Annotated in this window: 36 protein-coding genes (1 of these 36 only partly in view); 25 read left to right on the top strand and 11 right to left on the bottom strand. The window is 74.3% G+C overall.

Annotation, left to right across the window (positions count from 1 at the left end):
* Positions 1-214: 214 nt before the first annotated feature.
* Both PUR71_RS37220 and PUR71_RS37215 read left to right on the top strand, forming a co-directional pair.
* A complete protein-coding gene (locus tag PUR71_RS37220; RefSeq protein ID WP_329931685.1) occupies positions 215-2,029 on the top strand; it encodes an alkaline phosphatase family protein in 1,815 nt (604 codons plus the stop codon).
* A gap of 315 nt (positions 2,030-2,344) precedes the next feature.
* Positions 2,345-4,048 (top strand): FAD-dependent oxidoreductase, encoded by a 1,704-nt coding sequence (locus PUR71_RS37215; RefSeq protein WP_329931684.1) that lies wholly within the window; start codon positions 2,345-2,347, stop codon positions 4,046-4,048.
* 4 nt (positions 4,049-4,052) lie between these two features.
* On the opposite strand, the gene PUR71_RS37210 is transcribed toward PUR71_RS37215, so the two are convergent.
* Positions 4,053-4,754, bottom strand: coding sequence for a hypothetical protein (locus tag PUR71_RS37210; protein ID WP_329931683.1), 702 nt, complete (start codon positions 4,752-4,754; stop codon positions 4,053-4,055).
* Positions 4,755-4,928: 174 nt separating this feature from the next.
* Here PUR71_RS37210 and PUR71_RS37205 point away from each other — a divergent pair, with 174 nt between their 5' ends.
* Positions 4,929-6,299 (top strand): MFS transporter, encoded by a 1,371-nt coding sequence (locus tag PUR71_RS37205; protein WP_329931682.1) that lies wholly within the window; start codon positions 4,929-4,931, stop codon positions 6,297-6,299.
* 68 nt (positions 6,300-6,367) lie between these two features.
* Here PUR71_RS37205 and PUR71_RS37200 read toward each other — a convergent pair whose 3' ends face one another.
* The 4 genes from PUR71_RS37200 to PUR71_RS37185 all read right to left on the bottom strand — a co-directional run bounded on the left by PUR71_RS37200 (position 6,368) and on the right by PUR71_RS37185 (position 10,133).
* Positions 6,368-7,726, bottom strand: a complete 1,359-nt coding sequence (locus PUR71_RS37200) for an RNA polymerase sigma factor (protein ID WP_329931681.1) — start codon at positions 7,724-7,726, stop codon at positions 6,368-6,370.
* The gene (locus PUR71_RS37195) at positions 7,699-8,118 is read right to left on the bottom strand and encodes a YciI family protein (RefSeq protein ID WP_329931680.1); all 420 of its coding nucleotides are present in this window, start codon (positions 8,116-8,118) and stop codon (positions 7,699-7,701) included. Before PUR71_RS37195 ends, PUR71_RS37200 begins: the two co-directional genes overlap by 28 nt.
* Before the next feature lie 188 nt (positions 8,119-8,306).
* On the bottom strand, positions 8,307-9,665 hold the full coding sequence (locus PUR71_RS37190) for an MFS transporter (RefSeq protein WP_329931679.1): 1,359 nt from the start codon (positions 9,663-9,665) through the stop codon (positions 8,307-8,309).
* A gap of 114 nt (positions 9,666-9,779) precedes the next feature.
* Positions 9,780-10,133: an ArsR/SmtB family transcription factor gene (locus tag PUR71_RS37185; RefSeq protein ID WP_329931678.1), complete on the bottom strand. Its 354-nt coding sequence runs from the start codon at positions 10,131-10,133 to the stop codon at positions 9,780-9,782.
* 161 nt (positions 10,134-10,294) lie between these two features.
* Between PUR71_RS37185 and PUR71_RS37180 the strand changes: the two genes are divergently transcribed.
* Both PUR71_RS37180 and PUR71_RS37175 read left to right on the top strand, forming a co-directional pair.
* Positions 10,295-11,536, top strand: coding sequence for a permease (locus tag PUR71_RS37180; protein ID WP_329931677.1), 1,242 nt, complete (start codon positions 10,295-10,297; stop codon positions 11,534-11,536).
* Positions 11,537-11,609: 73 nt separating this feature from the next.
* Positions 11,610-12,320, top strand: a complete 711-nt coding sequence (locus tag PUR71_RS37175) for a hypothetical protein (protein ID WP_329931676.1) — start codon at positions 11,610-11,612, stop codon at positions 12,318-12,320.
* Here the strand turns inward: PUR71_RS37175 and PUR71_RS37170 are convergent.
* From PUR71_RS37170 to PUR71_RS37160, 3 genes are all read right to left on the bottom strand, one after another.
* Complete coding sequence (locus tag PUR71_RS37170; RefSeq protein WP_329931675.1) at positions 12,296-13,135, bottom strand: DUF4389 domain-containing protein; 840 nt, start codon at positions 13,133-13,135, stop codon at positions 12,296-12,298. The two genes, PUR71_RS37175 and PUR71_RS37170, sit on opposite strands and share 25 nt — an antisense overlap.
* A gap of 118 nt (positions 13,136-13,253) precedes the next feature.
* Positions 13,254-14,075 (bottom strand): MBL fold metallo-hydrolase, encoded by an 822-nt coding sequence (locus PUR71_RS37165; protein ID WP_329931674.1) that lies wholly within the window; start codon positions 14,073-14,075, stop codon positions 13,254-13,256.
* Positions 14,072-16,918 (bottom strand): AfsR/SARP family transcriptional regulator, encoded by a 2,847-nt coding sequence (locus PUR71_RS37160; RefSeq protein WP_329931673.1) that lies wholly within the window; start codon positions 16,916-16,918, stop codon positions 14,072-14,074. Before PUR71_RS37160 ends, PUR71_RS37165 begins: the two co-directional genes overlap by 4 nt.
* Positions 16,919-17,070: 152 nt before the next feature.
* Between PUR71_RS37160 and eccB the strand changes: the two genes are divergently transcribed.
* The 8 genes from eccB (at position 17,071) to PUR71_RS37120 (ending at position 34,418) form a co-directional block, all read left to right on the top strand.
* Positions 17,071-18,540, top strand: coding sequence for a type VII secretion protein EccB (gene eccB, locus PUR71_RS37155; protein WP_329931672.1), 1,470 nt, complete (start codon positions 17,071-17,073; stop codon positions 18,538-18,540).
* A 57-nt stretch (positions 18,541-18,597) separates the two neighbouring features.
* A complete protein-coding gene (locus PUR71_RS37150) occupies positions 18,598-18,948 on the top strand; it encodes a hypothetical protein (protein ID WP_329931671.1) in 351 nt (116 codons plus the stop codon).
* Between the two features lie 54 nt (positions 18,949-19,002).
* A complete protein-coding gene (locus PUR71_RS37145; protein WP_329931670.1) occupies positions 19,003-19,293 on the top strand; it encodes a WXG100 family type VII secretion target in 291 nt (96 codons plus the stop codon).
* Positions 19,294-19,306: 13 nt separating this feature from the next.
* Positions 19,307-19,771: a hypothetical protein gene (locus PUR71_RS37140; RefSeq protein ID WP_329931669.1), complete on the top strand. Its 465-nt coding sequence runs from the start codon at positions 19,307-19,309 to the stop codon at positions 19,769-19,771.
* 108 nt (positions 19,772-19,879) lie between these two features.
* The gene (locus PUR71_RS37135; RefSeq protein ID WP_329931668.1) at positions 19,880-22,093 is read left to right on the top strand and encodes a hypothetical protein; all 2,214 of its coding nucleotides are present in this window, start codon (positions 19,880-19,882) and stop codon (positions 22,091-22,093) included.
* A 123-nt stretch (positions 22,094-22,216) separates the two neighbouring features.
* A complete protein-coding gene (locus tag PUR71_RS37130; RefSeq protein ID WP_329931667.1) occupies positions 22,217-22,651 on the top strand; it encodes a YbaB/EbfC family nucleoid-associated protein in 435 nt (144 codons plus the stop codon).
* Positions 22,644-22,943: a hypothetical protein gene (locus PUR71_RS37125; RefSeq protein ID WP_329931666.1), complete on the top strand. Its 300-nt coding sequence runs from the start codon at positions 22,644-22,646 to the stop codon at positions 22,941-22,943. Before PUR71_RS37130 ends, PUR71_RS37125 begins: the two co-directional genes overlap by 8 nt.
* A 72-nt stretch (positions 22,944-23,015) precedes the next feature.
* Positions 23,016-34,418, top strand: a complete 11,403-nt coding sequence (locus tag PUR71_RS37120) for a WXG100-like domain-containing protein (protein WP_329931665.1) — start codon at positions 23,016-23,018, stop codon at positions 34,416-34,418.
* A gap of 106 nt (positions 34,419-34,524) precedes the next feature.
* On the opposite strand, the gene eccD is transcribed toward PUR71_RS37120, so the two are convergent.
* A complete protein-coding gene (gene eccD, locus PUR71_RS37115) occupies positions 34,525-35,907 on the bottom strand; it encodes a type VII secretion integral membrane protein EccD (protein WP_329931664.1) in 1,383 nt (460 codons plus the stop codon).
* 166 nt (positions 35,908-36,073) lie between these two features.
* On the opposite strand from eccD, the gene eccCa reads away from it, so the two are divergent.
* The 7 genes from eccCa (at position 36,074) to PUR71_RS37080 (ending at position 50,294) form a co-directional block, all read left to right on the top strand.
* Positions 36,074-40,069: a type VII secretion protein EccCa gene (gene eccCa, locus PUR71_RS37110; RefSeq protein ID WP_329931663.1), complete on the top strand. Its 3,996-nt coding sequence runs from the start codon at positions 36,074-36,076 to the stop codon at positions 40,067-40,069.
* A gap of 47 nt (positions 40,070-40,116) precedes the next feature.
* On the top strand, positions 40,117-42,582 hold the full coding sequence (locus PUR71_RS37105; protein ID WP_329931662.1) for a hypothetical protein: 2,466 nt from the start codon (positions 40,117-40,119) through the stop codon (positions 42,580-42,582).
* Between the two features lie 330 nt (positions 42,583-42,912).
* A complete protein-coding gene (locus PUR71_RS37100; protein ID WP_329931661.1) occupies positions 42,913-43,347 on the top strand; it encodes a hypothetical protein in 435 nt (144 codons plus the stop codon).
* A 99-nt stretch (positions 43,348-43,446) separates the two neighbouring features.
* Complete coding sequence (locus tag PUR71_RS37095) at positions 43,447-43,884, top strand: hypothetical protein (RefSeq protein ID WP_329931660.1); 438 nt, start codon at positions 43,447-43,449, stop codon at positions 43,882-43,884.
* A gap of 81 nt (positions 43,885-43,965) precedes the next feature.
* A complete protein-coding gene (locus tag PUR71_RS37090) occupies positions 43,966-45,408 on the top strand; it encodes a hypothetical protein (RefSeq protein ID WP_329931659.1) in 1,443 nt (480 codons plus the stop codon).
* A gap of 57 nt (positions 45,409-45,465) precedes the next feature.
* Positions 45,466-48,849 (top strand): right-handed parallel beta-helix repeat-containing protein, encoded by a 3,384-nt coding sequence (locus PUR71_RS37085; RefSeq protein WP_329931658.1) that lies wholly within the window; start codon positions 45,466-45,468, stop codon positions 48,847-48,849.
* A gap of 419 nt (positions 48,850-49,268) precedes the next feature.
* Entirely contained in the window at positions 49,269-50,294 is a 1,026-nt protein-coding gene (locus PUR71_RS37080) for a S8 family serine peptidase (protein WP_329931657.1), read from the top strand.
* 209 nt (positions 50,295-50,503) lie between these two features.
* Here the strand turns inward: PUR71_RS37080 and PUR71_RS37075 are convergent, their stop codons facing one another.
* A complete protein-coding gene (locus PUR71_RS37075; RefSeq protein ID WP_329931656.1) occupies positions 50,504-51,124 on the bottom strand; it encodes a TetR/AcrR family transcriptional regulator in 621 nt (206 codons plus the stop codon).
* Positions 51,125-51,190: 66 nt separating this feature from the next.
* Here PUR71_RS37075 and PUR71_RS37070 point away from each other — a divergent pair, with 66 nt between their 5' ends.
* The 5 genes from PUR71_RS37070 (at position 51,191) to PUR71_RS37050 (ending at position 55,265) form a co-directional block, all read left to right on the top strand.
* Entirely contained in the window at positions 51,191-52,654 is a 1,464-nt protein-coding gene (locus tag PUR71_RS37070; RefSeq protein WP_329931655.1) for an FAD-dependent monooxygenase, read from the top strand.
* A gap of 204 nt (positions 52,655-52,858) precedes the next feature.
* The gene (locus tag PUR71_RS37065; RefSeq protein ID WP_329931654.1) at positions 52,859-53,284 is read left to right on the top strand and encodes a hypothetical protein; all 426 of its coding nucleotides are present in this window, start codon (positions 52,859-52,861) and stop codon (positions 53,282-53,284) included.
* A 192-nt stretch (positions 53,285-53,476) separates the two neighbouring features.
* A complete protein-coding gene (locus PUR71_RS37060) occupies positions 53,477-53,902 on the top strand; it encodes a hypothetical protein (RefSeq protein WP_329931653.1) in 426 nt (141 codons plus the stop codon).
* A gap of 187 nt (positions 53,903-54,089) precedes the next feature.
* On the top strand, positions 54,090-54,452 hold the full coding sequence (locus PUR71_RS37055) for a hypothetical protein (protein WP_329931652.1): 363 nt from the start codon (positions 54,090-54,092) through the stop codon (positions 54,450-54,452).
* Between the two features lie 141 nt (positions 54,453-54,593).
* On the top strand, positions 54,594-55,265 hold the full coding sequence (locus PUR71_RS37050) for a sigma-70 family RNA polymerase sigma factor (RefSeq protein WP_329931651.1): 672 nt from the start codon (positions 54,594-54,596) through the stop codon (positions 55,263-55,265).
* Between the two features lie 32 nt (positions 55,266-55,297).
* On the opposite strand, the gene PUR71_RS37045 is transcribed toward PUR71_RS37050, so the two are convergent.
* Positions 55,298-57,671 carry the 3' portion of an AfsR/SARP family transcriptional regulator gene (locus PUR71_RS37045; protein WP_329931650.1) on the bottom strand. It continues 509 nt past the right edge of the window, so only the last 2,374 of its 2,883 coding nucleotides appear in the window; its start codon lies off the right edge, out of view — the gene reads right to left on this strand; the stop codon is at positions 55,298-55,300.

Raw genomic sequence — 57,671 nt, 5'->3', positions numbered from 1 at the left:
CGCTGCACTGCCGAGCCGGACTGTCTGGCCCACGGAGCCGGTCAGGGGAGCGGCGGCATCCGATCGTGCCCGTGTCACCTCGCCGCACACCCAAAGTTGTCTGAGCAAGTTCGGTCGCCGTTCTTCCATCGGACAGCACCGGCCGGTACTTCTGAGTCCGCTCATGGCGCGAAGCCATGGCGACCACCCTCACCAACGGGACGAGGTACCCCTGATGAGACTGCGCTGGAGCTCCCTCGGCGGGCTGCTCGCCGCACTCCCCCTCCTCGGCGCGACGGCCGTCGCCGCCCCCGCGACCGCCCACGCGGCGGCGGGCAGCGGCAACCTGATCGTCAACGGCGACGCGGAGGCCGGCGGCTACTGCACCAACGACTGGAGCGCCGCCACCACCGTCCCCGGCTGGACCGTCCAGGCCGGCGGCGTCAACGTGATGTGCCAGAGCGTCGGCTCCTTCGGGCTGCCGAACGACGGGGCCACGCCTGGCAAGGCCTTCTTCGGCCCGGGGAACTTCGGCGACGGATCGATGTCGCAGACCGTCGACGTCTCCTCCGCCGCCGCGGCCATCGACGGCGGCGGGGTGCACTACAACCTGGCCGGCTGGCTGGGCGGTTGGACCACGTACGGCGGCCACGTCGCCGTCAGCCTGCACTTCAAGGACGCCGGCGGCCACCCCGTCGGCACGACCGCCAAGCTGCCGACCGTCTCCGCGACCGATCGCGGCCTCGCCACCAAGTTCCTCTCCCGGACCGCCTCCGGGGCCGTCCCGGCCGGCGCCCGCTCGATCCAGGTCGAGGTGCAGTTCCTCTCCACCACGAACGAGACCGGCTACCTGGACAACCTCTCGCTCACGCTCGACACCCCCGTCGCCGCCCCGGCCCCGCTCGCCCCGCCCGCGTCCGCCGTGCCCGGATACGACCACGTGTTCACCGTCATGATGGAGAACACCGACTACAACCAGATCATGAACGACCCGGCGGACACCCCGTTCATGCACGGCCTGATGGCCCGGGGCGCCACCCTCACCGACGCCCACGGCGTCTACCACCCGAGCGACGAGAACTACCTGGCCATCGCGGGCGGCGACACCTACACCAAGGGCGCCACCTACTGGCCCAACATCAACTCCCCGCAGCGCAACCTCGGCGACACCATCGAGGCCGCGGGCAAGACCTGGAAGGCCTACGAGCAGGGCATGGGCACGCCCTGCAACACCACCACCCAGTACGACGCGAAGTACGAGCCCGACGACGCGCCGTTCATCAACTACACCGACATCAGCGGAAACCCCGCCCGCTGCGCGGCCCACCTGTTCGACACCACGCAGCTGACCACTGACCTCCAGTCGGCCGCCACCACCCCGAACTTCTCCTGGATCGCCGCCGACGACTACTACGACGGCGAGGCCTCCGGCAACGGGAACGCCACCAGCCTCCAAGTCCAGGACGGCTGGCTGAAGCAGACCCTCGCCCCGGTCCTGTCCTCGCCCGCGTGGACCACGCAGCGCTCCCTGCTGCTCCTCACCTGGGACGAGAGCTCGGGCGAGGCCTACAACCACGTGGCCACGATCGCGGTCGGCTCGCAGGGCACCGTCCCGGCCGGCACCAGCAGCCCCCTGCACTACGACCACTACTCCATCGGCCGCACCATCGAGTCCGCCCTCGGCCTGCCCGGGCTGACCGCCAACGACACGTACGCGACCCCGCTCAACGCCGCGTTCGCGCCGTCCACGGCCACCGGCCCGACGCTCACCGGCGACCTGAACGAGGTCGCGGGCGGCGGCGACGTCACCCTCCGCTACGCGCTGCCGAACACCTCCCAGGTCGCCGCGAAGAACTGGGTCGGCGTCTACCCGGCGGGCGTCACCCCGGGCTCCCGCTCCTCGCTGACCTGGGCCTACACGCCCAACCAGAGCGGCGTCGTCACCCTGTCGACCGGCAAGCTCGGTGGCGCGGGCGCGTACGACGCCTACTACCTCGCCGACGACGGCTACTCGGTCCTCGCCGGCCCGTTCCGCCTGACCGTCGGCTGAGGCCGGCGCCACCACCGCCTCCGCGGACCCAACGCACGCAGCCGCCTCGCCCGGATCGGGCGAGGCGGCTGCGTGCGTGGCCGTCGGGTCCGGCGCGAAGTGGTCGCGCCGGCGGTGATCCTGTCGCCGCGGACGCGGAAGCTTCGGGCTGTCGAGGACCGTGTCGATCTCGGCGACGGCTTCGGCGTTGCGACTCGGGGCTCCGGCGTGGACGGGGCTCTCGAAGATCTGCCGTGGAGTTCGGGGCATGTCGGTCTCACCGGACTTGGGCACGGGAGGCCACATAATCACAGGGACGCGCACCGGTGAGAGGGGATGACGATGGGTCAGGAGCACGGAACCACCCTCGGCAGACGCGGTCTGCTCGCCGCCGCCGGAGGTCTCGCGGCCGGGCTGGCCGGGGCCGTCGGCGGCACGGCGGCGGCCGACCCCGCCCGCGGACCCGACCCCGCCCGCGGACCCGACCCCGCCCGTGAACCCGACCGCGGCGCCGTGCCGTTCGGCCCGGCGAGCGTGCGTCCCGGGGATCCGCGGTACGCGAGCCTGCTGCTCGCCGACAACCAGCGCTTCGTCGGGCGGCCGGACGAGATCAGGGTCGTAGGCTCGACGGAACAGGTGGTCAGGGCGGTCGGGGAGGCCGTGCGGGCCGGGCGTCGGGTGGGGGTGCGCAGCGGCGGGCACTGCTTCGAGAACTTCACCGCCGACCCCGGGATCCGGATGCTGCTGGACCTCTCGCAGCTCGACGCGGTCGGCTACGACCCGGCGCGCCGGGCGTTCGCCGTCGAGCCGGGGGCGACGCTCGGCAAGGTCTACCGGACGCTGTTCAAGGCCTGGGGCGTGACGATCCCGGCGGGCGGCTGCCCGGAGGTCGGCGCGGGCGGGCACCTGGTGGGCGGCGGGTACGGGCCGCTGTCGCGGCGGTACGGCTCGGTGGTGGACCACTTGTACGCCGTCGAGGTCGTGGTGGTGGACGGGGACGGCACGGCCCGTGCGGTGGTGGCGACGCGCGAGCCGGACGACCCGCACCGGGACCTCTGGTGGGCGCACACGGGCGGTGGCGGCGGCAACTTCGGCGTCGTGACCCGCTACTGGCTGCGCTCGCCGGCCGCCGACGCGGAGGCCCGCTCGGTGGCTCCGGACCCGGGCCGGCTGCTGCCGCCCGCCCCGGGCGAACTGCTGGAGGCGCTGGTGGAGTTCCCGTGGGACCCGGCGGTGATGACGGAGCAGGCGTTCACCGGACTGCTGCGCAATTTCGGCACCTGGCACGAGCGCAACAGCGATCCGGGCTCCCCGGCCGCGGGCCTGTACGCGGTGCTGGAGCCGTCGCACCACACCGCGGGCGGCTTCCGGCTGGTGGTGCAGATCGACGCGGGCATCCCGGGGGCGGACGGGATCGTGACCGACTTCCTGAACCAGCTGGTGGCCGGCACCGGCCTCGACACCTCCCGCGGCGGCCGCAAGACGCTGCCCTGGCTCTACGCCATGACCTGGCCGGGCAACGGCGAGTCCGGGGACCTCCTCACCCGCCGCTACAAGGGCAAGGCCGCGTACCTGAAGCGCTCCTTCACGGACGCCCAACTCGCCGCGATCTACCGGCACTTGAAGAACGGAACCGGCACCCCGGCCTGCGGCATGCTGCTGGTCGGCTACGGCGGCCAGGTGCGCACGGTGGCGCCGGGGGCCACCGCCGTCGCTCAGCGGGACGTCGTGATGAAGGCGGTGTTCCACAGCATCTGGGCCGACGAGGCGGACGACGGCGCCAACCTGACCTGGCTGCGCGAGCTCTACCGCGAGGTGTACGCCGACACCGGCGGGGTGCCGGTGCCCGGTGAGGTGAGCGACGGGTCCTACATCAACTACCCGGACGTCGACCTCGCAGATCCGGCCTGGAACACCTCGGGGGTGCCCTGGCACACCCTCTACTACAAGGAGGGCTACCCGTGCCTGCAACGGGCCAAGGCCCGCTGGGACCCGCTCGACGTCTTCCACCACGCGCTGTCGGTGGGACTCCCCGGCTGAGGCCTCACCGGCCCGAGCTCTCCCGGAGCGTCCGGCGAGCGGCGGCCAGGGCCAGCAGGCCCCAGAGCGCGCCCGCGCCGGCGACCGCGTAGGCGCCGAGGTCGACGTAGGCCAGGTCGTAGTCGGTGCCGACCGGGGGGACGTAGTTCCCCGGGTCGGCCAGGACGACGACCCGCTCGCCCACGCTCGACGGGCCGGAGCAGCCCGAACCCGTGTACTCGCCGTGTGCCAGCGGCGTCCCGTCCGCGTGGCGGATCCCGCACTTCCAGCCGACGAGGCCGCGCCGGTCCCGCTCGGGGTGGGCCCACGTGACCACGGCGTCGGTCCGCACCGCGCGGTGGGCGGTGACCTCGGCCCGGACGACCTCCAGGGGCAGGACGATCAGTGCGAGTCCGAGCACGACGCCGGGCCACAGCACCCACCCGGTGGTCCGGACGGTCATCAGGCCGCCGAGCGCCGCGACGAGCACGACCACGGCGGCGATCACGCAGGGCGCGCTGTAGTCCGGGTCCGCGCCGAGCACCATCAGGCCGATGATCAACAGCGGCGCGAGCAGTCCGGTGAGCAGCGCGGTGACGCGGACGGTCCGCGGCTTGAGCGGCCGGTCCTTGCGGGGCCGCCTCTTGGCCTTCTTGGCGGCCGTCTTCGGGCGGAACGTCCCGTCGCTGAGCGGTCTCTTCTGCTTCTTGCTCCTGCCGCGTGCCATGTCGGCCCCCGTTCGTCCGTGCGCTCCTGTGCTCTCTTGTGCCCGCGCCAGTGTGGGGCCAGGGCCGGGGCGAGCGGAACCCGGACCCCCGGATCTCGCCAGGACTCTTGATGTGAAGTATCTTGATGTCGAGATTAATCCGGGGGCGGCCCCCGGGACGGAACGGGGGGCACGATGGGACACGGCGGGGACGGGCTGCTCGGACAGCTGCGACGGCCACCGGGCGGACGCGACGCCCGCACGATGCTGCTCGCCCAGTTCGTCGACCGCACCGGGACGGGCGTCTGGGCCGCCGCCTCCGTCCTGTACTTCACCTTCGTCCGCGGCCTCGACGCCGGCCGGCTCGGCCTCCTGCTCGGCGTCGCCGCCGTCGCCGGGATCGCGGGCTCGCCGCTCGCCGGCCGAGCGGCCGAACGCTTCACCGTCCGCGGCCTCCTGACCGCCTGCCACCTGCTGCGCCTCGGGACGATGGCCCTGCTGCTCGTCGTCGACCAGTACGTCCTGATGCTGCTCCTCGTCGCGCTCACCTGCCTCGGCGAGCGCGGCGCCAAGACGCTGGAGATGCTGTTCGCGACCCGGGTCGCGGGCGAGCGGCGCGGCGAGTACCAGGCACTCTTCCGCAGCGTCGCCAACGCGGGCTACGCCCTCGGCGCGGGCATCTCGGCGGCCGGGCTCGCGGTGGGCACGGTGACCGCCTACCGCGCGCTGATCCTGGCCAACGCGCTCTCCTTCGTCCTGGCCGCGGCCCTCGTCCGGCGGACCCGCGAACCGGCCGGGCACGGGCTCGTGGTGACGCCGAGCGCGGGGCCGAGTAGCGGGCCCAGTGCCGGGCCCAGCGCCGGGCCCAGCGCCGCGCCGAGCGGGCCTGCGGCGAGCGGCGGAAGCCCGTGGCGCGACCGCGGCTACCTGCTCTTCGTCCTCCTCGACATGCCGCTCAACCTCGACGACTCCGTGCTCAACGTCGGCCTCCCGCTCTGGCTCGTCCACCACACCACCGCGCCGCACGCGCTCGTGCCCGCCTTCCTCGTGCTCAACACCGTGCTCGTGGTGCTGCTCCAACTGCGCGTCTCCGCCTGGGCGCAGGGCCCGAGCGGGGCGATCAGGTCGCTCGCCTGGTACGGCGGCACACTGCTCGCGAGCTGTCTGCTGCTGGCCGCCTCGACCGCGCGCGGGCCGTGGGCGGCCTCGGCGGCGCTGCTCGCGGCCGGGGCGCTGGTGACCTTCGCCGAACTGCTGCGCTCGGTCAGCTCCTGGGAGCTGGCCGTGAGCCTGGCCCCGCCCCAGGCGCGGGCGTCCTACCTGGGCGTGGCCGGGATGTCCCAGTCGGTGCAGAAGTCGGCCGGCCCGCTGCTGCTGACGGGCGTGGTGATGACGGCCGGCCCGTTCGGCTGGATCGGCCTCGGCGCTGCGGTGACGGCCCTGGGCGCGCTCCAACGCCGGGCCGCGGCGCGGAGGCTGGCCGTCCTGGCCCGGGCGGCGTCGGCCGAGCCGCGCCAGGACGGCCGGCAGGTGGCCCGCGAGGCTCAGCGGACGACGTCGAGGTAGCTCCTCGTGCCGTGGTCCTCGCCGGTGCGGGCGCCAGGATTCATCAACCGGCATGGGCGGGAGAAGAGTCAGCCGCGGATTCCCTCGCCTCCGGGGGCCAGGGCGGCGGCCTTGCGCAGGAGGACGGACCGTTCGCGCGTGTTGGCGCAGAGGCGGACGGCCAGGTCGAGTTCGGCGCGGGCCTCGGCGGTGCGGCCGAGGCGGGCGAGGAGTTCGGCGCGGACGGTCGGCAGCAGGTGGGAGCCCTTGAGGCGGCCGGTCGCGGCGAGGTCGTCGACGAGGTCCAGCGCCGGCTGCGGGCCGCTCGCCATCGCCACCGCGACCGCCCGGTTGAGCTCGACGACGGGGGAGGGCGCGACCCGGCCGAGCGCCTCGTAAAGGAGCACGACGCGCTCCCAGTCCGTCTCCGCGACGGAGGGCGCCAGGGCGTGGCACGCGGCGATCGCGGCCTGGAGGCCGTACGGTCCGAGGCCGCGCCCGGCCGCCGCGGCGCGGTCGAGGGCGGCCCGGCCGCGGCGGATCGCCGAGCGGTCCCACCGGCGGCGGTCCTGGTCCTCCAGCAGCACCGGCTCGCCGTTCGGCCCGGTGCGGGCCGGGAAGCGGGCCGCCGTGAGCTCGAACAGGGCCAGCAGGCCGTGCACTTCGGGCTCCGCGGGCAGCAGCGCGGCCAGCATCCGGGCCAGCCGGACGGCCTCGCGGGCGAGGTCGGTGCGCAGCAGGTCGTCGCCGCTGGTGGCCGTCGAGCCCTCGGTGAAGATCACGTACAGGACGCTGAGGACGGCGCCCAGCCGGGCGCGGCGCTCGTCGGCCGGCGGCAGTTCGAACGGCACGCCGGCGGCGCCGATCGTCTTCTTGGCGCGGGTGATCCGGGCCTGGACGGTCGGCACGGGGAGGAGGAACGCGCGGGCGATCTCCTCGCTGGACAGGCCCGCCACCACGCGCAGGGTGAGGGCCACCCGGGCCTCGGGGGAGAGCACGGGGTGGCAGGCGATGAACATGAGCGCGAGGACGTCGTCGTCGACGCGGTCCGGGTCCCAGGGCAACTCGTCCGTGCGGTCGGGCGGTTCGAGGGCGCCGGTGGCCGCCTCGCCCTCGGCGAGGCGGCCCGCGAGCCGGGCGTAGCGCTCGTCCCGGGCGGAGCGGCGCCGGAAGCCGTCGATCGCGCGTCGCCGCGCGGTGGCCAGCAGCCAGCCGACCGGGTTGGCCGGGGCGCCGTCGCGCGCCCAGGAGACGAGTGCCTCCGCGAGCGCCTCCTGGGCGACGTCCTCGGCGAGTTCGAAGTCGCCGGTGTAGCGGGCGAGCGCGCCGACGATCCGGGCGGACTCGATCCGCCAGACCGCCTCGACGGTCCGCCGGGCGGATTCGCCGCCCGGCGGACCGTCGGTGGGCACCGGCTCCGTCACAGCTGGCCGGTCCGCTCGCGCCACGCCCGCTCCTTGACGATCCACTCGTTGTCCTGGGGGAACTCGTCGATCGCCGGGACGCGCCGGATCTCGCACTTCGACCCGGTCATGGCGGGCATCCGCTTCGCCCACTCGACGGCCTCCTCCTTCGAGGCGACGTCGATGATGTAGAAGCCGCCGAACAGTTCCTTCGTCTCACCGTAGGGGCCGTCGGTGACGACGGGGGTGTCGCCGCTGAAGTCGACCACGACGCCCTGGCCCGGGTCGTCGAGGCCCTCGGCGGCGACGAGCACGCCGGCCTTGATCAGTTCCTCGTTGAAGCGGCCGACGGTTTCGAGCATCTCCTCGAAGGGGGTCTCCATCATCTTGGCCATCGTCTCGTCGGTGCCGCGCATGATCAGCATGTACTTGGCCATCGTCGTTCTCCTCGGTGTCGGGGGTCGTCCGTCGAACCCTCTCTACCTCAGGTCGAACGGCGGCGCAGGGAATCGACACCGACGGGAAGAACTTTTTCGGGCCCGGGGTTCGGCGGCTTCCCGCGGGGCGCGTGGTGTCGGTGGCGCGAGCGGTCGGCCCGCGCGGAGGGACGTCGCCGGCCCTTCGCTCAGTGGCCCGCCACCGGGCGGGGCCAGCTGTGGTGGTGCTGGTCGATCACGTAGTGGTGGACGTGCCGCCAGCCGCCCGTGCCGGCCGGGTGGGCGCCGCTGAGGTGGGGGTGGCCGGGCGGGAGGTCGGTGTGGAGGTGGCCGAGGGTGTCGGGGTCGCGGGCGGGCCACAGGGCGGCGGCGCCGGTCGCGGCGGCCAGCGCGACGGCTCCGAGCACGACGGCCGTGACCGGGAGTCCGGGGCCCGCCGCGAGCCAGCCCGCCAGCGGGTAGGTCAGCAGCCAGCAGCCGTGCGAGAGCGAGAACTGGGCGGCGAACGCGGCCGGGAGGTCCCCGTCGGCGGCGGAGCGGCGGATGAGCCGGCCGCCGGGCGTGAGGACGGCGGAACTGCCCGCGCCGATCAGGGCCCAGGCCGCGAGCAGCGCGGCCCATGCCCACGCGCCGGGCCCGGCGGCCGTGATCGCGGTGACGGCGGCGAGTACGACGGGCAGCGCGAACGCGGCGGGGAGCATCACCCGCCGGTCTCCGGTCCGGGCGAGCAGCCGGGGGAGCAGCAGGGCGGCGAGCATCGAGCCCGCGCCGTACGCGCCGAGGGCGAGGGAGACGGCTCCGGCCGGGCGGTGGAAGTGCTCGCGGACCACGACGACGGTGTTGACGAACACGATCGCGCCCGCCGCCGCGACGGCGAGGTCGAGCGCGAGCAGGGCGCGCAGCCGCGGGGTCGCCCAGAAGAGGCGGGAGCCGAAGGCGGCCTTGGCGTAGGCGCCGCCGGTGCGCTCGACCGGGGCGGGCTTGGGCAGGACGGCGGAGACGACGAGGGCGGCGGAGGCGAGGAAGCCCGCGGTGGTGCCGGCGAACAGCCAGTTGTACGGGACGACGGTGAGCAGGACGGCGGCGAGCGCCGGGCTGAACAGGGACTCGAGGTCGTAGGCGAGCCGGGACATCGACAGCGCCTGGGTGTAGTCGCGTTCGGCGGGCAGGAGGTCGGGGATGGTGGCCTGGAAGGTCGGGGTGAACGCCGCCGAGGCCGCCTGGAGCAGGAAGATCAGCAGGTAGACCTGCCACACCTGGGTGACGAACGGCAGGGTGATCGCGACCCCGGCCCGGGTGAGGTCCATGCCCGCCATGAGGGCCCGCCGGGGTATCCGCCCGGCCATCGCGCCGGCCAGCGGGGCGATCGTGACGTAGGCGACCATCTTGATCGCGAGCGCGGTGCCGAGCACGGCGCCCGCGTCGGCGCCCGCGAGGTCGTACGCGAGCAGGGAGAGCGCGACGGTGGCCAGGCCGGTACCGACGAGCGCGACGACCTGTGCGGTGAACAGGTGGCGGTAGGAGCGGTTGCGCAGCACGGAGAGCATCGGGCCGTCCCGGTGGTCAGAGTGCGGTGGGAGACGTGCCCCATGATAGTCAATGCGTGCGTACGTGTGCACGTGTCGGTCGAACACGGCCCCGGCGGGGCCCCGCGGGGGGTGTCAGTCGTGCGGCGGCAGGTGCCGGATCTGGTGGTCGGCGACGTTCATCGCCTCGTCGACGAGCCGGCGCAGGTGGCCGTGGCGCAGCGAGTAGACGACCCGGCGGCCGTCGCGGCGGGTGGTGACGAGGCCGGAGAGCCGCAGCTTGGCCAGGTGCTGGCTGACGGAGGGGCGCGCGGCGCCGGTGGCCTCGGTCAGCGTGGTGACGTCGGCCTCGCCCTCGCCGAGCCGCTCCAGGAGGGCGAGGCGGGTGCGGTCGGCCAGCAGTCCGAGGACGGTGGCGGCGACGTCGAGCCGCTCCTCGGCGCGCTGGTGCGAGTGATGTGCATCTGCCAGCTCGGTGCCACTGCTCATCCGGCCATCGTAGGCCGTCGGGTGGCCGTGAGGGTGCTCGGGTGCGCACTCATTGTCAACGGTCGGTCGGGGCGGCGTCTCCCGAATACCCTGATGGGGTATAGGATCCGAAACCGGTCCGGCTGGAAGCCGGGGAGCCCCGGGGGAAGGCGAACCACCACATGCACGCGATCCTGCACGCCCTGTCCATCGCCGGTTCGATGACCTGGGAGATCACCTGGGCCCTGGTGCTGGGCTTCCTGCTGTCCGCCGTCGTCCAGGCCGTGGTGCGCAAGGCGACGATCGTCCGGCTGCTGGGGGACCACCGGCCGCGCACCCTGGCCGTCGCCTCCGTGCTGGGAGCGGCCTCCTCGTCGTGCTCGTACGCGGCGGTCGCGCTGGCGCGCTCGCTGTTCCGCAAGGGCGCGGACTTCACGGCGGCGATGGCCTTCGAGATCGCCTCGACCAACCTGGTCATCGAACTCGGCGTGATCCTGGCCCTGTTGCTGGGCTGGCAGTTCACCGCGGCCGAGTTCGTGGGCGGCCCGGTGATGATCCTGCTGCTCGCGCTGCTGTTCCGGCTGTTCCTGCGGGACCGCCTGCTGCGCGAGGCGCGCGAGCAGGCCGAGCACGGCCGGGCCGGCTCGATGGAGGGGCACGCGGCGATGGACATGTCCGTGCGGGGCGAGGGGGCGTTCGCGAAGCGGCTGCTCTCGCGCGAGGGCGTCACCTCCGTCTCGCACGTGTTCGTGATGGAGTGGGCGGCCATCCTCAAGGACCTCGTGATCGGCCTGCTGATCGCCGGGGCGATCGCCGCGTGGGTGCCGGACAGCTTCTGGCAGGCGTTCTTCATCGTCGACCACCCGCTCGCGAGCAAGCTGTGGGGGCCGCTGGTCGGCCCGCTGGTCGCGGTCGCGTCCTTCGTCTGCTCGATCGGGAACGTGCCGCTCGCGGTGGTGCTGTGGAACGGCGGGATCAGCTTCGGCGGAGTGGTGTCCTTCATCTTCGCGGATCTGCTGATCCTGCCGATCCTCAGCATCTACCGGAAGTACTACGGCCGCCGGATGGTGCTGTTCCTCTTCGGCACCTTCTACGCGGCGATGGTCGTCGCCGGATACGTCGTCGAGTTCGTCTTCGGCGGGCTCGGGCTGGTGCCGGACCAGCGGACGGCGGAGATCCCGATGGCGGGCGTCGAGTGGAACTACACGACGTGGCTGAACATCGCCTTCCTGCTGCTGGCTGCGGTCCTCGTGGTGCGGTTCTTCCGGACGGGCGGGACGGCGATGCTCCGCATGATGGGCGGCTCGCCGGACGGCGGGCACGCGCAGCACGAGCACGGCGCCCACGGCGACGAGCACCAGCACGGCGACGACCACCAGCACGGTCATGACCACGAGCACGGTCAAGACCACCACCGCCACTGACTCGGCGCGCCGAGCCGCGCCGACTCTGCCACGCTGAAGAGGGCAGCTACCTCGACCGAGGAGGCCCGCACCCATGTCAGCGCAGAAACCGGGGCCGGCCGAACGGCGGGCCCGCGCCGCCGCGCTCCGGGCGGAGGAAGCCCGCCGGGAGCGTCGGCACCGATGGCTGGTGGGCGGGGTCGTCGGGGTGCTCTCGCTCGCCGTGATCGGCGGCATCGCCGGCGTGATCGCGACGAACCAGAACTCGACGTCCCCCTCCGGCGTGCCGGCGCACCCGCGCACGACCGCCGAGGGCCGCACCACCCCGCCGCCCTGGGACGCGCCCGCCGACGCCGCCGCGGCCGTGAAGGCGGCCGGGCTGCCGATGCTGGGCGCTGAGGGGGAGGCCCTGCACATCCACACGCACCTCGACGTCTACGCCGACGGTCAGCCCGTGACCGTGCCGGCGCTGGTGGGCATCGACGAGGCCGCGCAGAAGCTCAGCCCGCTGCACACCCACGACACCACCGGCGTCCTGCACATCGAATCGCCCGTGCAGGCAGACTTCAGCCTCGGCCAGTTCCTGACCGAGTGGCAGGTCTCGGCCGCCGCCGACCACCTCGGCGGGCTGCGCACCGACGCGACCCACACGCTCACCACGTACGTGGACGGCAAGGCGGTGGCCGGCGACCCGGCGGCCGTCATCCTGCACGCGCACGACGAGATCGCCCTGGTCTACGGCACGGCGGAGGAGAACGCCAAGGTCACCGTGCCGAGCAGCTACAACTGGCCGAGCGGGCTCTGAGGCGCGCGGTCGGCGGGGCCGGGCACCAGGGGCGCGATGACGTGCTCGGTCGGGTTGACGGAGTTGTCGTCGTGGTGGTCCGAGTTCAGCGAGGCGGTGATCGAGCTGGTCGTCCAGGAGACCACGCCGAGGAGGACGAACGCGACGAGCAGGCCGCGCCCGGCGCCGCTCAGCACCAGCGGGCGGGTGGCCGACGCCGGGCCGTCCGGCTCGCTGCCCGCCTCCTCGCCGAACAGGCGCTTGGGGTAGGCGGAGGTGAGCATCACCAGGTAGGCGGTGAAGCGCATCCGGTAGCGCAGGATCGCGGCCGTCGCCTCGAACAACGGCTGCGGCATCCGGCCGAGGAACAGCACGACCAGCCAGATGACGACCCCCACCATCCACCACCCCGCGTACACCAGGCCCTGCACGATCGCCGCCGGGATGACGAGGACGATGCGGAACAGCACGGCCAGCCGGTTCAGCTCCCCGGGCCGCAGCCCGACCTGCACCGGGTACTCCGGCGCCCGGAAGCGGAACGGCGGGTAGCGGTCCAGCGTGAGCATCAGGTACGCGGTGACCCGGGTGTCGTACGGGACGAACACGCTGAGGTAGTCCACCGCGAAGCCGGGCAGGCGCCCGAGCACGAGCGCGCCGAACCAGCCGATGACGGTGACGAAGAACGCCACCACCGAGAGCACCCACACCACGACGAACTGGGGGATCAGCAGCAGGGCGCGCAGCAGCACCGTCCAGCGGTTCTGCCGCCCGGGCCCCGGCATGTCCAGCACCGGGAGCCACTCACGGCTGACGGGGGCGGGGGGAGCCTGCCACATCCGGGCCTCCACGGTCTCGGGACGACGGTCCCGGCGGGTCGGACTCGGCCGGGTGCCTTCCGAAGATCGCAGCAGCCCGCCCGGCCCGCCCGCGGTGCTGGGCCGGACGGCTGACGGGTCATTGAACCGGGAGGTACGCCGGGTCGTGGGCGCAGATGATCCGGACGTCCTCGGAGCGGGTGCGCTGGAGGTCGCGCAGGCGGTCCAGGTTGTGGAGGCGGGCGGGGTTGTCGACGGCCAGGAGGCGCTGGAAGGCGGTGAGCCCGGCCGGGCGGCGCGGGGAGCCGGGGGCGATGTCCGCGTGGTTGAAGTAGGCGTCCCCGGCGTGGAGCAGCCAGCGGTCGCCGGTGCGCACGGCGACGCCGCTGTGGCCGCGGGTGTGGCCGGCGAGCGGGACGAGCAGGACGTCGGTGCCGGCCCCGGGGAGGACGGGTATCGCGCGGAAGCCGTACCAGTCCTCGGTGGCGGCGTCCGGCCGGTGTTCGACCCAGCGCGGGCCGTGCGCCCACTGGGCCGGGCGGTAGCGGTCGCGCTCGTTGAAGGTGGCGCCGGCGCGGGCGGCGCGGAGTTCGTCGGCGAGCACGTGGACCTCGGCGTGCGGGAAGTCGCCGAGACCGCCGGCGTGGTCGACGTCGAGGTGGGTGAGCACGACGGCGCGGACGTCGCGCGGGTCGTGCCCGAGGGCGCGGATCCGGTGCAGGGCCGTGCGGGCGGGGTCGAGCCGGGGACGGACGGTGGCCAGGAAGCGGCGCCCGAGGCGCTCCCGCGGGCGGGCGACGTCGTCGGTGCCGAAGCCGGTGTCGACGAGGACCAGGCCGTCGGCGCCCTCGACCAGCAGGCAGTGCGCCGAGAGCAGGCCGAGCAGTCGCCCGCCGCCGCCCGTCAGCGCGCGGCCGCCGAGCGGGCACATCGTGCCGCAGTCCAGGTGGTGAACGGTCATGTCGCCTCCAGGGGTCGGGGGGCCTCGGGGGTGCGGGACAGCAGCCGGTCGATGCCGGCGGCCAGGTGGACGTCCCCGTGCGCGGTGTACAGCTCGCCGGCGGTGCGCCGGTGTTCGGCGGCCTCGGCGCAGCGGCCCCGGGAGTCCAGGAACTCGCCGAAATGACGGTGTGCCAGGGCGTGCAGGCGGACGTTGCCGGAGGAGCGGCACAGGTGCAGCGCCTCGCGCCAGGTGAGCTCGGCGGCGTACGGGTCGTCCAGTGCGTGCAGGGCGAAGGCCTCGTTGACCATCGCCCACAGGTAGGCGTTGGCGGTCGGCTGCGCGGCGAGCAGGTCACGGGTCTCGCGGGCGAGGTCGAGTGCGGCGGCCGGGGCGCCGAGGACGACCTTGAGCGCGGCGGCGTTGCTGAGCACGGTGGCGGCGTGCTCGCGCAGGCCGGTGCGCCGGACGAGGGCGAGGGCGGCGTCGGAGAGGCGGTCGGCGCCGGCCTGGTCGCCGGTGAGGGCGGTCATCGAGGCGCGCACGGACAGGGCGTGGATGTGCAGGTCGCCGTCCTCCGGGGTGGTGCGCTCGACGGCCCGCCCGGCGAGGGGCAGCGCCTCGGCGACGCGTCCGGTGGAGCCGAGGGCGCAGGCCGTCGTGGCCTCCATCGCGGCCAGGCCCTCGCGGTCGCCGCTCGCCCGTGCCGCGTCCAGCCCGACGCGCAGGCAGGCGAGGCGGTCGTGGACGCGCCCGGCGCCGTAGTAGAGGGTGGCGGTCGCCCGGGCCAGCCGCCAGGCGCGCTCGTGCTCGCCGCGCTCGGCGGCGGCCGTGACGAGTGCGCGCAGCACCGGCTCCTCGGCGTGGCACCAGGCGAGCGCCGCCCGCGGGTCGGTGAGGCGGGGGAGGGCGAGGTGCTCGGTGCCCGGAGGCCGGAACGGCTCGTGGTACGGGTTCAGGCGGCGGACGGCCGTGCCGGTGGCGAGGAGTTCGTAGTCGGCGAGGCGGCGGAACGCGTCCTGCCGGCGGTCGGCGGGCAGGCCCGCGAACAGCTCGGCGCCGTAGAGGCGGACGAGGTCGTGGCGGGCGAAGCGGCCCGGGGTGGTCTCGGTCAGCAGGTGGTGGGCGGCGAGGGAGCCGAGCGCCAGCCGGGTCGCGTCGGTGTCGGCGGCGAGCAGCGCGGAGGCGGCGTGGACGTCGACCTCGGTGCCGGGGTGGGGGGTCAGGAGCGGGAGGAGATCCCTTGCGTGCGACGGGAGGTGACGGTACGTCAGGCTCAGGGCCGAATGGACGCCGAGGGTGCCGTCCGCAGTGGCGAGGGTGGACAGGCGGGTGCGTTCGTCGGTCAACTCGGCTACCAGGTCAGCCAGTTGCCAGCCAGGCCGGGCGGCGAGGCGGGCGGCGGCGATCCGCAGGGCGAGGGGGAGGCGGTCGCACAGCTCGACCAGGTGCCTGGCCGCTTCGGGCTCGGCCGCCACGCGCTCGGCGGTGAGGCGGAGCTGGAGCAGGCGGTGCGCGTCGGCGGCGGGCAGCACACCGACCTGGAGCATCGCCGCGCCGTCGGCGACGACCAGCTCCTCCAGGCTGTTGCGGCTGGTGACGACCGCGACGCAGTCCGGGCCCGCGGGCAGCAGGTCGGTCACGTCGTCGGCGCTGCGGGCGTTGTCCAGCACGACCAGCAGCCGACGCCCGCGGGTGCGTTCGCGGAACAGTGCGGCGCGGGCCGGGCGGTCCTCGGGGATCGCCGGTTCGGGCACGCCGAGCGCGCGCAGGAAGCGGCCGAGCGCGTGCGCAGGGTCGGCCGGCCCGGCCGGGTCGAAACCGCGCAGGTCGGCGAAGAGCCGGCCGTCCGGGAAACCGGGCGCGGCGCGGTGCGCCCAACGGACCGCCGTCGCCGTCTTGCCGACCCCGGCCGGACCGACCACGACGGCCAGCCCGTCCCCGGTGCGGTCCGGGCCGCACTGGGCGTCGAGCCAGCGCTCCTCCGCCTCGCGGCCGACGAACCCGCGCGGCGGGGTGGGGAGTTGGTCGGGTGCGGTGGGCGGCTCGGGTGTCGGGGACGGCGTGGGTGCCGAGGACAGTGGGGGTGTCGCCCACGGCGCGGGTGCCGGCTTCTCGTTCGGCTTCCCGCCCGGCTGATCGTCGGCGAGCACGTCGGCGAGGGCCTGCTGGAGCTCGGGGCCGGGCGCGACGCCGAGTTCCCCCGCGAGGCGCGCGCGGGCCCGGTGGTAGGCCTCCAGCGCGGCGGCCGTCCGGCCGCTCCGGTGCAGACAGCGGACCAGCAGGGCGGCGACGGGCTCGCGCAGCCCGTCCGCGGCGACGGCCTGCTCCAGCGCCGGGACGGCCGCGAAGCCGCGCCCGAGGCGGAGTTGGCGCTGCGCCCACGCGGTGAGGAGGCCGGTCCGGGCCTCGTCCAGGCGGAGGGCCAGGGCCTCGGCGGGCGCAGTGGCCGGGAGGTCGGCGAGGGCCGCGCCCTGCCAGAGCCGCAGGGCCCGTTCGAGCAGCGCGGCGGCCGTCGCGTCGTCCTCCGTCGCGGCGGCCCGCGCGCCCAGCGCCCCGGCGGCCAGGGCGTCGACGTCGGCAGGGTCGCCGGTGAGGCGGTAGCCGGGGGAGCGGGTCGTCAGCTCGAAGGGGGAGCCGGCCAGCAGCTTGCGCAGCGCGGCGACGTGGCCCTGGAGGGCGGCCCTGGGGTGCGCGGGTGGCTCGTCGTCCCAGAGCAGCCCGGCGAGGCGCTCCACCGCGACCGTCCGGTTCAGCTCCAGCGCCAGCAGGGCGAGCACCGCCCGCCGCTGGGCACCCCCGGGCGCGGTGGGGGCTCCGGTGCCGAGCGCGAGCTCCACCGGGCCGAGCAGCCGTATCCCCATGCCTTCCGTCCTGCCGTCGCGACGCTGGTAGAGCCGCAGCTTACCCGCGGGTAGCCGGGCCCGGACCAGAGCCGTTGAACGCGCCCGCCCGTCGGCCCCGTTCACGGAGAGGGGCGCGCACCAGGGCGCCCGGAGACACGGGGAGGACGTGGATGCAGTCCCGACGCGACCAGGTGCAGGCCCACCTGTTCGTGGTGAGCAGACTCGCCTCCGGCATGCTGCGCGCCGAGCCCGACGCCGCCGACACCCCGACCGGACGCACCACGCGCGGCGCGGTGACCGGGCTCGCGCTGGGCGCGCTGATCGGCCTCGGCGTCGCCGTCTACGGCGTGATGGTGCCCGGCGGCGACACGGCGTGGGCCAAGCCCGGCACGCTGGTGATGGTCAAGGAGACCGGCGCCCGCTACCTCTACGTCGGCGGGCAGTTGCACCCGGTGCTCAACGACACGAGCGCGAAGCTCGTGGCCGGCGAGCAGATGGCCGTCGAGGAGGTGAGCCGCGCCTCGCTCGCGGACACCCCGCGCGGCGCGCCGGTCGGCATCGCGGGCGCCCCGGACGGGCTGCCACCGGCCGCCGACCTGGCGGGCGGCACGTGGCTGGTGTGCGCCACCGTGCAGCCGGGGGCCGGCGGCGCCGCGCCGGTGCCGAAGCTGGGCGTGCAACTGGACCCGGCGCGGGAGGGCAAGGCGCTGGCGCCCGGCCAGGGCCTGCTGGTGACCACCCCGGACGGCGCCGTCCACCTGCTCTGGCAGGGCCGGCGGTTGCGCGTCGACACGGCGAACAAGGCGATCCAGGCACTGGGTTACTCGGGCACGACGCCCTTCCCCGTACCGGCCGGGCTGCTCAACGCGCTGCCGGCCGGACCCGACCTCGCCGCGCCCGCCGTCCCCGGTCGCGGCGACCCGGGCCCGGCACTGGCCGGCGGCCCGACCCGCGTCGGCCAGCTCTTCGAAGCCCCCGGCGGCGTGCGGTACGTGCTCCAGCGGGAGGGGCTGGTGCCGATGACGGCCACGCAGTTCGCCCTGCTGGTGGGCGATCCGCGCACCCAGAGCGAGGCGTACGCCGGGACGGCTCCGGCGCCCGCGCGGATCGGCGCCGCCGACCTCGCCGCCCACACGGCTCCCGGCGCGGGTGCCCCGGCGCCCGGCCTGCCCGAGTCCCCGCCGGCGCTCGTCACCCCGCTGCGCGACGAGGGGGTGTGCGCGGACCTGCACGTGGGTGCCGGGGCGCCGGTCGGCTCGGTGACGGTCCTGGAGGCGGCCGACGCGGGGGCGGGGAGGCCTCCGGCGCCCGTACCGGGATGCGCGGTCGGTGACCGCGCTGCCGACCTGGTCGCCGTCCGCCCGGGGCGCGGCGCGCTCGTCCGGGCGCTCTCCGGCGCGGGCACGGGCAGTACCGAGTACCTGGTGACGGAGACGGGCGCGCGCTACCCGCTGCCGTCCGCCGCCGCCGCCAAGCAACTCGGCTACGCCGGCGCCACCCCCGTCGCCGTCCCGTCGGGCGTCCTGGGGCTGCTGCCGGCCGGCCCGGCCCTGGATCCGTCCGGCCTGGTCGCGGGCGCCGCGACGAGTGCTCCGACCAGCACGCCCACGGCCCCCGCGAGTTCTCCCGCCTGCGGCTGAACCGGCCCGCGAACGGCCTCCGTTGACGAGGTAGACCGACGAACGAAAGGAGCTCCGATGACCACCCCCGCACCCGGCATGCTCAATGTGGAGCAGCAGGCCATCCAGACCGCCCTGCAGAGCCTGGAGGGGCAGATCGCCGCGATGATCAGCTCCGGCCAGACGGTCGAGCGGATCAACATGGAGATCGCCGCCAACTACGTCTCCGGGGCCAGCCGGGCCTTCCAGGAGAAGGTCAACGACTGGGTCACGCAGTACAAGCAGGTCATGAGCGCCTTCGACAAGCTCACCCAGGACCTGGGCAGCGCCCGTCAGATCCTCGTGAAGGCCGAGGAGGACGCCCACGTCCAGGGCGGCAACTGGGGCGCCTCGGACGGCGTCTACCACGCCCTCGGCGGCACGAGCTGACGTCTCGTCAGAACCGTTCATCCGTAGACCACAGAACACCAGGAGGACACGCCCATGAGCGGCCCCACGGACATCATGCTCAAGCACGAGTCGATCGACGCGGCCTTCCAGGACATGCTCAGCGCGGCCCGGACCATGGAGAGCAACCTGGCCGAGCTGATCGGCCGGCTCAAGGGGATGGAGGCCAACGCCGGCCAGTACAAGCAGGCGTTCGAGGAGTTCGTGACCCTCGCGCAGCGCAGCTCCGAGCAGATGCACCGCGACATGCACGACGGTGCCACGGCCCTGGACACGATGAACCAGGCCATGAGGTACGCCGACCGGGCCGCCGCCGCGGGCTTCTGAGCGGAGCGCGGGCATGGCCAAGGAGCTCCGGCTCAACGACCAGACGATCGCCGATCTCACGGCGAAGGTGGACCTCTGGCGGCAGTGGCTCACCGGAGACGCCACGCCGCCCGGGATGCCGGCACCCACGGACGGTCACAAGAACCTCGTCATGCAGGTGGAGGCGTTCGCCGGCGGCGCCGACACCCCGGGGGACAAGAACTACCCGGACACCTACACCAAGCTGCTGGGTGCGCTCGGGCTCGGGCCTTCGACCGAGATGCAGAGCAGGTTCAAGACCTTCGCGGGCGGTGTGAAGGCCGAACTGGACGCGCTGGTGAAGTCCCTGGACGACATCACCCTGGGGCTGGCGATCGCCAAGATGAAGTTCAAGGAGGGTGAGGACCACGCGCTGACCGCGGCGGAGATGTTCGAGATCCTCAGCAGCCCGTCCACGCCCGCGCCGCCGGGACCCGCGGGGACCCCGCCGGCCCCGTAGTGACGCCGCCGTCGGCGCCGGGCCGGCGGCGGCACATACCCGGGTCGGGACGGATCCCTTCCGGACCTCGGCCCCTTCCGTACGTAGCATCGCAGGAGCGTGAGTCGATTGGGCGCAACCGGAACCGGCGGGGGCGGCGACAGCAGCCCGAACTACCCGTGGGAGACGGCCCTGAAGGCCTTCGGGATCACCGACTACCCGTCCCGGGACGACGTGGCCAACCCGGGGGTGTCCGGGGACTGGCTGAAGAGCGGCGCCTACTGCTCGACGACGGCCATCACCGAGAAGGACATGGACATCGTGGCCGTCCTCCACCCGGTCAAGAAGTCGAAGAACGACACGACGGCGAGCTGGTACGTCGGCTTCAACGGCAACTGGAACGGCAACGGCGACGACAAGCCCGGCTGGAACTCCGGCGCCAACAAGTGGGCCCACTTCACGAGCGGGTGGACCGACGTGATGTGGGGGCTGTGGGGCGGCGGCGACAACAGTGCCACCAGCGTGCCCAGTCTGAAGTCGGGCAGGTACCTGATCGACCACCTCACGGCCCTGCTGGCCGAGGTCAAGGGCGACGTGCACAAGGTGGCCGACACCCTGGACGTCGAGGGGAGCGACTTCCAGGGTTCCGCCGCCGGCGAGCTGAAGTCCTACCTGACGAGCTTCGAGCAGGCCGTGAGCGTCCTCCAGCTGGAGATGACGCTGCAGGGGAACCCGTCCGACGCGCTGGGGACCGCCGCGGACGGCCTGAAGACCGCCTACAAGGCCCTCCTGGACGCCCGGGACGCCTGGCTGACGGACAGGGGGGCCTTCAGGCCCTTCAACACCCAGGCGTCCCCGGTGCCCTGCCTGCGGTACGCGCTCAACCAGCTGATCGTGCCCGCACACGCGGACACCGCCAAGAAGACGGTCATCTCGAACGGGATGGACGTCACGTCGGACGAGTTCCGGAACGCCGTGGAGGCCCTGGCGAAGAAGGTCTGGCGGGACAATGTCGTCAAATACCTCGACCTCGACGCCAGCACCGCGATGGGGATCCTCGGGCAGCAGTTCACCGCTGTCAGCACGAAGATCAACACGAGGTTCAGGGTCGAAACCCCGACCGGGACGCCCATCGCGCCGCCGGCTCCCCCCGGTCCGGGCGGTGACGGCAGCGGCGGGAGTGGTGGCGGTAGCGGCGGTGACGGAAGTGGCGGCAAGGGGGGCGGTGGAGACCTCGGTCTCGACGGCGGCGCGGGTGGCGGTGCCGGCGGAGGCGCGGGCGGCAAGGGCCACGGCGGGGCACCACCTCCGCCGAAGCCCGGCGGGCCGCTCACCCTGGACCCCAGCGGCGGCAACGACGGCGGCATGCGCGTCCCACTGCTCGACAAGGACGGGAACAAGCTGGTCGGCAAGGACGGCCAGCCGCTGACCGTCCCGCCCGGCTCGACCATCGACGGCCAGGGCCACGTGATCGGGCCCGACCACAAGCCGGTGCTCGGGTCGGACGGCCAACCCCTGGTCGTCCCGCCGGGCACCACGCTGGGCAAGCCGGCGCCGGTCGTCCCCGGGGGCGGGTACTTCACGGTGCCGCCGGGCTCGAAGGTGGACGGGAACGGCATGGTGATCGGCCCGGACGGCAAGCAACTGCGGGACGCCCGGGGCAATCCGGTCTACGCCGGCAAGAAGGGCACGATCGACAAGGCCGGCCGACTCCTCGACGCCAACGGCAAGCCCGTCACCACCAACGACCAGCTCTTCGCCGACGAGGAGCACGCCCTCAACGAGCTGACCACGCTCGACCCCACCACCGGCGGCAACGGCGGATTCGACCTCGGGTCGCTGCGCGGCGGGAACCGATGGAACGACTCCGGCTCCCTCGATCCCGGCTCCCTCGGCTCCCTCGGCCTCGGCGACGGTTCGCCGGGCGGCCTGCGCCTGCCGGACCTGGACGTCGGCGTTCCGAGGCCGGAGACCGGGTCCGGCGAGCCGCTGTCCGTCACCGGCGGGTTCTACGGCGGCAAGGCGCTGACCGACGGCGGCATCGTCAACTCGCCCGCGGACGCCGCGACCCTGGCGGCCGCCAAGAAGGCGGCCGCCGAGCAGACCCTGACCGACAGGCCCGGCCCGAAGGGGCCGAACCCGGCCCAGGAGGAGTCCCAGCTCCAGGGCCGCAACATCACCACCAGCGGCGGCGGCATGCCGCCCATGATGCCGCCGGGCGGCATGGGCGCGGGGGCCGGCGCCCAGGAGAACAAGGAGCGGCAGCGCACCACCTGGCTGGCCGAGGACGAGGAGGTCTGGGGCACCGACGCCGGCGCCGTGAGCGGCGTCATCGGGCGCTGACGGCGGCGGGTTGAACGCGGGCCGCCGCCCGTCCCGTTGACCGGAGTGACAACCCCGAAAGCCGGCGTGCACCGGGCTTCCCCCCCGTGGGCCCGGTGCACGTCCTTCTCCGAGAGGAGCCCGATGGCCGTCTCCCCGTTCGCGCAGCAGATCGAAGAGGCCATGGAGACCCTGCGCGTGCAGCAGGTCAAGCTGGAGGAGGCCACCCGCAAGCTCCAGGCCGAGACGGTCTCCGTCACCTCCAAGGACCGCATGATCACGGCGGTCCTCGGAGCACAGGGCGAGGTGGTGTCGCTGACCTTCCACACCACCGCCTACCGCTCCATGGCCCCAGCCCAGTTGAGCGCCGCCCTGACCGACGTGCTCAACCGGGCCCGCGCCGACATGGGCGCCAAGGTGACGGAGGCACTGGGCTCCTTCGAGGGCCTCGGCGAGATGCTGCGCACCTCGATGACCGGCGGCACCGAACTCGACGAACTGCTGGCCCCGCTCCAGGCGATGCGTCCGGGCTCCGGCGCCGGCGCCCGGCGCGAGCGGCAGGAGGAGTTCCGTGGGTGAGTTCAAGGCCACGGCCCAACTGGGCAGCTCTTTCGCCGAGTTGGGTTCGATGAAGACCCTGCTCGACCAGATGAACACCAAGATCGTGCAGATCGGCGAGTACAACAGGGACTCGGCCGGCCACGACGAGATCGGCAAGAGCTACCACGAGACGGTCGACGGGCCGACCAAGAACCTCATCGAGCTGATGGACCAGGTCGGCCAGGTCGTCCAGAAGCTGAGCGAGAACGGCGGGAACGCCGCGAAGCTCTTCACCAAGACGGACGACGACCTGTCCACGACCGTCAAGTAAGGCCCTCCCGACGCCCCGTGGCGCCCCGGGCGGCCCGGCCGACGCACTTCGTACCCTCAGGAGCCCTCCGCCATGTCGATCGAGATCCCGGACGGGCTCGCGAAACTCTTCCACGGTCTGACCGGCATGGCGTGGCCGGAGGCCAACGAGGACGACCTGCGCAAGGCGGGGGACTACTACCTGCTGGTGGCCAAGAACATGCCGCAGCTGGAGGACTACGTCCGGCAGGCCGCCGCGTACTGCACCGCCAACATCGCGGGCCAGGCCGGCACGGAACTCGCCGCGACGGCGGGCGCGCTGGTCGGCGCGGGCGGCAAGGACAACGCCCTCGACCTGGCCGGCAAGCAGTGCGCCCAGCTCGGCCAGGTCGCGCACGACACCGCCAACCAGGTCGAGTACGCGAAGTGGATGACGATCGCCCAGCTCATCCAGCTGGCCCTGGAGATCGCCTGGGCGATCGCGGCGAGCCCGTTCACCGGCGGGGCGTCCCTGGGCACGATCGTGGCCGCCCGAGCGGTCGCCGAGGGCGTGATCCGCAAGATCCTCGCCTGGCTGATCGACCGGATCCTGATGCACACCGTCGTGAGCATCGCGGGTGGTCTGGTGATGGACACGATCATCCAGCTCATCCAGATCGGGCGCGGCGACAAGAGCGAGTGGGACTCCAAGTCCACGCTCCAGGCGGTCGAGTTCGGCGCCCTCAACGGCGTCGTCGGCGGCCCGCTGGCCCTGCTCGGCGGCGGGCTGACCAAGCTCTTCCGGGGCGTGATCGGCAAGAGCCTGGGCAAGGAGGCCGGCCGGGTGCTGGGCGGGGACCTCGCCAAGGTCTCCAACGGGCTCGCCAAGGACGGCCTGAACGGCGTCCTGTCCAAGGACGCGGTCCGCACGCTCGGGGAGACGGCGGCGAAGGACCTCGCGACGGGCGCCGAGCGGACCCTGGCCAACGAGGCCCGGCGCACCGCTGCGGAGGCGGCCGCCCGGGACGCCGCGAGGAGCGCCGAGAACGCCCTGGCAGGCGAGGCCGCCCACGCCGCGGCGGGAGCCGCTGCCCGGGACGGCGGGAAGTGGCTCGCCAGGGAGTCCGCCGAGGCCTTCGGCAACGACCTGGCCCGGACGATCGGCCGCTACTCCCACGAGATCGGCAACGCCTTCACGGGCGGTCTGCGCGAACTCGGCAAGGACGCGGTGGCCCGGTTCGAGAAGGACGTCGCGCAGGTCTTCGAGCAGCACTTCGGCAGTGTCCTCGGCAGGGAGGAGGCCGCGCAGCTCGGCAAGGACTTCGCCCACGCGATGGCGGTGAGCGGCGGGCGCGGCGCGGCCGAGCACGAGGCGCTGCGCACCGCGATGAGGGACGCGCTGGGGTCGCGCGGGCTGAGCTCGGAGGGGATCGCGCACCTGGCCGAGCAGGTGCCCGGCCTGCTCGACAAGGTGGGCGGCAACACCAGGCTGTTCAGGGTCGGCATCGCCGTGGGCGGCTACCTCGGCGCCGGCGTGCAGAACGGCCTCACCGAGGGCTTCTACAACCTCACCTTCGGGCCCGACCACTCCTTTTCCGTCACGTGGGAGACCTTCGTCTCCGGCATGGCCATGGGCTTCATCGGCCACATGGGGCACAAGGGCGCCGCCCCGCTCCTGGAGCACTACGGGAAGTGGGTGAGCAAGAAGCTGGCCGACCCGAACGACACCGGCCCGGAGGTCCGGTACCTGCCGTGGAACCACCCGCTCACCATCCTCTCGGCGGTGGCGAACCTGACCGGCCGGTCCGCCCCGTTCCCGGTGCCACGCCCGAAGCCGATGCCGGTCAAGGTCGAGCACTCGGGGGAGTCGGCGCACACCGAGGTACCGAAGGCGGGGAGCACGTCGACGGTCGGGGGCCGGACGACGACGTCGTCCTCCGACTCGTCCTCCTCCTCGTCCTCGGCATCGGAGAGGGCCCCGATCGCGCCGGCGCCCGATTCGGTGAAGGTCCAGGGTGGTACGGAGCATCAGCAGCCGTCCGAGTCCGAGGTAGGCGGGCAGCAGGGGGCGGTCAGGACCTCGTCGGAGGGCGGCACTGCGCCGTCCGCACCGCCGTCGAGCGAGCCCGAGGCGCCGGCACACGTGGCGACGTCGGAGAGCGGACCGGAGGAGGTCGCCCCGCCGGTGCGGGTCGCGACGTCGGGCTCGACGGTGCCGGAGGTGCCGAAGGAGTTGCCGGACCTCCCGAAGCCGTTGCCGGAGGTGCCGAAGCCGCTTCCGGACCTCCCGAAGAACAACCGCGAAACCGACGTACCCGTCGCGCCGGTCGCCGAGGGGACCCCGACGGTCGGACACCTCTCCGACGTCCTCGGCCACGTGTCGCAGGACGGGACCCGTTACTCCGTCCCCGTGGACGTCGGAGAGAACGGCCGGCCCGTACTGGACGGCAAGGAGATCCTTCCCGAGGAGATGGCCGACCTCCTCCGCCGGCGCGAGGCAGCCGGGGAGTGGGAACCCTCCGCACAGACCGTCGAGTTCATCGGGGCCGGCGGCCGGCGCGCCGTCGATCCGCAGTACGTCCAGCGCGTCGTCGACGAGCTCGGCCGCTCCCCGCGCTTCGCCGACGTCCAGGCCCGGACGGGCGGGACCGGGACCGCGTTCCGCACCGCCGAATCCGGCGAGCGCGCCCGGGCGTTCGACGAGTCCTCCTCCGACCGGCGCACCTTCGGCGACCTCCTGCGGACGTCCTCCGACGGCGCCACCGGGCCGTCGGCCCACGACCGGACCGGCTCCGAGGACGGCACCCGCCCCCCGGCGCCCCGGATGAGGCCGGACCGGACGCCCCGCTTCGTCGTCCGGTCCGGCTTCGACGCCCGGCGGTTCGAGCACGACGGCCCGGTCACCGACCTGACCGTGCGGGTCGCGTTCCGCGACGGCGGCGCGGGGCACGACGCCGGACCGGTGTGGGAGAAGGTCGTCCGGGGCGTGGAGGAGCACCTCAACGCGCCCCGCTACCGCCTGGCGAACGGCGACCGGATGCACGTCACCGTCCTGCGCGCCGAGCCGGGCGAGCAGGCGCACCTGACCGTCGACCTGGTGGGCCGCGAGCGCGGCATGGACCAGCACTCCTGGTGGCCGGACGCCGACCCCGTCGACTACGCCCACGAGCTGGGCCACCAGCTCGGCCTGCGCGACGAGTACCGCGAGGCGGACCTCCCGCACCGGCCCGCGGTGGCCGGGAGCCTGGCCGGCGACTACCGGGCCCCGGCGCCGGACGGTCTGCGCGGGGCGGGACTGCGCGGCCGCCACCTGGACCTGATCTCCTCGGTCGTCGGCCACCTGGACCCGCCGGTGGGCGGCGGCGCACGCCACTCCTGGGACCAGGCGCGGGCGGCGGCGCCCGCGCACGCCCGTAGCCACGTCTGGGTGGATCCCGTCTCGGCCCCGCGCGGACCCGTCCGGCCGCACACGTCCGGGGGACCGGGCGGGACGGAGGTCTCCCCGCGCACGCACGGCGGCGACGGGGTGTCCGACGGACAGCAGCCGATCCACCCCGGCGGCAACGAGGCCCCAGCCGGGGGCGACACCTCGAACAACTCGATCATCATGCACCCCTCCTACGCCTCCGGTGACCAGTTCGGCGTCGCCGTCTCGATGCTCCACGACCGCAACCTGCACGTGGTGATCGCCCGCGGTCCGGAGGAGGGGCGGCCCGGCCACGACCCGGTGAACGACAGGTCCAGGGAGATCGCGCAGTTCTACCTCGACTCCGGCATCTCCGCGGACCGCATCCACGTCGTGGACGTCCCCAGTGTGGAGAAGAAGGGGCAATGGAAGGCGCTGAACCGCGAGGCCGAGCGGATCGCGCGGGAGGACTGGGGCATCGCGAAGTCCTTCGACGAGATGTACCAGGTCAAGGAGATCTGGGGCGTCACGGACGGCACCGACTACGTCGCCCGGACCTTCTCGAAGGACCTGCGCAACCAGGTCCGCGACGCCTGGGGAATGTCCGACGAGCACGACGGACGGATCCACGAGTGGCTGGAGGGCCGCGGGATCCACCTGCCGGAGGACCGCAAGGGGAAGGTCCTGGTGCTCTGGTCCCGCTTCACCGGCAAGCGCACCCACTGGTCCGACCTGCGCGCACGGATGGAGCACGACACGAGCTTCGAGGGGACGCGACAGATCCTGCGGGAGGTCGCCCGCGACTACGACGCCGTGATCGTCACCGGGGATCCGCACCCTCGCCGGGGTGGCAAGTGGGACGCGCTGGTCGCGGAGATGCGCGAGGAACTCGGCGTCGACACCATCCACAACGTCACCGGCTTCTGGCGCGACGCCGGCCCGGAGGTCACCGACTGGACCGGGCGCACGAGGACCGGGCAGCTCCGGCTGTACGACTACCTCCACCGCAAGCACAAGCTGGACCACCTCGGTGCCCGCTCCGGAAACCTGGAGGCCTCGGCGCTCATCGGTCACCGGGTCTCCTACCTGGAGGAGGAAGGTGCCAGCGGCTCGAAGCGGATGGAGCAGTGGCACGACGTCGGCGGCGGCCGCACCAGGCTCGGCGGCCTCGCGCCGCGCTACGAGCGGGCGATCATCGCCGAGCCGCCCACCGCGTCCGGGAGGTACGCCAAGCCCTACGACAACGCCCGTCCGGACCGCACCGGCGCGAACCACTACGACGCGCCGGAACGAACCGCCTGGTGGCGCAAACCCATCGACGTGTACGGGAAGGAACGCGGCTTCGACTACATGTCCCTGAGCAGCATCCGGAACAGGCTCAACCTCCCCGCCAGGCGGTCCGTCGACTATCAGACCTTCCTCCAGCACCGTGCCGAGCACCTCCAGCGCCGGTACGACAGGCTCCGCCGCGAGGTCGAACCGTACTTGGCCGGGACGGAGGAGGAGACCGCCTACCTGGCCGGCTTCGACGCCTACCTCCGGGCCGCCGCGCCGCCTCCCGGACACGAGAGCCTCTACCAGTGGTACTCCTCGGAGCTGCTGCCCCACCTGCCCGGCCTCTGGGCGTACTGCCGGAGCCGCTACAACGCCAGTTCCCTGTACAGCTGGGGCTACGAGGTGGTCGCGGAGGTACCCCGGGACGGAGACTGCCTCTACCACTCCGTCGACGTCCTGCTCGGCCGGACCGAGGGCGCCCAGGCACTGCGGAACGAGGTCGTCGGCTGGATGGACCGCAACCGGCAGGCGGTCGCCCAGTACGCCGCCGAGTTCAGCACGCCGCAGTTCCCGGTGACGTTCCGGGGACTGCGCGAGGTGATCGCCACCCAGGGCCAATGGGCCGGGACCGCGGGCGATCTCGTTCCCAGGATCGTCGCCTCGGCGCTGCGCACGCGGCTGCACATCTTCGACGGGGAGACGCAGCACAGCGTGGAGCCGCTGGGCGGTGTGGTCGACCGCGAGCTCCACGTGTTCCTCAACGAACGCCACTACACGCCCCTGCGCCCCGTCGGGAGCGCCGCGGACGACGGCGCGCTCAAGCGCACGCACGACGCCCGTGACAGTGACGGCGAGGGCGACGAAGGAGCGGGACAGCAGGACCCGGTCGGCAAGAAGCAGCGGCCGACCGCGGCGCCACCCTCCGGGGACGCCGCGGCGGAGCGGCAGCAGCCTCCGGCAGCGCCCGGTGGCGCTGCTCGGACGACCGGCCCCGTGCACGAGCGCGTGGCCGCACTGGATCACCTCGACGCCGGGACCCGGCGACGGCTCGCGGGCGACGCCGCCTTCGTGAGCGGGCTGCGCTCCGAACTCGGGGCCGCGGACTTCGCCCGGGCCACCGCCCGGCTGGTCGTCGACGTCGACCCCCGTACCCACCAGCCCGTCGCCGCACGCCGGGAAGCCGAGGCGCAGGTGGCCCGGATGCTCCACGACCCGGAGGTCGCCGCGCGGCTGCTCCGCGAGGGCGTCCGGGTGGTCGTCGTGCCACGCGACGTGCCGATGACGCACGTCCAGGGCATGGAGGGCCTGCGCGGTCGGAAGGCCGGCGGCGACGCGGGCGACGGCCGGTCCTGGGACACCATCCGGGGCGCCTCCTGGGAGAAGGTGGTCGCCATCACGGAGGAGAACCTCCTCGGGGCGCGGACGACCGTCAAGCCGGCCGACGGGTCGGCGACCGCCCATCCCGACGGCTACTCCACCGCCACCCACGAAATCGCCCACGCCATCCATGAGTTCGGGCTGACGGAGCGCGAGAAGCAGCTCATCGGGGACGTCTACTCGGGCAAGCGCCAAGCCGACGGGCTGACCGACCTCTTCGCGGAGGAGCCCGTCACGGCCTGGCCCGACGGCGGGCGGCGCAACACCCGCGGCGACCTGGTCGGCAACTACTCGTCCGCCGACGAGCACGAGTTCTTCGCCCAGCTGACCAACGCCTACCTCGGCGCCAACCACGGCTACGACCCGGGCACCGGCCTGCCCCGCAACAACGGCGCCGACTGGGTCCGCGCGAACGAGCCCGAACTGCTGCCGCTGCTGGAACGCCTCTACGGCCCCGACCCGCGGACCACCCACCCGGAACCGGCCAACCCGGTCGGCCGCACCGACGCCGAGGAGGCACTGTTCGACGGTTACCGGGAGTTCATGCACCTGGCGACCGGCGAACCGCACCCCGTCCCCGCCGAGCCGCACGCCGTGGCCGGGCGGACCGACCACCCCCCCGCCGAAGCCGACGTGATCGAGAGCGCCCTCAACCCGGCCGCCGGTCACGACGGCTCCCCGGCGCCGGACGGGGAACAGCCGCCGTCCGCCCCCTCCGACGACCAGTTGATCAGGCCGTTGGTCAACAGCATCCTGCCGAGCCCGCACGACGGCATGACGTTCGCCATCGGACACCTGCGTCTGCAGGGGAAGGACAAGGCCGGTAACCCCTACGAGTACGCGTGGACATCGGACCGGGCCAACAACGGTGCGAAGCAGTTCCCCGGGATCAACACCCGGGCGGAGCTGCAGAACCTGAAGACGCAGTTCTGGCCCGCCGAGGAGAAGGCGATCAAGGCGGGGAAGGGGTACCGGAGCGCCGAGAAGTGGCGGGCGGACAGGGTCGCGGAACTGCTCGGCGGGGCGGCCTCGAAGCACGCGGCGGCATCCGCGGAGCTGGGGAGCGCGGCCACCGAGTACAAGGCGGCACTCGACGCACTGAAGACCTGGGTCACGACGCGCGGTTCGGGGACGGAGGCCGAGGTGCGGCGGGTCGCGGCCGCGAAGGAGGCCGCCGAGGCGCAGCGGGCGTCGTCGATGAAGAAGGTCACCGATGCGATGGCCACGGCCGAGGCCGCACGGGCGCAGACGTGGCAGGACGAAGGAGCCTCCGGCGGAACACGTGGGTTCTGGGACGCGATCGAGCGGGTGAACCGGAGCCATGCCGAGGCGATGGACGCGCACCGAGAGGTCGAGCGGATCCAGCAGGCGCTGAAGGACGCCGAGGACAGGGGGGACAACGAGCGCGTCAACGCGCTGGCCAAGGAGGCGTTCGTGCTCCACCGGGAGGCCGACACGAAGGTGGGCGCGTACGCGCGGGCCGAGCGCGCGGTGGCCGAGGAACTCCGGAAGCCCCCTGCCGACCACACCTTCGGGTACCAGCGGAAGGACGCCGAGGTGAGCCTGCTGAACGCCGCCTACGGCCAGCTGGAGCGCTGGGGCTTCAAGGAGAAGAACGCGGTGTCCGGGGTGTTCGTCGTGTTCTCCACCAAGGGCACCTGCGAGAGCTGCAAGTTCGTCGTGCGGGAGCTCAACGAGGCCTACCCCGGGATCCGGGTGGTCGCCGCCTATCCGAAGGACATCGGCAAGGCCGTGCCGACCAGGGAGCTCGCGTTCAACGGCGCGAAGTTCGACGTCGAGATCCCGTACGGGTACGAGCACGTGGACGGGACCTTCGACGTCGCCATCACCGACCCGCAGGGAAGGAAGCGGCAGCACCGGATCGCCTACAAGACCGTGGCGCCCACCGTGCGGCCGAACGACCCGGCGCCGGCCGGGGCGGCGCCGCACGGGACGGCGCCGGCCGAGCACCGGGAGGCGACCCCGCCGGCGAACGACCCGTCCGCGCCCCACGCGGCCCCCGAGTCCGCACGGCGTGAGCAGCCGAGCCCCGCGACCGCCCACCCCGTCGACCGTCCGGGGGGCGCGGACGGGCCGTTCTGGCCGTCGAGCGAGCCGCCGGACCCGGCCACGGCTGCCGCCCTGGCCCTCTTCCCCCACCGGTCGGACGTCCGGCTGGTCGCCCTGCACACCTCCGGCGGGCAGCTCCCGCTGAGCCCGCGAGAGCTCGCCGACCGCTTGATCGAGTGGCACGGCAGCGGTGGCTGGGACGGCCGCACCGCCCTGCGTCTCGTCGCCTGCGACCTGGCCTCGCGGGGCGGGCACACCCAGGTCGCCGAGGTCCTGGCGCATCTGGCCGAGCACGGGCTCACACCGGAGGTGCACGCGGCCACCGGCCCGGTCTGGTTCGCGCCGGACCACGGGAACCCCGGGGGCGAGGGTCACCTGCTCGTCGCCGAGCGGGTCGGCTTCGACGCGCACGGCCGCCCGACGGTGGCGGCCGGCGGCCACTGGGAGTCGCACCGCCTCGGCGAGGACGGCTCGGTCGTCCGCACCGAACTGCCGGCCGAGCCCCTGCCGCACGGCTACCACGCGGCGCAGGACGCCGTCGGCGCGCTCGACCACCACCTGCGGTCGGACGACCGCGCGGTGAGGTTCGGCGGGCCCTCGGGGCAGGAGAGCCGCAGTCCCGGTCCGCCGCCGGAGCGACCCGCCACCCGGCTGGAAACGGGTGACCCGGTCGAGGTCCCCCGCGACGGCTTCTGTCTGCTGGCGGCGGTGGCGCGGAGCGATTCCCGCGTGCCGGCCGGCCTGGACCCGCGCCACCGGACGGACTCGGCTCCTGCGCACGAAGTCCTGCGCAGGGCGATCGAGCAGTACCTCGACGACCACCGTGACGAGCCGCTGCCGGAAGGGATCGCGGAGAACTACACCCGGGTTCCCGGCCGGCTGCGGGAGGCCGGACCGCTGACCCCGGAGGAGCGTGGGGCGCTGCGCAGCGCGGTGGCGAACTGGGACCGCGACTGGGCCTCGGACGAAGGGGAGATGTTTCCGCCCCTGGTGGCGCACGCCCTGGGCATCAGGCTGCGGATCGTCGCCTCCAGCACCCGACAGATCGTCGCCGAGTACGGCGAACCCGCACACCCGCAGGTCACCGTCTTCCTCCATGGAAGCCACTACGAGGCGAGCGACCTCATGGACCGGCCACAGCGCCGACGCCAACAGGTCCAGGCGTTGATCAGGCAGCACGGTGCGGCGATTCCGCTGCCGCCCGCGCGGGACGGTGCCCCGGGGGCGCACCAGCCGGCGGAGATCGCCCCGCTGGTGTTCGATCTCGGCACCGGCCGGCCGGCCCTGGACGCGGTCGAAACGCGGATGGGGCGCACGGGCCTCCCGGATCCGGGCGTCGTCGTGCTGACGGACCCGGGCGAGGAACCCCGCGCCCTGACGGTGCGACGGTCGTCCGACGGCGCACTGGTCTGGACGGACGCCGCCTCGGGCACGGTCCTGACCGCCGGGCCCGACGGGATCACGGGAGCCACCCACGTCTGGGCCGCACTGCCCGGTGACCACCTGTCCGGACCCGATCTGACCGCGCACCTCGACGGCGCCAGGACGTACGTGATCCGCGCGGAGAACTCGGGCGACATGTACCACATGCGCGGAGCCATGATCACGAAGAAGGACTTCAGCCTGCTGATCTGGAACGTCGGACACGGGACGCGTGGCCAGGCCGAACAGATCGTCAACCTGCACGACGACCTCATCAGGAACGGTCGACGGGTGGTCTACACGACGGACCGCGAGCTGCCGCGGGGCTTCGGCGGCCGGGGGGAGACGCAGGCCACCGAGGACATCAAGGCGCACCTGTTCAACGGCGCCGTCCACAAGGAGATCAAGCAGCTGGAGCGCCCCTCGCAGCCCCTCGACGACAAGCAGACGAGGAGGCTGGCCGAGCTCCTGCAGCTGAGGGCCACGACCGACCCGCGCGATCTGCGCAACGTCGCGCGCGAGACGTTCTACATCCCGGAGTTCGCGGCCGAGTACGGCCGGTACACGCCGGAGGAAGCGGTGGCGTTCGCCGAGGACCTGCGGACCCTGGGCGGTTTCGGACCGGACGGGAACCGCAGGTACGTCATCGTGCCGTACCGGGCGTCCGGTCACAGCAACCGGGCGGGTGCGAACGCGCCCGCCCTCGACACCGGGACGCACGGACTGGAACAGATCATCGCCCAGGTGCGGCAGAACCTCCCCGGGGTCGACGTCGTGCCGATGGGGGAGAAGCCCGACGGCTGGGGCGGACCGCAGCTTCGGAACTACTGGGACTGGCCCTCCGTCGGCAACCGCCGCAAGGAGCTCTCGCTCCTGAGGTACCTCGCGGACCAGCACGTCGTCGTGGGTGCGGTCGGGATGCGCAGTGGAGTCATGGACGAACTCGCGTTCGCCGGAATGAGGATCATCTCGATCGACATCAGTCCGCACCGCGGTCTGACCCGGGGCGCCCTGGAGTTCAAGCCGTCCAAGGGATGGACCCGCGGGCTCAAGCTGGAGGAGGCGTTCGGCCGGTCGTACGGCCGGGTGTTCCTGGAGCACGCGAGGGACGACGACCTGACGAAGCGCATCGAGGACTGGCAAGGCCGGTTCGCCCCGGACGACCTCGCCGAGATCGCCCACTCCCTGACGTACTACTTCGGCGAGGCGGCCGGACTGGCCGACGACGGCGAGCGCGCCGCCCTGGTGCCCCAACGGCACCGGTCGCACCCCCTCAGCGGGATCCGGACCGAACGCCTCCTGGAGGAGCTGGACAAGCTCGGCGTCGACGGTGCGACGGGCTTCGAGCTCGTCCATCGGATCGGGCCCTACCTGAACGAGGCGGTCCGGCACAGCAAGCTCGTCACCGGTGGTGCGGCGGACGCCGGAACGCTCTGGAAGGGGGCGACCGACGACATCCACCGGGCTCTCGGCCGGAGGATCGCCGAGCTGAGAGCCGCAGCGCGGGAACAGACCACCACCGCCTACGCGCCGGGCGTGGAGTGGATGGCGGAGCACGTGATGCGCGACTTGATCGAGGGGAACACGCAGTACGAGTTCTACCGGGACCAGGTCGAACTGGTGCGTCGCCAGGCGCTGACGGAGTACGTGGAAGCGGACCCGGCGCGCCGGGAGCTCCGGGCGGCCGTGCTCGCCTCCGAAGCGGCCGTCAGGACGGCCACGGCGCAGTACGACACGGCGCTGGCGGCCGGGCAGGACGTCGTGGTGCTGCAGAACTCCGTGTGGCGGGCCGAGGAGCGGCTGGCGGAGGACCGGGCGGCGTTCGACGCGGCGACCGCCGGCTGGGAACAGCAGGTGTGGCCCGGGACCGACGGCGACCCGGCGGCCGTCGCCGCTTGGTACCGGAACATCTGGGAGTTCTACGGCGGCGCTGCTTGGGGCACCGAGCCGGAGCCGGCGGACGACTGACGCGGGGTGGCCGAGGGCCGCCCGCAGGCCCCGTGAATCCCGACCGGACATGTCCGTGCCCCGGCCGCTGACAGCGGCCGGGGCACGGGGTGGGCGGTGCCGGGGCTCAGCCGCCCAGGCCGCGCAGGTGCTGGTAGAGGCCGCAGGCCTGGAGGGCGAGGGGGAGGAGAGCGAGGGCGGTCAGGGTGTGGAGGAGGTCGGCGATGCGGCCCCAGTAGGGCAGGAGGCGCCGGCCGGGGACGGTCCAGGCGGCGACCAGGAGGGCGGCGGTCAGGGCCACCAGGGCGCCGAGGAGGGCGAGGCGTCCCGCCGGGGAGGCGTCGGTGGTGACGCGGGTGAGCAGCACCGCGCCGCCGTAGACGCCCGGCAGCAGGAGCACGAGGCGCTGGCGGATGCTGCCGATGGCGCGGGCGTGGAGGACGAGCAGCAGCGCGAGCGCCGCGGCTTCGGCCGCGCCGGCCCAACCACCGCTGAACGGCAGGATCGTGAGGCAGACCGCGCAGACGGCGCCGATCGCGGTGTAGAGCGCCATCAGGTAGTCGTCGGCGACGAGCGCGCGGGGGAGCACGGCGGCGGCCGGGACGGGATCGATGTTCTCCTGGAGCTCCTCGGCGTTGCGCGGCAGCATCGGCAGCCGCAGGCCGGAGAGCCGGAACGCGACGGACGGCACGAAGGAGCCGACCAGGACGGCGAACACCGAGACGAACGAGACGAGTTGGTCCGTCCCGAGTCCGAGCAGGAGCAGTGCTCCGGCCAGCACGCCGAGCGCGGCGACCAGCACCAGGCCGATGAACAGCGGCGCCGCGGCCCCCACCGCCGCCAGCGACAGCACGGCCGCGCCCGCCGCCGCGGAGGAGGCCGCGAGAACGCGGGCCCCGAGCAGGTCGTCGCCGCCCGGACCGGCGGGCAGCAGCAGCGCGGCGAGGCCCAGGTACGGGACGGCGGCGGCGCCGAGCGCGGTGCCCGCACCCGCGTCCGCCATCGCGCGGGAGGCGCTGGCCGCGCCGAGCAGCAGGAGCACGGCGACGCCCGCCGCCACGGCCTCGCGCGGGGCGGCCGGGCCCGGGAGGGCCAGCACGATCCAGCCCGCCGCGAGGGCGGCCAGGGCGAGCGCGAGGGCGAGGCGGCGGGTGAGGGCGGGGCGCCAGGTGTCGCCGCGCTCGTGCATGCCGGTGGCGACACCGTCGACCAGGTCGTCGAAGTGCACCGGCGGCAGGGCCTCGTGGCGGGGGCGCAGGTAGAGCGCGTCGCCGTCGTGGAGCGCGAGCGCCTCGACGCTCCGCTCCTCGTCCAAAGGCTCCTCGCCGAGCCGCTGGAGCACCCAGCCGCCGTGTTCCAGCCCGCTCTCGGCGAGGTCCGGGCCGGCGTGGCCGATGATCGCGGGGAGCAGGTCGGCCAGGGGGACGTCGGCCGGGACGGCGAGTTCGAAGCCCGCCTCCGGCGCGTGGAACCTCAATCGGCACAGTCCTGCGACGGCGCTGGTGCTCACGCCACTCCTCGGGGGTCGGGGTCCGTAGTGTTCTCCGTCTTCTCGAACGGCCCGCGCGGGAGTCGGCGTTCACGCACCCGCCGCGTCCGGCTGCACCCCGCTGAACCCCGCGGTCGCCGCCGCCCGTCAGCGTGAGTGGACGGCGGCGGAACGTGAGGAGCCCTGAGTGAGTGTGGTCCTGGTCAAGCGGACGCCCAGGCGTCCGGGGCCCGAGATGCCGGACGGCGACGTCCAGCTCCAGGAGCCGCCGGTCCTGCCCGAGAAGCAGAGCGGCATGGCGAGCGTGATCGGCATGGCGCCGATGGCGCTCGGCTCGCTGTCGATGGTGTTCATGTTCCTGCGCCCGGCCGGGCCCGAGGGCGGTGGCGCGCTGAGCTACGTCGCGGTCGGCATGATGGCGCTGTCCGCCGTCGGCATGCTCGTCACCCAGCTGGTCCGCGGCTCCAGCGACCGCAAGCAGCAACTGCGCGCCGAGCGCCGCGACTACCTGCGCTACCTCGCCCAGATGCGCCGCCAGGTGCGCCGCTCGATCGACGCCCAGCGGCAGGCGCTGGCCTGGCGCCACCCGGCGCCCGGCGAGCTGTGGTCGCTGGTGGGCACCACCCGGCTGTGGGAACGGCGGGCCGCGCACCCGGATTTCAGTGACGTCAGGATCGGCGTCGGCGCCCAGCGCCTCGCGACGCCGCTCGCCCCGCTCGCCACCAAGCCGGTCGAGGACCTCGAGCCGCTGTGCGCCCACGCGCTGCGCCGCTTCATCCACGCCTACGGCACCGTCGCCGACCAGCCGATGGCCATCCACCTGCGAGGCTTCGCCCAACTCCTGCTGCGCGCCGACGATCCCGGGGACGCCCGTGCGCTGGTGCGCGCGATGATCGCCCAACTCGCCGTCGTGCACGGGCCGGACGAGCTCCACGTCGCCGTCGTCGCCGACACCGAGCGGCGCGCGCACTGGGAGTGGGCCAAGTGGCTGCCGCACGCCCTGCACCCGACCGACACCGACGGCGCCGGCCCGGTCCGGCTCGTGGCGGGCAGCCTCGGCGAGGTCGAGCAGCTGCTCGGCGAGGAGTTCACCGGCCGGCCCGCGTACGAGCCCGACGCCGTCCCGAGCCGCGACGAGCCGTTCACCGTCCTCGTCCTCGACGGCCCCGGCGCGCACGCCGGCAGCCGCGCCGCGCTCACCGGCTACCGCAACGCCGTCCTCGTCGACCTCGCCGACACACTGGAGTGGCGCCCGGCCCGCGCCACGCTGCGGCTGCGCATCGAGGACGGCCGGCTCGCCATGGTCGGCGCCGACCGCAACCGCAAGGACGTCGTCACCGACCTCGGCCGCCCCGACGCCCTCGCGCTGCCCGCCGCCACCCGGCTCGCCGCCCAGCTCGCCCGCTACCGCATCGCCGACGGCGTCGACGCCGCCGAACCGATGGCCACCGACTTCGACCTGACCGCCCTGCTCGGCATCCCCGACCTGCACGCCCACGACGTCGAGGCCCTGTGGGCCCAGCGCGGCATACCGCAGCGCCTGCGCGTGCCGCTCGGCCTCGGCCCGGACGGCCGGCCCGTCGACCTCGACCTCAAGGAGTCCGCGCAGGGCGGCATGGGCCCGCACGGCATGCTCATCGGCGCCACCGGCTCCGGCAAGTCCGAGCTGCTGCGCACGCTCGTCCTCGCGCTGGCCGTCACGCACTCCTCCGAGGTGCTCAACTTCGTCCTCGTCGACTTCAAGGGCGGCGCGACCTTCCTCGGCCTCGACACCCTGCCGCACACCTCCGCCGTCATCACCAACCTCGCCGACGAGGCCGCGCTCGTGGACCGCATGCGCGACGCCCTGCACGGCGAACTCGTGCGCCGCCAGGAGCTGTTGCGGGTCGCCGGGTACGCGTCGCTCCTGGAGTACGAGACGGCGCGCGAGGGCGGCGCGGTGCTGCGGCCGCTGCCCACCCTGTTCGTCGTCGTCGACGAGTTCAGCGAACTGCTGTCCGCCCACCGGGACTTCATGGAGCTGTTCGTGATGATCGGGCGGCTCGGCCGCTCGCTCGGCGTCCACCTCCTGCTCGCCTCCCAGCGGTTGGACGAGGGCCGGATGAGCGCGCTGGAATCCCACCTGTCCTACCGGATCGGTCTGCGGACGTTCTCGGCGATGGAGAGCCGCGGCGTCCTCGGCGTTCCCGACGCCTACCAGCTGCCGTCCCAGCCCGGCAACGGCTTCCTGCGCAGCGACATCTCCACCCTGACCCGTTTCAAGGCGGCCTACGTCTCGGGCCCGTACCGGCCCAAGCGGCGGGCGGCCCAGCAGGCCGTCGTCGCCGGACAGGTCGTCCGGTACGGCACCGAGTACGTGATGCAGCGTCAGGCGCCGGTCGCGGCCGCGGTGGAGGAGGAGGCCCAGACTCCGGCGGGCTCCCTGCTGGAGATCGCCGCCGACCGCCTGCGCGACGCCGGACCGCCCGCCCACCGGGTCTGGCTGGCACCCCTCGGTGTGCCGCCCACGCTCGACGAACTCCTGCCCCCGCTCGTCCCGCACCCCGAACGCGGCCTCACCACCGAGGACGAACACGTCCACGGCGCGCTGGAGTTGCCCGTCGGCGTCATCGACCGGCCCTTCCACCAGCTGCGCGACCTCCTCACCGCCGACCTCTCCGGCGCCGGCGGCCACATCGGCATCGCCGGCGCCCCGCAGAGCGGCAAGAGCAACCTCCTGCGCACCCTCGTCACGGGCCTCGCCCTCACCCACACCCCGAGCGAGGTCCAGTTCTACTGCCTCGACTTCGGCGGCGGCACCCTCTCCGCGCTGCGCGGCCTCCCGCACGTCGGCGGGGTCACCGGACGCCACGACGGCGAACGGGTGCTGCGCACCGTCGCCGAGATCAACGGCATCATCACCCGGCGCGAGAAGTACTTCGCCGACCTCGGCATCGACTCCGTCGCCGCCTTCCGCCGCCGCAAGGCGGCCGGCGACCCCGCGCTGGCCGGCGACCCGCACGGCGACGTCTTCCTCGTCATCGACGGCTGGAACACCCTGCGCCAGGAGTTCAACGACCTCGTCCAGCCGCTCACCCTGATGTCCCAGCGCGGCATCAACTACGGCGTCCACCTCGTCATCGCCACCACCCGCTGGGGCGAGATCACCGGCGGCCTGCGCGACCAGCTGCAGACCCGCTTCGAACTGCGCCTCGGCGACGCCGTCGACTCCGTCATCAACATGCGCGCAGCCGCCAAGGTGCCCAAGCTCCCCGGCCGCGGCCTCACCGAGGACCAGCTGCACTTCCTCACCGCCCTGCCCCGCATCGACGGCTCCGGCGGCACCGACGACCTCGGCGAGGGCGTCGCCGACCTCGTCGACGCCGTGGCCGCCCACTGGACCGGGCCCCGCGCCCCCGAGGTCCGGATGCTGCCGCTCAGCCTCGACGCCGCGCAACTGCCCGCGCCGGAAGGCCGGCTGCGCGTGGCCATCGGCCTGGAGGACACCGAAGTCGCCCCGCTGTGGCACGACTTCGAGGAGCACCCGCACCTGCTCGTCGTCGGCGACAGCGAGTCCGGCAAGACCAACCTGCTCGAACTCGTCATCCGCGGCATCACCGCCGCGTACACGCCCGCCGAGGCCCGCATCATGCTCGTCGACTTCCGGCGCGGCCTCTACGACGCCGTCCCCGAGGAGTACCGCCTCGGCTACGCGGTCGCCCTCGACAAGCTCCGCCAGATCGTCGACGGGGCGTCGCGCGCGATGAAGAACCGCATCCCGCCCGCCGACATCACGCCCGCCCGCCTCAAGCTGCGGGACTGGTGGGAGGGGCCCGAACTCTTCATCCTCATCGACGACTACGACCTCGTCGGCGCCGGCACCGGGGCCCACCCGTTCGCCGCCCTCCTCGAGGACCTCGCCCAGGGCGCGGAGATCGGCCTCCACCTCGTCGTCGCCCGCGGCGCCAACGGCATCGCGCGGGCCATGGGCGACCCGCTGGTCCGCAAGCTGCAGGAGGTCAACTCGCCGACGCTGCTGCTCTCCTGCCCGCCGTCCGAGGGCTACGTCTTCGGTAACCTCAAGCCGCGGGAGTTCCCGGCGGGGCGCGGGCTGTACATCACGCGACGCCGGACGGTGCAGGTGCAGACCGGCCGCCTGACGGGGCCGGCGGGGCCGGCGGGGGATTTGGGGGCGGCTCGGTGAGTCGGGTGGTCGAGCGGTCGTCGTTGCGGGCGCTGGGGCCGCACTTCGTGATCGCACCGCCTGGCGCGGAGGCGGCCGGGCTGGCGGCGGCCCTGGCGCCGGTGCGGGCCGAGGCGCACAGCCTGCTCGTCCTCGCGGCGGCCGAGGACGCGGCGCCCGTGCTGCGTGCTTCGTTGACCGAACTCACCAGATCGGCACGAGGGTTGGGGGTCGACACGCTCGTTCTCGCGGCCTCCGGCCTGGCCGCACCGGGGCCCGAGGGCCGTCGCCCGGCCGAACTCATCGCCGGACGCACCGGGTTGACGGTCGTCGCGCCGGACGCGGTGGTGTCCGTCGAGCCCGACGGCACGCTTCGAGTGGCGGGCGGCTCCTGGTGGCGCTGCCGTCCGGGCGACCTGCGGGCGGAGGCGGTGGGCGAGCGGTGGCCTGCGGCGACGACGCTCACGCCGTTGGCCGGGGGCGGCTTCTGGGCGACGCCCGGGACACCCGGGGCGCCCGGGGCGCCCGCCGTACGACCCGCGATCCTCGACCGCGCCTCGGGGCGGGACGGCGCCGTCCTGCTGGTGGTCGGCGAGCCGTCGGGGAGCCTGCCTTCGGGCGCGCACGTCGTCCGCTCGGCATCCGAGTTGATGACGGCCGCGAGCCCGGACTCGGTGCTGCTGCTCAGCGCGCCGTGGGCCGAACCCATCGAACTCGTCGAACTCGCGGCGGTCGTGGCAGCCTCGCTCCGGCACGAGGTGCGGGCCGCGATCGGCCTGCCCGTCCGCGACGGCGCCGGGCACCGGCACGTGCACGTGGCGCCCGACGGGACGGCCGGCTGGGAGCCGTACCTGACCGAACTGGCCGCCTGCCCGGTCGAACGCAAGGTCACCGCCGTCGCCTGGCGCGGCCGCCCCGACGCCCCCGCACCCCCCGGACCCGCCCGCTACCCCGCCTTCCCCGGCTGGGAACTGGAAGCCGTCGCGGCCGGCCTGTGGCTGCGCCCCTCCGGCACCACCGACCGCGGCCCCCGCATGCGCCGCCCCGACCCCGCGCGCCCCGTCCTCGTCGTCGGCACCCCGGGGCGCCCGGTCACCGAGGACACCTGGGCCCACCTTGGGAATTCCTTGGGAGCCCTCCCGTCCGCCCCCCGGCTCGGCCTGGTCGTGGCGGGGACGATGGACACGGAGTCGCAGACGGTGGGCCGCTTCTGCGCCCGACTCCACGGGCTGGACTGGCTGGGCCCGGAGCTCCTGTGGCCCGCCCCGGAGCTGCCCGGTGGGGCCATCGCCGAGCCGGCGCCGCCGGAAGTCGGCGGGTCCGACTTTCCGCTGCCGGTCCTGCCACCGGCGTCGCTCGACGGGGCTGCGGTTCCTGCGCTGCCCGATGCGCCGGATGTCGGCGGGTCCGACTTTTCGGTGCCGGTCTTGCCTGGTATGTCGGCGTCGCTCGACGGGGCTGCGGTTCCTGTGTCGCTCGAGGCGCCGGAAGTCGGCGGTTCCGACTTCTCGGTACCCGCTTCTCCGAGTGCACCGGAACGGGACGACACTGAGCCGCCCCACGCGGAGGCCACTCCTGAGCCCGTACCTGCTCCGAGGCCGGTCTCCGCCGTCGGAGGCCCGCGAGATGGTGTGTCGCCGGCCGCCGGCGGGGCCTTCGCGGGTTCCGAGCCGAGTGCAGCAACGGCGCCGGACGCCCATCCGGCATCCGGGAGCGACGGCGCATCGCCCCAAGGGCCGTCGTCCGATGCCGTCCCGTCGATGCCGCATCCGGCAGGCGAGGCCCGGCCCCTGCCCCCGTCCCCGGCCTCGCCCCCGACCCCTCCCGCAGACCGCGCCGCCGTGGTCGCCCTCCTCGGGGGCGCCTACCCCCGCCTCGCGCGCCGGGCCGAGGATGCGGCGACCCGGCTGCCGGGCCTTCGCCCGCAGGGTGCCGGGGGCGATCCCGGGGCGGAGCTCGTCGCGGTGCTGCTGCACCACACCGAGTCCGACCTCCCCGTCGCCCGTGAGGACCTCGTCGCGGCGGCCCGCACGGGTGCGCCCGGCCCGTTGGGGCCGTACCTGCGGTGCCTCGCCGCCGGGCTGCGGCGGCTCCCGAGCCACTACGGCGGCGTGCTGCTCGCGGCGCCCGCCGGTGGTGGCGACCTGGCGCGCTTCACGCCCGGCGCGGTCTTCACCGAGTGGGCGCCGGTGAGCGGCCTCGCCGCGGTGGGGGCTGACCTGGGGGAGGACGTGGGGGTGGAGTTCGCGGTGTGGTCCGTCGGCGGGCGGCGCTGCTCGGCGTTCGGTGAGCCGGGTGAGCCCGCGGCCGTGGTGTTCGCGCCAGGGACGGGCTTCGAGGTGGTCGCCGTCGACGAGCCCGACCCGGCGGCCGGTGTCCCCGCCCGCGTGCTGCTCCACGAGGTGGGGAGCATCCGCCCCGCCGCCGAGCGCCTGCGCACCTGGCTCGCCCGCCGGGACGCCATCGCCCCGCCCGACCGCGTCCGCCCGCCCCACCCGGCGCACTACCGCCTGGACCTGGGAGCCGCCGGCTGAAGGTGACCGCGTGGGCATCGTCGCACCGATGGCCGCCTCCGGGGGCACCGTCCGGTGGGCCACGCGTGAGGCGCTGCCGGTCCGGTGACGGCGGTGGCTGGGACCTTCGAGTCGACTGGTCCCGCCCCATCCGTACCCGAGGAGCGCACACGGCGATCACCCTTCGCCCCGGACGCACCGTGATGTTCGCCGGTGACTGGATCACCGACTGACGCGGCCGCGTACCGAACAGGTTGAACCCGTTCCTGCGGCTCCTCCGTCAGCACGTATGAGGGGCCGAGGTGTTCGCCCGTCCCCGGTCCGTCCCCGTGCCTCTCTCCTGGAGCAATCATGAAGCAGATCAAGGCCGTTGCCGTCGCCGTGGCCGCGTTCGCCGCCCTTGCCGTCGGAGCGGCGCCCGCCGGTGCGGCGGATCTGGGCGGCGGCAGCGGCGTGGGTACGTGCAGCAGCAAGGTGTGGGGCGGCAAGTACCTCTGTGGTGGCGCGTACGGCGACGGCACGGCGACGTACTACTTCCGTGACGGCCGTCAGGAGGTCTTCATCATCGGCACGGACCACGCCGTGTGGACGCGCTGGACCACCGACAAGGCCGGCCACAAGAGCGGCTGGGTCTCCATGGGCGGCATCCTGGCGGGCCCGGTCGGCATCCTCGCCACGGACATGGGCTTCGGAAACTTCGAGATCGGCGCGATGGGCACCGACGGTCACACCTGGAGCCGAGTCCGCGACACCAACGGCAACTGGAGCGCGTGGGCCGCGGTCTGACCGGCGGGACCAGGGTGAACCTCCCGCCGCCGGCCGGCCGTCGGAGAGGACGTGGACTCCGGTGCGGAACGCGCCGGGCGGGCGGGAGGAGTACCGAGGATGAACGAGGCCGAGCCGGGCGGGTTCAGGCTCGCGGCGGTGTTCGACGCCGTGGATCCGGTGACGGGTCCGGGCTTCGCGCCGGACCGTGTCCGGCTGCCGGAGGGGCCGGCGCGGCAGGCCGTGCTGCGTTACCTCCGTGACGGGGCAGCCGTGTTGCTCACGCCGACGCTGATGGACGACGTGGTCGATCCGGCGCGGCGCGGCGTGGTGCCGCTGGGGTTCCGGACGGACGGGCAGTGGATCTGGACCGACACGGTGACCTACTACCTGGAGACGCACGGTCTGGCGCCCGAGCCCGGCCTGCTCGCGCACGTCCGGGCGCAGGGCGACGGGCCGTGCCCCCAGCCGGGGCGCGAGGTGCTGGAACGGGCCACGGCCTTCGTCCTGGCGCCGCCGCAGCCGGAGCAGCGCACGGTGTGGACGGTCGGTTCCTGACCGGCTGAACGCGGGCGGGGGCGCCGTCCGTCGGTGTCTGTAGGAGTTCGCTGCTCGTAGGAGTGACGTCGAGTGCAGGGGATGAGCGTGGGCGAGGACAAGCACGGCACGGGGGAGCAGGGCTCCGCAGGTTTCCACCTTCCCGTGGTGAACTGGGCCATGGCGGCCGAGGGGGACGGCCAGGACGAGACCGTCGAGGTCGACCCGTCCGCGTCCGGGCCGAGTTCGGCGGGCGGTGGGGCCGTGCCGGAGGTGCCGGCGCGGCACGTCCCGCCGAAGCCGCCCGGCGTCGGCCCCGAGGCCGTTCTCGAGACGGGGGCCGACCCGGACACCGAGACCGCGGCCGCCACGGCGGAGGCGCTCGCGGAGGCGGCCGTGGCGGACCGCGAGGGCGCCACGGCCGCCGCCGACGGGCCGCGTCCGGGCCGGGTCTCGCGTCCGATGGTCGCGGCCGCCGTCGCGGTGGGCCTGGTGCTCGTGGGTGCGTCCGTCGTGGTCACGCAGCTGGGCGGGGGCGATCCAAAGCACGGCCCCGCGCAGGCGGACAACCCGCCCGGGTACGGGCAGGGCGGCGGCGACGGCGGCAGCGGGTACGTGCCGGGCACCGACGGCGGCAACGGCGGCAACGGCAACGGTGGCAACGGCGCGGCTCCCGGAGACCCGGGCGCAGCCGGTGGCACGGCTCCGGGCGTCGCGCTGCCCGTCGGCGACCCCGCCGCGGGCGCGCCGACCACGGACGCGGTCCAGCCGGGCGCCCCCGGTCAGCCCGCCGGTGCCCCTGCGGCCGGTGCGCCCGGAGCCGGTGGCGTGCTCTCGCCCCGGCAGGCCGGCGCGGTGGGCCAGGGCGGCGGCAACCCGGCCACCACAGCGGGCGGTTCGACCGGTAGCGGGTCCGGCGGCTCCGGTGGCAACGCCCCGCAGCAGCCCGGACCGGGAGCGCCCGCCCCGCAGCAGCCCGCGCCGCAACAGCCCGCACCCCAGCAACCGGCCCCGCAGCAGCCCGCCCCACCGCCCGCGAAGCCCGCCGACCCGCCGCCCGTGGTGACCGTCCTCGGCCCGGGGTGCAGTGGCAAGGGCGCCTACCGGGAGAACGGCCGGTTCAGCAAGGGCATCGAAGGCTGGATCGGCAACTCCGGCGGCTGGGGCGGCGACGGCTGCAACGGGAGCTACACCTCCGTCCCGATGTACGGTGACGCCTCGAAGGACGACCCCACCGCCTCGGTGGTGTGGACGTTCACCGTGGGCAACGTCCGGACCTGTGCCCTGTCCGTCTACGTCCCCGCGAGCGGAGACGTGACGAAGGTCGGCGGCCACCCGACGTACTACACGGTGCAGAGCGGCGGATCGGGGCGGTCCTTCAACGTCGACCAGATCTCCAGGCAGGGAAGTTGGGTGGACGTGGGCAGCTTCTCCTACAGCGGCTCGTTGGCCGTCACCCTGCACACCCGCGGCGTGGACTGGGGCAGCGGCGCGTCCCACGCCCACCACGCGGCGAGCGCGATCCGCGCGACCTGCACCTCCTGAACTCCCCCCTCATTTCGCGACCCCACCAGAGACCACCTACGAAGGGAATCCCCCGGCATGTCACGCGCGGTGCTGACGGTCTGTGCGGAGCAGCGGGAGTCCGGCGCGCAGCCGGGCTTCTACCGCACGATCGGCGAGGCCCTCGAGGCGGCCCGCAGCGGCGCGGTGATCTCGGTGCGCCCCGGCCGGTACGAGGAGAACCTGGTGGTCACCAAGATGGTGACGATCACGGCCGAGGACGTCCGGGGCAGCGTCCGGATCAGTCCGCGGCGCGGCTCGGTGCTCCAAGTGCTGGCCGAGGCGGTCCAGTTGACCGGCCTGGTGCTCCAGGGGCGGGACGAGGAGCTGCCCGCCGTGGACGTACCGCGCGGCCAGCTCGCCCTTCAGGACTGCGAAGTGGCGGGCAGCGCCTGGACGGCCGTACTGACCCGCCAGCAGGGCGAGTTGGCGATGCGCGGCTGCCGCGTGGTGAACCCGGCGGGCGCCGGCCTGGTGGAGACCTCGACCGGCGCGAGCGTCATCGAGGACAGCGTGATCGAGCACCTCGGCACCTCCGCCCTGGTGATCGGCGAACGCGCCAACCCCACCGTGCGCCGCTGCGTGCTGCGCGACGCCCGGGGCAACGGCGTGTGCGCCAACGGCGAGTCCCGCGGCGTGATCGAGGACTGCGAGATCTCCGCGACGGACAAGCCCGCCATCGCCCTCGAGGAGCAGAGCGCCACCCGCGTGGTGCGCACCGAGGTCCGCGACAGCGCGCTCGGCGTCTTCATCGGCTCCACCGCGCGCGTGGAACTGGAGGACTGCACCGTCAGCGCCGTGCGTGCCCACGGCTACGTGCTCACCAACGGCACCGACCCGCTGCTGCGCCGCTGCCGGGCCGTCCGCACGCAGGGCAACGGCCTGCACGTCGCCGGCCGCGCCCGCGGCACGTTCGAGGACTGCGAGGTCACGTCCGCCACCCTCGCCGGCATCCACGTCGGGGAGTCCTCCGGACCGAGTCTGGTCCGGACGGTGGTGCGCGACGGCGAGAGCGACGGCGTCGAGCTGACCGGAGAGAGCGCGGCCGAGTTCGACCGCCTGGAGGTCCGGGACGCGGCCGGCGCCGGTGTCGTCGTCCGTGACGGCGCCAACCCGCTGCTGCGCCGCCTCGCCGTCACGGCTGCCGCCGGGCACGGCGTCGAGGTGCTGCGCGACGGGCGTGGCCGGATCGAGGACGCCACCGTCGTCGACTCGGGCCGGGACGGCGTGCGGATCGAGGACGGCGCGAACACGTACGTCGGCGGCACCACCGTGCGCGGCGGCAAGGGCTGCGGGATCTCGGTCGGTGCCGAGGGCGTCGCGACGCTGCGCGACGTCGACGCCGAGGACAACGCGTACGACGGGGTGAGCGTCGAGCACGACGGCGAACTGACCGCCACCCGGACCGGCCTGCGGGCCAACCGGCGGCACGGCCTGCACCTCCTCCCCGGCGCCCGGGCGACCCTGACGGGCTGCCGGATGACCAACAACGGCGTGGACGGCGTCCGTTCGCAGTCCGCGGAGCCCGTGCGGCTGAGCGACTGCCTGGTGGCCGAGAACGAGGGCGCGGGCCTGCGCCAGACCGAGCCGACCGAACGGCTCGCCGTCGAGCACCTGGACAGCCGCGACAACCGCTCCCCGGACGCCCACGGCACGGCCACCGCCGCGGCCGCGACCCCGGTCGGCGGGGAGGCCGATCCGCAAGCGCCACCCGTCGACGGCCCGGCCGCCCCCGTGGCGGACGTGAAGGAGCAGGGCCCGCAGGCCGTCCTGCAGACCCTCGTCGGCCTGGAGGGCGTCAAGGACCAGGTCGCCACGCTCGTCAACCTCAACAAGCTCGCCCGCCGCCGCGAACAGGCCGGCCTGCCCGCCCTCCCGATGAGCCGCCACCTCGTCTTCGCCGGACCGCCCGGCACCGGCAAGACCACCGTCGCCCGCCTCTACGGCGCCATTCTGGCCGAGCTCGGCGTGCTGCGCAGCGGTCACCTGACCGAGGTGGCGCGCGCCGACCTGGTCGCCTCCATCATCGGCGGCACCGCGCTCAAGACCACCGAGGTGGTCAAGGAGGCGCTCGGCGGCGTGCTGTTCATCGACGAGGCCTACACGCTGTCCGCCGGATCGGGCGGCAGCGGACCGGACTTCGGCCGCGAGGCGATCGACACCCTCGTCAAGCTCATGGAGGACCACCGCGACGACCTCGTGGTGATCGTCGCCGGGTACGAGGAGGAGATCCGCGAGTTCCTGGCCTCCAACCCGGGCCTCGCCTCGCGCTTCAGCCGCACCGTCGAGTTCGAGAACTACAGCGACGACGAACTCACCACCATCGTCGAGCGGGCGGCCGCGGGCCACGGTTACGAACTCGGCGAGGGCACGCGCGAGACCCTCGCCGTCCACTTCGAACGGATGGCCAAGGGGCCGGACTTCGGCAACGGACGGGCGGCGCGCAAGGTGTTCGAGGAGATGGTCGACCGGCAGGCCGGCCGGCTCGCCGAACTCGAACACATCGACAACGCCGACCTCACCCTGCTCCTCCCGGCCGACGTCGGCGAGGAGGCCGCGGCGGCGGTCGCCCGGGCCGCGGCGGGCGAGCAGGAGCCGTCGTCGCCCGGCCTGCTGGACCGGCTGCGCGCCATGGTCGGCCTCACGGCGGCCAAGGAACAGGTCGAGGACCTCGTCAACCTCACCCGCCAGACCCGCCGTCGCGTCGAGGCCGGCCTCCCGGCGGCCACCATCAGCCACCACCTCGTCTTCTCCGGCCCGCCCGGCACCGGCAAGACCACCGTCGCCCGCCTGTACGGCGAACTCCTCGCCGAACTCGACGTGCTGCCCACCGGCCAGCTCATCGAGACCGCCCGCGCCGATCTCGTCGGCCGCTACATCGGCCACACCGCCCAGCTCACCCGCGACGCCTTCGAACGCGCCCGCGGCGGCGTGCTCTTCATCGACGAGGCGTACACGCTCACGCCCCGGCACGGCGGGGGCGGCGACTTCGGCCAGGAGGCGGTCGACACGCTGATGAAGCTCATGGAGGACCACCGGGACGAGGTCGTCGTCATCGTGGCCGGCTACCAGGAGGAGATGCGCGGCTTCCTCGCCTCCAACCCCGGCCTCGCCTCCCGCTTCTCCCGGGAGATCACCTTCGACCACTACTCGGACGACGAACTCATCACCATCGTGCGCCTCCAGGCCGAAGCCGCCGGCTACACCTGCACGCCGGAGACCCTGACGGCCCTGAGCACCCTCTTCCTCGCCGTCCCGCGTGACAACTCCTTCGGCAACGGCCGCTTCGCGCGCCAGGTGCTGGAGGCGATGATCACCCGCCAGGCGGGCCGGCTGTCCCGCCTGGACATCGCGGACCTCGACGAACTGAGCCTCCTGCTGCCGCAGGACATCCCGTCCGAGCGCATCGGCAGCTTCGCGTGAGCGATGGCACGGGGACCGGGACGGACGAGGCGGCCACCCCCATGACCGCCGTCGGCCGGTGGATCCGGGAAGGGAGGGGACTGGCAGCCGGGGCGTCGGCGTCCGTGGGGGACGCGTGTGGGGATGTGCTCGCGCTGCCGACCCCCTCCCCGACCACCGCCGGCCGACGGCCCCTCGCAGCGCGGGCCTCCGCGACCGCACTGGCCGCTGCGCTGCTGCTTCCCGCGGGAGCCGCGTGGGCCGACACGCCCGCAGCCACGTCCACGCCCGCGCCCACGCCTTCCTCGTCCGGGGAAGCCCTGCCGGGCGTCGGCCAGGTGCGGCGGGAGGCGTCGGGGAAGCCCGCGGGCTGCCTGCCCACGTCGGCGAAGGGCACCCAACTCATGCCCTGGCCGCAGACGTTCCTACGGCCCGACCGAGTGTGGCAACTGAGCCGCGGCGACGGCGTGACGGTCGCGGTGCTCGGCTCGGGGGTGGGCGACGGCTCCGGACTGCTCGTCGGTCGCACCGACTTCGCGCCGAAGCTCGACGGCGCCGCCGACCCGGCCCACGACTGCGTCGGCCACGGCAGCTTCCTGGCCGGGCTGATCGCCGCGGACCGCCGCGACGGCACCGGTTTCGCCGGCCTCGCGCCCCGTGCGAGGGTCCTGGCGGTGGGCGTCACCGACGACACCGGCACGACCACCGCCGACCGGCTCGCTCAGGGCATCACGGCGGCGGCCGACCGGGGCGCGCGCGTCATCGCCGTGGGCGTCACCGTCCCCGAGGGCAGCGACGCGCTGGCCGGGGCCGTGCGCCGGGCCCGGGCCAAGGGCGCGCTGGTCGTCGCCCCGGCGGCGCCCGACACCGCACCGAGCGCGCAGACCAAACCGGCCCCCGTCTACCCCTCCGCCTACCCCGAGGTGCTCGCCGTCCGCGACCTCGGCCCGGCCGGGGCGCTCCCGGACAACGCGGCGGTCGGCGGCCGGGTGGACCTGGCCGCCCCGGGCGACGCCGTGACCGGCCCCGGCCCGGCGGCGGGCGGCTACTACACGGGCACCGGCCCGAGCTTCGCGACGGCCTTCGTCGCCGGCACGGCGGCCCTGGTCCTCGGCTACCGCCCCGCCCTGACCGCCGACCAGCTGACGGCCCGTCTCGAAGCCACCGCCTACCGCCCGGCCGGCCCCCTGCCCGACCCGCAACTCGGCTACGGAACGGTGGACCTGGTCTCCGCCGTGACGACCACGCTCGACCACGAGACCTCCCCGGCCCCACCCCCCACCACCCCGTCCACATCCGCCCTGGCGATGCCCCCGCCCCGCCCCTCGTCCGGGGCGCCGGCCCAGGCCGCCGGGGTGGCCCTGACAGCACTGGGCACCATCGGCCTGGTGGCCATCGCCGGGGCCGTCTCCCCCCGAGGCCGCGCCCGCCGCTGGCAACCGGCCAAGGCCGACGACGCGCCGTAGCCCGAGCCGTAGTCCGGAACCCGGGCGTCCGGACTCACCCCCGCCGGCCGGCTGGGACGCACCGGACGGGTGAACGTCTCCGCTGGGCCGACGGTGTCCCGGTATGCGATCTGACGACCGAGACCCTTCCCGCGAGTGCAGCGTGCTGTCCCCGCTGCCCCCGCCGTCCCCGCTGTCCGCGCTGCCGCACTTCCCCGACCCGGTCGGCGCTAGCCCAGCCCGTTGCTCAGCAGGTCGAAGGCCCGCTCGGTCGCCTGGACGGCCGTCGGGTAGTGGTCGTCGGCGGAGGTGCCGGCGGCCAGGTGTTCCTGGTTCATGATGGCGAGTTCGCGCTCCACCACGATCACCTGGGCGGCCACGAGGCGTGCGGCGAGCGGGTCGACGCCGGCCTCCCGGAGGGCCGCGCAGAGGGCTTCGGCGCCGCGTGCCGTGTAGCGGACGAGCCGGGACGCCAGGCTCTCGGTGCCGGTGATCAGGCGGAGGAAGGCCATGACCTCGGGGTCGTCGCACAGACCGGTGTTCGGGTCGCGGGCGGCCAGGGCGGCGAGGCGGGCCGTGCGCAGCGCCTCCAGCGGGGCCTGGCCGTCCGGGCGGGCGCGGACGATGCGGGCCGCCTCGCTCTCGTGGTCGGCGAAGCGCTGGAGGACGAGGTCCTCCTTCGTCGGGAAGTAGGCGAAGAGGGTGCGCCGGGAGACGTCCGCCGCCTCGGCGATCTCGGTGATCGACACCTGGTCGAAGCCCTTGTCGAGGAAGAGGCGGATCGCGGTCGCCGCGATCGTCTCCCGAGTGCGTTCCTTCTTGCGTTCCCGCAGGCCCATCTGCTGATTCATGCACTCAGTCTACCCCGTGGTAGACTGAGTGCAGAATTGCACCCAGTTCTTCTTTCGGAGGTTGCTGTGCAGACCGAAGTCATCGTCGTGGGGGCGGGCCCGACCGGGCTGATGCTGGCGCACGAGCTCACGCTGGCCGGGATACCGGTCGTCGTCACGGAGAAGCTGCTCGCCCGCAGCACCCAGTCCCGGGCGGGCAGCCTCCAGCCGCGCACCGCCGAAGTGCTGGACCTGCGGGGGCTGTCGGAGCCGCTGCTCGCGGACCTGCCGGCCGGGGAGAGCTCGGGCGGGCACTTCGCCGGCCTGCCGGTCGAGCTGGACTGCGCGCCGTTCCGCACGCGCTACCCGCACCCGGTCGCCGTCCCGCAGGTCGCGCTGGAGGCGCACCTCGAAGGGCTCCTCGCCGAGCGGGGCGTGCCGGTGCTGCGCGGTCGCGAGGTGACGGCCGTCGCGCAGGACGCGGACGCGGTCACCGCCGAGTGGCGCTCGCAGGACGGCGGAAGCGGTGCGATCCGGGGCCGCTACCTCGTCGCGTGCGACGGCGGGCACAGCACCGTCCGCCGGCTGCTGGGCGTCGCATTCCCCGGCCGGGAGCGCCGGATGTCCGCCGTGGCCGCGGACCTCACGCTCGTCTCGTGCTCCGCGAAGGTCCGTACCGAGCCCGGACACTTCAGCGCGTTCGCGCGGTCGGACAACGGCTTCCACACCATCCTGCACCCCATCGGCCCGGACCTGTACCGGATGCTGTTCGGCAAGCTCTCCGGGGACGGCCCGGACCACGCGTCGCCGGTCTCGGCCGACGAGGTCCAGGAGGCCCTGCACGCCGTGTACGGCCCCGAGACGGTCATGGGCGAACTGCGCGCGGCCTCCCGCTTCGGCGATGCCGTCCGCCAGGTCGAGCGCTACCGCGAGGGACGGGTGTTCTTCGCCGGGGACGCGGCGCACATCCACATGCCGATCGGCGGCCAGGGCGTCAACCTCGGCGTCCAGGACGCCGTCAACCTGGGCTGGAAGCTCGCCGGCGCGATCAACGGCTGGGCGCCCGCCGGGCTGCTCGACAGCTACCACGCGGAGCGGCACCCGGTCGCCGCGCGCGTGCTGCGCCACACCCGCGCGCAGGGCGTGATCATGAACCCGGGGCGGGACGAGGAGATCGACACGGTCCGCGAGATCGTCACCGACCTGCTGCGGCTGCCCGACGCCCACCGGTACGTCTCGGGCATGATGTCCGGCCTGGACCTCCGCTACCCGGGCGTCGGCCCCAGGCTGATCGACCTGGAGCTGACCACCGAGGACGGGCCGGTCAGGGCGAGTTCGCTGATGCGCTCAGGCCGCGGCCTGCTGCTGTCCCTGGACGGCAGGCGCAGGCCGGTCGGCGACCGGGCCGACCGGGTCGAGCAGGTCCTGGCGAAGACCGACGAGGACGTCGACGGGGCCGGAGCCCTGCTGGTGCGCCCCGACGGCTACCTCGCCTGGACCGACACCGACGGCACGCCGCTCGACGCGGCGCTGGCCCGCTGGTTCGGCTGACGGCGACCGGCCCGGACCGGCTCGCACGGGAGCCGGGCGACCGGTTCGCCCGGCCCGGCCCGCCCAGCCGGAACTACGGCGGCCGGTGCGCGGCGGGTTCAACGGGGAGCACCGATCGTGCCCGCCGGGACGGTGCTGAACCCCGTTCACCGGGAGGCCCGTTGAGCTGGTCAGGACGCACCCGAATCGAACCTGGAGAAAACCATGCGCAGCACCACCCGAACCGCCGGTGCCGCCGGCCTGCTGCTCGCCGTCGGTGTCGCCGGCCTCGCCGGCGTCACCACCGCGCAGGCCTCGACCCCGGTGTCGGACCGGACGCCCCGCGCCGCGGCGACGCCGACCACGGTGCCGACCCGGGCGCCGGGCCCGAACTTCGTCCTGTGTTCCAAGGGCACCTACTCCTCCTACGCGGTCTTCCCGAAGCGGGGGAACATGGCGACGCACGAGGTCCCGGCCGGCGGGTGCACCTCGCTGCGGCTGGACGGCATCGCCGACGAGCAGGTGGTGCTCTACGGAATCGGGCCCGGCGGCGCCCGGTTCCGGATCGCCACGGACACCTTCGACGACCGCGACGGCGAGCGGATCCGCACGCTCGGGACGCCGGACGCCGACGACTGGACGACGTTCTAGGTCACGCCGCCCAGCCGCCGGCCGGCGGGTTCCGCTGTCGCGCCCAGCCGGAACTACGGCGGCCGGTGCGCGCCGGGTTCAATCGGCAGGACGGGCCGTGCCTGCCGGGCCGCCGCTGAACCCCGTTCGGCGGGAGGCCCGTTGAGCTGGTCAGGGCGCACCTCGCGTCCTGATCACGCTTGGAGGAAACCCATGCGCTCCACCACCCGTGCCGCCGGCCTGCTGTTCGCGGCCGTCGGCCTGGTCGGCCTCACCGGAGTCTCCGTCGCGCAGGCGGCGACCGTCCCGGCGGTGCCGAGGATTCCGGCCCAGCCGACCGTCCCCGTCGTCCCGGGCGTCCCGGCCCAGCCGGCGGACAACTTCACCCTGTGCTCCGGCGGAAACTACCCGTCGTACGCGGTGTTCCCGAAGCGGGGCGGCTTCTCGACGCACGTCGTGGCACCGCACCAGTGCGAGCACCTGTCGCTGACCGGCATCGGCAAGGAGCAGGTCGTGCTGTACGGCCTGCGGCCCGATGGCAGGGCGTTCGAGATCGCCAAGGACACCTTCGACGACCGCGACGGCGAGCGGATCCGCACGCTCGGGACGCCGGGCGCCGACGACTGGACGACGTTCTAGGTCACGCCGCCCAGCCGCGGGCCGGGTGGCGACCGGGCCCGGCCCGCGGGTTCCGCTGTCCGCAAACCCCCGACCGGACCGGGCTACCAGTCGGTACCGTCTCCGGGGGACGTCCGGCCCGTGCCGGGCGGCCCCGACGGAACGACCGAATGAGTCCCGGACCGGGACGGGGGAAGGACGACGAGACATGGGAACCGACCGCGCGGAACCGCGTGAACTGATCGCGGCGCTGCTGGCCGAGGGTGCGCAGGTCGTACCGGGGCCACCGGCGCTGCCGGTGCCGCCGGGAGCGGCGGAGCACGTGATCGCCGTCGCCCGCCGGCTGGCGCTGCACGGGCTGCCGTCCGGGCGTTGGCGGCCGGTGTCCTCGCCCGGCCTGTTGGGTCTCGCTGCGGCGATGGTGGTGGACGAGCACCCATCGGCGCCGGACTGGTCGGCACGGGAGCGGGAGCGGTTCACCACCTGGGTGGCCGTACTGATCGAGCACCGCGGCGAGGACGGCGTGCAGGACCTGGTCCGTGCCCTCAACGAGGAGCGGGACGCGGCCTGAAGCCCCCCAGGGGGCGGCGAGGGGAGCGACGTTGGCGCGGAGTTGGCGCATCCTTGGCGGCCGTTGACAGCCTGTGGTCACAGCCGCCGGGGGGATCCGGTCGGACTGTCCCCTGACTCCGACCCCTCTGTGAGGTAGTGCGTGTCCCAGCAGCCAGCCGTTCCGATCGCCTCCGCCGCTCAGCACGCCGGTCCCGCACCCACCGCGAAGGGTGCGGGGCGTCCGACCCTCGACCCGCGGGACCTCGCCGAGATCCACCGGCTGCACGGCGGCTACCTGTTGAACGTGCTGCTGCGCACCACGCGGGGCGACCGCGGCAAGGCCGAGGACATCCTCCAGGAGACCCTGCTGCGCGCCTGGCAGAACCCGGAGGCGCTGAAGGCCGGCCCCGAGCACAGCCGGCCGTGGCTGTTCACGGTGGCCCGGCGGATCGCCATCGACCACTACCGGATGGCGGCGTCCCGGGCGCCCGAGGCGCTCGGCGAGGCGGTCGAGGACCAGCCGGTCGCCGAGGACCCGTACGAGCGGGTGGTGGCCTCCCGGGACATCGCCCTGGCGCTGCGGCGGGTGCAGAAGCACCACCGCGAGGTACTGGTGGAGCTGCACCTCAAGGACCGCTCGGTGGTGGAGGCGGCGGCGAAGCTCGGGGTGCCGCCGGGGACGGTCAAGTCCCGCAACTTCTACGCGATCCGTGCCATGCGCCCGGTCCTGGCGGCCGAGCACGGATACGCCCCGAAGGCGGCGGCCGAGCACGGATACGCCCCGAAGGCGGCGGCCGATCGCGGGTGCGTCGCCGAGGCCGCGCTGAACTGACGCACCACCAGGGCACTGGATCTGGCGGATCGTCAGGGGTGCCGGTGCGTCAGCGCGTCGAGCTGATCCTCGATCGCGGTGACGAAGCCGCCCATGGACGACGGGAGCCGGCCGTCGGCGCGGAAGCGGTCGAGCGCGGACCGGAGGCGTCCGACGGCCTCCAGCGCCCGGCCGTGGCCGGCCAGGAAGGAGGCGTAGGACTGCTCGGCGAGCGCGAGGAGGTGCAGCAGCCCGGCCTCCTCGCAGGCGGCGAGCGCTCGGCGCCAGGCGATCTCGCAGGCCTCCTCGTCGGCGACCGGCTGGAGGGCGTGGGCCTCGGTGAGCATCGACCAGAGGTGGCAGATCGTCACCGTCGATCCGGGCAGCAGGTTGCGGGCCTCGCGCGCCTGCCGGAGGGCGCCCGCCCGGTCGCCGACCAGCAGGCTGACCTGGGAGCCGTGGGCGAGGGTGGCGGACAGGCGGTGGGGTTCGCCGGTGCCGGTCGCGAACGCGAGCGCGGCGGCCGTGAGTGCGGTGGCCTCCTCGGCGCGGCCGACGAGGGCCTTCGACACCGCGAGGGCGTTGAGCGCCCGCAGGTGGACGGCGCCGTCCTCGGGGCGGGTGCCGGCCAGGGCCTTGCGGCCGCGCTCGACCGCCTCCTGGTAGCGGCGCAGGCCGAGCAGGGCGCTGGCCTGGGCGACGCCGATCCGTGCGGTGCCCACCCGGTCGCCGCACCGCTCGGCGGCCTCCCGGCCCGCGGTCATGCAGCTCAGCCACTCGGTGAAGAGCCCGGCGGCGTAATACTGCGGCTCGCTGGCGGCCGCCAGCCGCCAGGCGCGCGCCGGGTCGCTCCGGCCGGCGGAGGCGACCAGGGCGCGGACGGTCGGTTCCTCGGCCCGGAACCAGTCGATCGCGGCCCGCGGCCCGGCGGGCGAGGGAAGGGCAGGCGGGTGGTGGACGCTCCCGCCGTACGTCTCCTGACCGGGCTCCAGGTGCTCGGCGCACGCCCGGGAGGCCTCCACGTAGTAGTCCAACAGCCGCTCGGCGGCGATCTGCCGGTCGGCCGCCGGCCGCCGGCCGAGCAGCTCCGCGCTGAACAGGCGGACGAGGCCGGACCGGCCGTACCGCCCGTGCGGGGTGCCCGTGAGCAGGTGGTGGGCGGTGAGCTCGCCCAGGGCCCGGCGGGCGGTGGCCGGCTCGGCGCCGAGCAGGGCCGCGCTCGCGAGGACGTCCACCTCCCCGGCCGGGTGGGCGGCCAGGACGGTCAACAACTCGGCCGCGTCCGGTGACAGTTGGCGGTGGGTGCGGAGCAGCTCGCCCGAGACGCCGAGCGTGCCGTCACCCTCCAGGACGGCCAGCCGGGTGGACTCGTCCGCGAGGTCGGCGACGAGGGCGGCGATCGTCCAGTCCGGCCGGGCGGCCAGGCGGGCGGAGGCGATCCGCAGGGCGAGCGGCAGGTGGTCGCAGAGCGCGGCGAGCCGGGTGGCGGCCTCCGCTTCGGCCTGCACGCGTCCGGGCGTCAACACCCGTTCCAGCAGGCGCAGCGCGTCGGACGCGGGCAGCGGTGCCAGACGCAGCAGGGCCGCGCCCTCGGCGGCGACCAGGCCCTCGAGCGGGCCGCGGCCGGTGACGACGGCGGCGCAGCCGGGGCCGTGCGGGAGGAGGTCGGCGACCTGGTCGGCGTCGGCCGCGTCGTCGAGGACGACGAGCAGGCGCAGGTTCCGGGTGAGGGTGCGGTAGAGCGCGGCGCGCCGGGCCCGGTCGGCGGGCAGGGCGGGTCCGTCGACGCCCAGCGCGCGCAGGAACGCGCCGAGCGTCTCGCCGGGGTCGGCCGGTCCGGCCGGGTCGAGGCCGCGCAGGTCGGCGTGCAGGTGGCCGTCGGGGTAGCCGGCGGCGGCGGTGTGCGCCCAGGTGAGGGCCAGTGCGCTCTTTCCGACGCCGGCCGGGCCGACGACGAGGGCGAGGCCGTCGCCGGTGCGGTCGGGGCCGCATTCGCGGTCCAGCCAGTGCAGTTCGGGTTCGCGGGCGACGAAGTCGAGCGGGCGGCGGGGGAGGCGGCGGGGCACGGGAGTGCCGGCTTCGGTGATCGCCGGAGAAGGGGGCGGCTCCTGCGCCGACCGCCTGTCCGCTGAGGCGTCGTCCTCGCCCGCGCCGTCGCCCGCCTCGTCGCCGTCGTCGTCGGCGAGGACCTCGGCGAGCGCCGCCTGGAGCGCGGGGCCCGGCCGGATGCCGAGTTCGCCGTCGAGCCGGGTCCGCGCCTCGTGGTACGCCCGCAGCGCGTCGGCGGGCCGTCCGGCCTGGTGGAGGCAGCGCACCAGGAGCGCCGCCACCTCCTCGCGCAGCCCGTTCGTCCGCACGTTCTGCTCCAGCGACGGCACGGCCGCGGCGCCGGTGCCCTGCCGCAGCCGCAGCGCCGCCCAGGAGACG

The sequence above is a fragment of the Streptomyces sp. SP17BM10 genome (genome assembly GCF_036322405.1).
Taxonomy (GTDB): Bacteria; Actinomycetota; Actinomycetes; order Streptomycetales; family Streptomycetaceae; genus Kitasatospora.
Note: the sequence above shows the minus strand (reverse complement) of the source record. Positions and strands in the feature narration are given on the sequence as shown.

What these genes read in the sequence shown, in the direction of transcription:
- PUR71_RS37220 (WP_329931685.1), top strand. Translation starts at nt 215, where the DNA reads ATGAGACTGCGCTGGAGCTCCCTCGGCGGGCTGCTCGCCGCACTCCCC.
- PUR71_RS37215 (WP_329931684.1), top strand. Translation starts at nt 2,345, where the DNA reads ATGACGATGGGTCAGGAGCACGGAACCACCCTCGGCAGACGCGGTCTG.
- PUR71_RS37210 (WP_329931683.1), bottom strand. Translation starts at nt 4,754, where the DNA reads ATGGCACGCGGCAGGAGCAAGAAGCAGAAGAGACCGCTCAGCGACGGG.
- PUR71_RS37205 (WP_329931682.1), top strand. Translation starts at nt 4,929, where the DNA reads ATGGGACACGGCGGGGACGGGCTGCTCGGACAGCTGCGACGGCCACCG.
- PUR71_RS37195 (WP_329931680.1), bottom strand. Translation starts at nt 8,118, where the DNA reads ATGGCCAAGTACATGCTGATCATGCGCGGCACCGACGAGACGATGGCC.
- PUR71_RS37190 (WP_329931679.1), bottom strand. Translation starts at nt 9,665, where the DNA reads ATGCTCTCCGTGCTGCGCAACCGCTCCTACCGCCACCTGTTCACCGCA.
- PUR71_RS37185 (WP_329931678.1), bottom strand. Translation starts at nt 10,133, where the DNA reads ATGAGCAGTGGCACCGAGCTGGCAGATGCACATCACTCGCACCAGCGC.
- PUR71_RS37180 (WP_329931677.1), top strand. Translation starts at nt 10,295, where the DNA reads ATGCACGCGATCCTGCACGCCCTGTCCATCGCCGGTTCGATGACCTGG.
- PUR71_RS37175 (WP_329931676.1), top strand. Translation starts at nt 11,610, where the DNA reads ATGTCAGCGCAGAAACCGGGGCCGGCCGAACGGCGGGCCCGCGCCGCC.
- PUR71_RS37170 (WP_329931675.1), bottom strand. Translation starts at nt 13,135, where the DNA reads ATGTGGCAGGCTCCCCCCGCCCCCGTCAGCCGTGAGTGGCTCCCGGTG.
- PUR71_RS37165 (WP_329931674.1), bottom strand. Translation starts at nt 14,075, where the DNA reads ATGACCGTTCACCACCTGGACTGCGGCACGATGTGCCCGCTCGGCGGC.
- PUR71_RS37160 (WP_329931673.1), bottom strand. Translation starts at nt 16,918, where the DNA reads ATGGGGATACGGCTGCTCGGCCCGGTGGAGCTCGCGCTCGGCACCGGA.
- eccB (WP_329931672.1), top strand. Translation starts at nt 17,071, where the DNA reads ATGCAGTCCCGACGCGACCAGGTGCAGGCCCACCTGTTCGTGGTGAGC.
- PUR71_RS37150 (WP_329931671.1), top strand. Translation starts at nt 18,598, where the DNA reads ATGACCACCCCCGCACCCGGCATGCTCAATGTGGAGCAGCAGGCCATC.
- PUR71_RS37145 (WP_329931670.1), top strand. Translation starts at nt 19,003, where the DNA reads ATGAGCGGCCCCACGGACATCATGCTCAAGCACGAGTCGATCGACGCG.
- PUR71_RS37140 (WP_329931669.1), top strand. Translation starts at nt 19,307, where the DNA reads ATGGCCAAGGAGCTCCGGCTCAACGACCAGACGATCGCCGATCTCACG.
- PUR71_RS37130 (WP_329931667.1), top strand. Translation starts at nt 22,217, where the DNA reads ATGGCCGTCTCCCCGTTCGCGCAGCAGATCGAAGAGGCCATGGAGACC.
- PUR71_RS37120 (WP_329931665.1), top strand. Translation starts at nt 23,016, where the DNA reads ATGTCGATCGAGATCCCGGACGGGCTCGCGAAACTCTTCCACGGTCTG.
- PUR71_RS37100 (WP_329931661.1), top strand. Translation starts at nt 42,913, where the DNA reads ATGAAGCAGATCAAGGCCGTTGCCGTCGCCGTGGCCGCGTTCGCCGCC.
- PUR71_RS37095 (WP_329931660.1), top strand. Translation starts at nt 43,447, where the DNA reads ATGAACGAGGCCGAGCCGGGCGGGTTCAGGCTCGCGGCGGTGTTCGAC.
- PUR71_RS37090 (WP_329931659.1), top strand. Translation starts at nt 43,966, where the DNA reads ATGAGCGTGGGCGAGGACAAGCACGGCACGGGGGAGCAGGGCTCCGCA.
- PUR71_RS37085 (WP_329931658.1), top strand. Translation starts at nt 45,466, where the DNA reads ATGTCACGCGCGGTGCTGACGGTCTGTGCGGAGCAGCGGGAGTCCGGC.
- PUR71_RS37075 (WP_329931656.1), bottom strand. Translation starts at nt 51,124, where the DNA reads ATGAATCAGCAGATGGGCCTGCGGGAACGCAAGAAGGAACGCACTCGG.
- PUR71_RS37065 (WP_329931654.1), top strand. Translation starts at nt 52,859, where the DNA reads ATGCGCAGCACCACCCGAACCGCCGGTGCCGCCGGCCTGCTGCTCGCC.
- PUR71_RS37060 (WP_329931653.1), top strand. Translation starts at nt 53,477, where the DNA reads ATGCGCTCCACCACCCGTGCCGCCGGCCTGCTGTTCGCGGCCGTCGGC.
- PUR71_RS37055 (WP_329931652.1), top strand. Translation starts at nt 54,090, where the DNA reads ATGGGAACCGACCGCGCGGAACCGCGTGAACTGATCGCGGCGCTGCTG.